Genomic DNA, 56,439 nt, shown 5'->3' with positions numbered 1-56,439 from the left:
CTTCCGTCCCTGCCGATGATCGTCACGACACACATGGTGCTTGCCGTGGCGGGGCCGCCATGGCATCTTTCGCGCAAATGATAAGTTTTCGCATTTGAGGTGCGGTTTCAGCTGCACCTCGATGCCTGGCGTTCGCGCGCAGGGGGCACTCGTGACGTCGTCCACACACCACTCGCAGATCGGCGAACTCTATGCCGGCCATCACTCCTGGCTGCTCGGCTGGCTCTATCGCCGGCTGGAGTGCCGCCACCAGGCGGCCGACCTGGCGCAGGATACCTTCGTGCGTCTGCTCGGGCGCCAGGAACTCAGGGGCCTGCGCGAGCCGCGCGCCTTCCTTGCCGCCGTTGCCCGCGGGTTGATGATCGATCACTTCCGCCGCCAGACCCTGGAACGCGCCTGGCTCGACAGTCTGGCGCAGCAGCCGGAGGCCGAGGCGCCGTCCGCCGAGGAGCGGGCCATCGTGCTGGAAACCCTGATGGAGATCGACCGCCTGCTGGATGGCCTGCGGCCGGTGGTGCGCAGCGCCTTCCTGCTGTCGCAGCTCGATGGCCTGACCTACCCGCAGATCGCCGAGCGCCTGGGCGTTTCCCTCAGCTCGGTGCAGCAATACATGACCCAGGCTTTCGGCCACTGCTACAAGGCGCTTTACTCATGAACCGCGTTGGCGCCCTGGACGCGGCCCAGCGTCTGGATCACTCGGTGGTGGAACAGGCGATTGGCTGGCGTGTACGCCTGGCCTCGGGGCTGGCCGCCGCCGACGAGCTCGCTGCCTGCCAGCAATGGCGCGCATCCGACCCGGCCCACGAACAGGCCTGGCAACGCCTGGAGTTCTTCGACGGGCGCCTGGGCGGCATGGCGCCGGCCATGGCCAGCCGTTCGCTGCGCCAGGCCGCCGCCGACCCGGCGCGCCGCCGCGCCCTGAAAAGCTTGCTGCTGCTCGCCGGTACCGCGGCGGTGGTGGGCAGCGGCAGCCTGGGCCTGCGCGACTCGCCCTGGCTGGCGCAGCAGCGCACCTCGGTGGGCGAGCGCCGACGCATCGCCCTGCCGGATGGTGGCTGGCTGCAACTCAACACCGACAGCGCCGTGGATATAGCCTACGACGCCCACACTCGACGCGTGCGCCTGTACGCCGGCGAGATGCTGGTACAGACCGCTCCGGACAGCGCCGGCCGTGCCTTCTGGGTCGATACGCCGCTGGGGCGTCTGCAGGCGCTGGGCACGCGATTCGCCGTGCGCCTGGACGGCAGCGATGCGCGGCTTTCGGTGCAGGAAGGCGCGGTAGCGGTCATGCCCGCGCTGCGCCATGAGTCGGCCGGTGTCATCGAGGCCGGCCGCCAGGCCCGTTTCGACCGCAAGGGGCTGTACGGTGAAACGACGCTGGAGGCAGATTCGCTGGCGTGGAGCGAGGGTTACCTGGTGGCGCGGCAGTGGACGCTCGGCCGCCTGTGTGCCGAACTGGCGCGCTATCGCCCCGGCGTGCTGCGCTGCGATCCGGCGGTCGCCAACCTGGCCATTTCTGGCGTGTTCCCCCTGGACCAGCCCGAGCAGGCCATTGCCGCGCTGCAACGCAGCCTGCCAGTGCGCGCGCAGTACCGTACGCGCTGGTGGGTGACGCTGGTGCCGTTGGCCTGAGGCCAATGTCCAAGGCTCCCGAGGCGTTTTCCGCAGGAGCCTGTTCGTTTGCGCAACGCTCCGCTGGCAATCACACCGCCTTGGGCAGCGGTGCGAAAAGTGCGTCGATATCCGCGTCGTCCAGTTGCCAGTCGGCGCCGGTACCTTCGAGGATGCCGGCGGCCAGCGCGGCCTTGTCGCGCTGCAGCCGCTGGATCTTCTCTTCCACCGTGCCGCGGGCGATCAGCTTGTAGACGAATACCGGCTTGTCCTGGCCGATGCGGTAGGCACGGTCGCTGGCCTGGTTTTCCGCGGCCGGGTTCCACCAGGGGTCGTAGTGGATCACGGTATCGGCGGCGGTAAGGTTCAGGCCCACACCACCGGCCTTCAGGCTGATCAGGAACAGCGGCACGCGACCTTCCTGGAAATCCTTCACCGGCGCGCGGCGGTCGCGGGTGTCGCCGGTGAGCAGGGCGTATTCCAGGTTGCGTTCGGCCAGCGCCTCGCCGATCAACGCGAGCATCGAGGTGAACTGCGAGAACACCAGTACGCGGCGGCCTTCGGCGAGCAGCTCTTCGAGCATGTCCAGCAGATAGACCAGCTTGCCCGAGGTCACCGCGCGGGCGGATTTGCCGGTGGGCGGCGGCGCTTCCTTGTTCACCAGGCGGATGTCGCAGCAGACCTGGCGCAGCTTGAGCAGCGCCTCGAGGATGATGATGCGGCTGCGCGCCAGGCCTCGGCGGGCGATCTCGTCGCGGACCTTGCGATCCAGCGCCAGGCGCACGGTTTCGTAGAGGTCGCGTTGCGCCTCGCTGAGTTCGATGTGCTGGATGAATTCGCTCTTGGGCGGCAGCTCCGAGGCGACCTGTTCCTTGGTGCGGCGCAGCAGGAACGGGCGGATGCGCGCGGCCAGGTGCGCCAGGCGGCCCTGGTCGCCGTGGCGCTCGATGGGCGTGCGATAGTCCACGGCGAACTGCCGGGCGTCGCCCAGCCAGCCCGGCAGCAGGAAGTGGAACAGCGACCACAGCTCGCCCAGGTGATTCTCCAGCGGCGTGCCGGTCAGGCACAGGCGATTGCGCGCGCGCAGGTGGCGCGCGGCCTGGGCCGCCTTGGTGGTGGCGTTCTTGATGTTCTGCGCCTCGTCGAGGATCAGCAGGTGATACTCGTGCTGCCCGAGCTTCTCGGCATCGCGCGGCAGCAGGGCATAGGTGGTGAGAATCAGGTCGTGCTCGGCGATCTTCGCGAACGCCTTGCGCCGGCCGGCGCCGTGCAGCGCGAGTACGCGCAGCTCCGGAGTGAAGCGCTCGGCTTCGTCGAGCCAGTTGGGGATCAGGCTGGTGGGCATGATCACCAGCGCCGGGCTGGTCAGGCGCCCGGCCTGCTTTTCCAGCAGCACGTGGGCGAGGGACTGCAGCGTCTTGCCCAGGCCCATGTCGTCGGCGAGGATGCCGCTGGCGCCAACTTCGCGCAGCGTCTGCATCCAGCTCAGGCCCTCGTGCTGGTAGGCGCGCAGTTCGGCGTTGAGGCCGGCGGGGATCTGCGCCGGTTGCGCGCGGTAGTCGCGTAGGCGATGCGCTATTTCGCGCAATTGCTCGCCGCCCTGCCAGGTCAGCGGCAGTTCTTCCAGTTCGGTCAGGCGCGCGGCGTCCGGCGCGCCCATGCGCAGGCGGCGTACCGGCAGCTGTTCGCCGAGGTAGAACTCGGACAGCGTGCCGAGCATCGGCTTGAGCTTGCCGAAGGGTAGTGAGACGCGCAGCGGTCGGTCGGAGGCGGTCTGCCAGGTGTGGATCGGGTTGCGCCCGGCATCCAGGCGCAGCACCAGTTGTTCATCGTCGGCATGGCGGGCGAGGGCGACCGGGTCGAGCAGTGCCGGCATGCGCCGGATCAGTTCGATCAGCGCCGGCAGCAGGCTGATGCGCCGGCCTTCCACCTCGATGCCCAGTTCCAGGTCGAACCACTGGCGGTCGTCGGTTTCCTCGATCTCGGCGTACCAGTTCTCCACCGGTGTCAGGTCGAAGACGAACTCCGGGCGGATGTCGATTTCCCAGCCCTGCTCGCGCAGCCGGGGCAGGCCCTCGCGCATGAATTCCTGCCAGGCACTGTCGTCGGGCAGTTCGAACATTTCCCCGGCGCTGTCTTCCAGGGCGTCGCTGCGGCGCATCGCCGGCTTGAAACCGAGTTCGCGCAGGTCCAGGCGCCAGGCATGCTCCAGTTCCAGTTCGCGGCTGACACGGACGATCTGGTCATCGCGGAATACCCGGATCTCGCGGCCCGAGCGCGGAGTGACGCTGCCCGAGACCGGCATGTCGCCATACAGGAAGGCCAGCGCGGCGCGGTGCCGGGAGATGTTCTGCATGCGCCCGCTGCGCAGGTCGAAGCCGCTGTGCACGTGGCTGCCCAGGGTCAGCCGTGGCCGGGGCGCGAGTTCGTCGCGCTCCACGGCAGGCAGTGGAGATTCGGCGGGTGGCTTCATCCGAGTGTCCTTCCGGCAGTCCAGCCGAGTACGCAAACGCCCGATGATACCGCGATTTTTCTCGGGCGGGACGCGGAAGGAAACCGGCGGTCAGCGGGCGAAGCGTTTCGCCCCGGCGACGCACAGCACCACGGCGACGGTGGCGCCGGCCATCAGTGGGCTGATCTGCTCGTGCAGCAGCAGGCCGGCCAGCGCCAGGCCGAAGAACGGCTGCAGCAGTTGAAGCTGGCCGACCGCGGCGATGCCGCCGGTGGCCAGGCCGTGGTACCAGAAGAAGAAGCCGATCAGCATGCTGAACAGCGACACGTAGCCCAGGCTCAGCCAGGCCGGCCAACTGGCGCCGCTGAAGGTCTGCGGCTGGGTATACCAGGCCAGCGGCAGCATCAGCGGCAGAGACAGCACCAGCACCCAGCAGATCACCTGCCAGCTGCCCAGGTGACGGGCGATGCGGCCACCTTCGGCGTAGCCCAGGCCGCAGACGACGACGGCGGCCAGCATCAGCAGGTCGCCGGTGAAGTTGCCCGCGCCGCTCTGCGACAGGGCGAAGCCGGCCACCACGGCGCTGCCCAGCAGCGAGCAGATCCAGAACGCCGGGCGCGGCTGCTCGCCGGCGCGGATCACGCCGAACAGCGCGGTAGCCAGGGGCAGCAGGCCGACGAAGACGATGGCGTGGGCCGAGTTGACGTGCTTGAGCGCGAGCGCGGTGAGCAGCGGGAAACCCACCACCACGCCGCCGGCAACCACCAGCAGGGGAATCAGGTCCTTGCGCGCCGGCAGCTTCTGCCGCAGCAGGATGAGGATCGCCGCCGCCAGCAGGCCGGCGATGCTGGCGCGGGCCAGGGTGAGGAAGGTCGGATCGAAGTCGGCCACCGCTACCCGCGTTGCCGGGAGCGAGCCGCTGAAGATGAGTACGCCGAGGAAGCCACTGAGCCAGCCGCCGAGGTGGCTGTTCGAGGCGGCAGTGTGGGAGTTGTTCATGGGGAGCATCCGGCAGGAGAGCGAGCTTGGAGGATGCGCGCAGAGCCGCCGGGCGGCCAGTGACAGAAAGGTACAATTTGCACAAACTGTCTGTAAATTATACCGGTACAAATTGCCTCGGTACAAAATCCAGGGGCGGGCGAGGGCGACATGGGCAGGCCAAAGAGCACACGGGTCGATTCGGTGATGCAGCATGTGCGCGAGCGCCTGGCGGCGCGGGCGCTGGTGCCGGGTGAACGGCTGCCGTCGATTCGCCAGCTGGCCGAGCAGCTGGAGGTGTCCAAGACCACCGTCGTGGAGGCCTACGACCGGCTGGCCGCCGACGGTGTGATCGCTGCGCGGCGTGGCTCCGGTTTCTATGTGGCCGGCCATGCGCCGCCGCTGTCCCTGGCCGACGTCGGCCCGACGCTGGACCGCAGCATCGACCCGCTGTGGATTTCCCGGCAATCCCTGGAGGCCGCGGATACCTCGCTCAAGCCCGGTTGCGGTTGGCTGCCGCCGTCCTGGCTGCCGGAAGAGGAACTGCGCCGCGCGTTGCGGCAGATTGCCCGCGCGCCGCAATCCAGCCTGCTGGAATATGGTCGCCCCTACGGTCACTCTGGCCTGCGCGAACAGCTGGCGCGGCGGCTGGGTGATTACGGCGTACCGGTGGGCCCGCAGCAGATAGTGCTGACCGATAACGGCACCCAGGCCATCGACCTGATTTGCCGCTTCCTGCTGGAGCCCGGCGACTGCGTGCTGGTGGACGACCCGGGCTACTTCAACTTCCAGGCACTGTTGCGTGCCCATCGGGTGCAGGTCGTCGGTGTGCCCTATACGCCGACCGGGCCGGACGTCGCCGCCATGGCTGGCCTGCTGGAGCAGCACCGTCCGCGCCTGTACATCACCAACTCGGCCTTCCATAACCCCACCGGCGCAGTGCTCTCGCCGCTGGTCGCCCATCGCCTGCTGAAGCTGGCCGAGGCCCATGACCTGCTGATCGTCGAGGACGATATCTTCGGCGACTTCGAGCACGAAAGTGCGCCGCGCCTGTCGGCCTTCGACGGGCTGGAGCGGGTGATCCAGGTCGGCAGCTTCTCCAAGACGCTGTCGGCTTCGGTGCGCTGCGGCTACATCGCCACCCAGCCGGAATGGTGCGAGCGCCTGGTGGACCTGAAGCTGGCGACCAGCTTCGGCAACAGCCCGTTCAGTGCCGAGATGCTCTTCGAACTGCTGCGCAAGGGCAGCTACCGCCGCCACCTGGACAGCTTGCGCGGGCGCCTGGCCGACGCGATGGGCGAGACGCTGCTGCGCTTGCGCGCGCTGGATATCCAGCCCTGGCTGGAGCCGCGCGGCGGGGTGTTCGTCTGGGCCTGCCTGCCGGGAGGGCTGGACGCCGCCGAAGTCTCGCGCGCGGCCCTGGCGGACAACCTGGTGCTGGCGCCGGGCAACGTTTTCAGCCTGAGCCAGAGCGCCACCGGTTACCTGCGCTTCAACGTCGCGCAGTGCCTCTCGCCACGCGTTTTCCAGGGGCTGGAAAGAGCCATGGAGCAGGCGCGCGGCCGCTGACAGAAAATATTTTCAGATCGGCCTGCAGGTTTCCTTTCGTCGTACGGCCTCTGTGCAGTCCCGCTTCTCTGCACAAGGAATCTTCATGCCTGCCGTTCCCACCGCGCCCCTGCTGCCGCTGGCTCGCGCGTTACGCATCGCCGCTTTCGGCCTGGTCGCCAGCCTGCCGCTGCAGCCGCACTCCACCGCGTTTGCGGCCTCGGCCGCGCAACATTTCAGCGTACCCGCCGGCAGTCTGGAAGATGCTCTCAATGCCTACGCCCGCCAAGCGGGGGTGCTGCTGACCTTCGACCCGGCGCTGACCCGGAATCAGCGCAGCACTGGCCTGAACGGCGACTATTCGGTGAGCGCCGGCTTTGCCGTGCTGCTGTCCGGCAGTGGCCTGGCGGCCGAAGCCAGCGAGGACGGCAGCTATCGCCTGCAGCCCAGCGCTACCGAGGGCGCGCTGGAAATGAAGGCGCAGACCATCACCGGGCAGGCCGGGGAAGATCCCAAGGGCCCGGTGCACGGGTACGTGGCCAGGCGCAGCGTCACCGCGACCAAGACCGATACGCCGATCCACGAGACGCCGCAGTCGATCTCCGTGGTGACCCGCGACCGCATGGAGGCCCAGGGCGTGCAGTCGGTGAACGAGGCGTTGCGCTATACCCCCGGCGTGTCCTCTTACGGCTCGAACAACCGTTCCGACTGGTACACGGTGATCCGTGGCTTCTCGCCGACCACTTACCAGGACGGGCTGCAACTGCCCAGCACCATCAACCTCGCCAGCTGGATGGTCGATCCCTACATGCTCGAACGCGTGGAAGTGCTGCGCGGCCCGGCGGGTGTGCTGTATGGCCAGGGCGACCCGGGCGGGGTGATCAACCAGGTATCGAAGCGGCCGAGCACCGTCGCCAGCCATGAAGTCCAGGTGCAATACGGCAGCGATGCGCGCAAGCAACTGGGCATCGACACGACCGGCCCGCTGGATGATGCCGGCGTGTGGAGCTACCGCGTGGTGATGGTTGGCCATGAGGGCGATATTCGCGACACGCCCTGGGAGGAAAAGCGCCTGGCCCTGGCGCCGTCACTGACCTGGCAGCCGGATGAGGACACCCATCTGACCGTCATGGCGAGCTATCTGAAGGACGATACCAACGCCCAGGACAATTTCCTTCCGGCAGACGGGAGCCTTCACCGCAGCGTCTACGGCAAGATCCACCGCAGCTACTTCACCGGCGATGAGCACTTCTCCAAGTACGAGAAGACCCAGTACGGCATCGGCTACGAGTTCGAGACACGCCTGAACGATGTCTGGCAGGTCCGCCAGAACCTGCGCTATGCCCATCTGGATCTCAACGACAACATGGTCTATGGCGCCGGAACCACCGGCTACTGGGGCATGGACGGTGGTGACGACCGCACCTTGCTGCGCTTCGCCGGCATCGAGAATCCCAAGTACGAACGCTGGACTCTGGACAACCAGGCCCAGGCCGACTTCAGCACCGGCTGGCTGCGTCACACCCTGCTGCTCGGCCTGGACTGGCAGCGGCAGACGACCGAGGACCCGCAGGCCTACATCATGACCACGCCGCTGGACCTGTATGGCGGCCCGTCCTACGGCCCTGTGGACAAGTCCGCCTTCACCGCGGACGACTGGACCTACACCGACCAGACCCAGCGTCAGACCGGCGTGTACCTGCAGGACCAACTGCACTTCGACGAACACTGGGTGCTCTCCCTGGGCGGGCGCTACGACTGGGCCAACTCCAGCACCGATAACAGCAGCACCGCGGGCAGCACCCATGCCAGCCAGAAGGACGAGGCCTTCAGTGGCCGGGTGGGGCTGGTCTACCTCGCCGATAACGGCCTGGCGCCATACTTCAGCTACAGCGAGGGCTTCACGCCCAACGCCGGCACCGACTACGCAGGCAAGCCCTTCGACCCGACGAAGGCCAAGCAGTACGAAGTGGGCGTGAAGTTCCAGCCCAAGGGCTCGGACAGTTCGCTGACCGCCGCCGTGTTCGAGATCACCCAGCGTGACGTGCTGACCCTCGATCCGGACCCGACCCATCCCAACAGCAGCGTGCAGACCGGCGAAATCCGCTCCCGTGGCCTGGAACTCGAAGGCGTCGCCAGCCTGACCGACGAGTTGAACCTGATCGCCACCTACACCTATCAGGACGTGAAGAACACCAAGGCCAACGACGAGAGCGATGGCAAGACCCCGATCAGCATTCCCACGCCGCGCAACCTGGCTTCGTTATGGGCCGACTACACCCTGCGTGACGGTGAGCTGAAAGGTTTCGGCTTCGGCGGCGGCGTACGCTACAACGGCCGCAGCCCAGGCGCCCCGGACAACTCGCTGAATGTGCCCAGCTACACCATGCTCGACGCTGCCGTGCATTACCAGACGGGCCCCTGGCGCTTCGCAGTCAACGCCAACAACCTTACCGATCGCGAGTACATCGCCGGTTGCTACGACGCTACCCGTTGCATCTACGGCAACGGCCGGATCGTCACGGGCTCGGCGACCTACCGCTGGTAGGCCCGTCGCCAGGGAGGGCGATTGCTCCGGGGTGGGCGGAAATGCCTGAGGAAAATTGAACGGTTGTACAGGGGTATCGGAAGGATACGACTTCACAGTCGAAAAGGGCGGGCGAAACCCGGTCGAGGTGAACCTCTAGGATTATCGATTCAGCTTCACAGGGCGCGGTGAGCATCCCGAGGCGAATCGGTGGATCAGAAGAAGAGGAAATCCTATGGCCGAACCATGCCAGTTGTACCTGAAGGTCTCCATCAGTCGCTCCAGGCTCGAGGAATTCCTTTCCCGGGAAGCAGGCTCTGCGGCCTGTTTCAAGGATCTCGAGCAGTGGCTGGAGGGAAATCGCCAACGACAAGGCGGCCTCACCTGGAGCGAACTCTGCGAACTGGGGCAGGGCACCACCGCGGCGGCCTGGGTGGCGGGCTGGAGCCGGCACCTGCGCTCGCCGGCCTGGAACCACTACGACGATGCGACCCAGACCTGGAGCCTGGGCGTGCTGGAGTTCACCGAAAGCCGGGACTGGATCATCGGCGCGATCAACGTGTTGCGCAGAGTCGCGGAGTACAAGGACCAGCCGGACACGGACTACCTGCTGATCTACGAATACCTGTTCGGCAAGGGCACGGTGGTGGCTGCCGTCGAGCTGACCCCCGGCGCTTCCTGGATCCTGCCGGGGCCGCCGCCCCTGCATGTCACGGGCGAAGCCGACCTGATGATGAACAGCCTCTTGCGTGCCATGGATGTGACCGCGACCTATGCCGTTCAGCGAATTTTCGACACAGATACTCACAAACGGCGCTGCTGAGTTCTTTTAATTGAGAACCAATATCATATAATTTCGCTTTTCAATCGCGCGCCCGGGCAGTGTCCGGGTCGCCTCGCAGGATTCACCTCGATGTGCGTTTCCCCGCGCCCGACCCGTTCGAGCATCCAACCATGAGCGCAACCCAGGCCGGCGCCATCGCTGCCCGTATCCTCAGCGCCGTGGTCGGCGGCTATGCCCTGGCCTACACCGCCACGGCCTTCTTCAGCGTCTACCTGCCGATGTCGCGTTCGGACCGCGTGTCGCTGGCCAGCCTGGCCTGCTTCATTGTCTGGGTCGCGGCGATCCTCTACGCCTTCGGCGCGAAAAGCCCGTGGCGGGCGGTGTGGGCACCGGTGGCGCTGAGCGTCGTGCTGGGCCTGGCCGCCTTCCTGCCGACCGCCTACGGGGTGCGCCCATGAGCCTGCGCCAATCCATGTCCGGCCTGCACACCTGGAGCGGGTTGCTGGTCAGCTGGATTCTCTTTGTCGTGCTGTTCTCCGGCACCGTCGCGGTGTTCGACAAGGAGCTCACCCGCTGGATGACACCGCAGCTGCACAAGCTGGAAGAGGTGAAAGTCGGTGCCGACCAGGTGCGTGAGCTGATCGTCGAGCGCGCGCCCAAGGCCCACGGCTACTGGATGCACCCGCCCACCGAACGCATGCCGTACTGGACGGCTGGCTGGGAGCCGGCGGACTTCAGCGAGTTCCAGTCCTTCCTGGTGGACGCCCAGAGCGGCGAGGTATTGCCCAGGACCGTCGGCGGCAACTTCTTCCTCGAACTGCACTACGAGCTGCATGGCGGGATGATCGGCCTCTACGTGGTCGGCGTGGCCGGAGTGTTCATGCTGGTGGCGCTGGTCAGCGGGGTGATCGTCCACCGGCGCATCTTCAAGGACTTCTTCACCCTGCGCCCGAAGGCGGCGAAGCAGCGCGCCTGGCTGGATGCGCACAACGTGCTGGGCGTGCTTGGCCTGCCGTTCCATCTGCTGATGGCGTACACGGGGCTGGCGATCTTCATCACCTTCTATATGACCGCCGGCATCAAGGTGGCTTACAAGAACGACATGGAGCATTTCTTCCATGACGTGCAGGGCGCCTTCGACCGTGAAGCGCTGGGCAAGCCGGCGAAGGCGACCAAGTCCATCGACAACATGATCCTCAAGGCCCGCGAAGCCTGGGGTGACGACAGCCAGGTCGGCTGGATCAACATCGAGAATCCGGGCGATGCAGCGGCGATGGTGCAGATCCGCAAGGCGGTGGACAAGGGCATGGTCAACGACCAGCGCACCGTGTCCTTCGACTCCGGCAGCGGCGCGCTGCTGCATGTGCAGAAACCCTACAAGCCGGGCTACAAGACCTACGCCTGGTTGACGGGCCTGCACATGGCGCAGTTCGGCAACGACCTGCTGCGGGTGATGTATTTCGTACTCGGCCTGGTGGGCTGCGTGATGGTCTTCGGCGGCCTGCAAGTCTGGGTGAGCAAGCGTGAATCCCGTGGCCACCGGGGCGTGGCGCTGGTGCGTACGCTCAACGGCGCGGTGTGCGGCGGGCTCCCGATCGCGTCGCTCGGCCTGCTCGCGGCTTCGCGGCTGTTGCCGGCCGACCTGCTCCAGCGCACTCGTTGGGAGGCCACCGCCTTCGTGGTGATCTGGCTGCTGGCGCTGCTCCACGCGCTGCTGCGCCGGGGCAGCCGGGCCATGGCTCGCGAGCAGTTCGTCGCCCTGGCGGCGCTGGCGTTGCTGTTGCCGGTGCTGAGCCTGTTCGGCCCCGAGCCGGGACGGGTATCGACGCATTTCGCCAATGGCGACTGGATGATGGTCGGCATCGATCTCGGCCTGCTGCTGATCGGCGGGTTGTGCGCCTTCCTCGGCTGGCGATTGGGCCAGGAGCGCGCCGAGCCCGCGCGTGCACGTCGTGCCCGTAACGAGGAGTTCGCCTGATGCTGCTGGTGTTCGGTCTCAACCTGCTGGCGCTGGCGGCGGCCTGCCTGTCGCTGTCGCGCCATCACCGCGATCTGTTCGGTAATGCGCCCTCCGAGTCCCGTGTGCGTCTGCTGCGTATCGTGGCGTTGGTGGATGGTGCGCTGGCGCTGGCTTATGCGATCCACGTCATCGGCATGGAACTGGGCATCGTCTATTGGGCGTGCCTGTTGATGATCGCGGGGGCTGTGCTGGTCCTGCTGCTGGCCTGGCGGCCGCGCTGGGCGCTGCCGACGGCGGCAGCGATGCCGGTAATTGGTGGTGTGTTGGCCGTACTCGGCTGACGCTTCGGGCTCTTGTAGGAGCGAGCTTGCTCGCGAACAGATTTCCCGATTGATCCGGTGGTGTGCGGTTCGCGAGCAAGCTCGCTCCTACAGGTCGGGTGTTCGCGCAGGATCGGCCAGCGGACTACTCCTCGAACGCCTGCCGATATTCCCCCGGCGTGCCACCCACCACCGACCTGAACCGATTGGCGAAATGGCTGGCGCTGGAGAACCCGCACGCCAGCGCCACCTGGCTCAGCGGCTGGCGCGTATCGCGCAGCAGGCGCTGCGCCAGTGCTACGCGGCGGGCCAGCACATACTGGTGCGGCGGCATGCCGAAGCTCTCGCGGAACATCCGCGCGAAGTGGTATTCCGATAGCGCCGTCTGCATCGCCAGCTCGCCCAGCGACAGTGGCTGGTCCAGGCGCTGCTCGATGTATTCGGCAACGCGCCGGCGCATCACCGGTGCCAATCCGCCCTTGAGCTTCAAGCCTTCCCGCAGGCCGACCTGATTGAGCAACAGATGATCGATCAGGTCATGAGCCAGGGTACTGGTGCGGATGCGTTCGCCCGGCTCGTGCCAGTCCAGCTTCACCAACTGGCGGAAGCGCGCGGCCTGTTGTGGGTCGTCGAGGAAGGTGCGCTCGTGGAGCTGCAGTTCACGCGGTTCGCGGTCGAGCAGGCGGATGCAGCCGAGGGCGAACTGCTCCTGGCCGATGTAGAGGTGGGCCAGGCGGATGTCGCCGTTGACGATCCACGCCGACTCGGCGCCGGCCGGCATCACGCACAACTTGTCCGGCGCACCCTTGCTGCCCGGCGCGCCGCGGCGGAAGGTGCCGGTACCGTCGTTCAGGTAGCACGACAGCGTGTGGTGGCTGGGGGCGTGGTAATCGCGGGCGTCGTGGCTGTTGCTCCAGATCGCCGCGGACAGCCCGTCGCCCAGCTCCGCGCAACGCTCCAGGCGGGCGTTGGGCGAGGCGTTCATCGACTGGAAGACTTCGAGCTGCGAAATGGCTGACATGGGTGTTCCTCTGCTGCCTTCACTCTACCCGCGCGGGCGCGCCTTGCCAGCCCGGTTGTCGCAATAAGCGCAAGAATCTGCAAGCCGGCGCCGGGGCAGGGCGGGAGACTGTTTCTCCAGTCATCCGGAGATCGCCATGAACCTCTCGCTCTACCTGCTCACGGTGCTCATCTGGGGCACCACCTGGATCGCCATCAAGCTGCAGGTCGGCGCCGTCGCCATTCCCCTGTCCATTGCCTACCGCTTCAGCCTGGCAGCGCTGGTGCTGTTCGCCCTGCTGCTGGTGTCGCGGCGGCTGCAACCGCTGGGCCGGCGCGGGCAGGCGATCTGCTTCGCCCAGGGGTTGTGCCTGTTCTGCGTGAACTTCCTGTGCTTCTACACCGCCAGCCAATGGGTGCCGAGTGGCCTGATCGCCGTGGTGTTCTCCACGGCGACGCTCTGGAATGCGCTGAATGCGCGAATCTTCTTCGGCCAGCGGATCGCGCCCAACGTGCTGGGCGGCGGTGCGTTCGGGCTGGTCGGCCTGGCGCTGTTGTTCTGGCCGGAGTTGTCCGGGCACCAGGCGACGCGGGAGACCTTCTACGGCCTGGGCCTGGCGCTGCTCGGCACCTTGTGTTTCTCGGCGGGCAACCTGTTGTCGAGCCTGCAGCAGAAGGCCGGGCTGCGGCCGCTGTCTACCAATGCCTGGGGCATGCTCTACGGCTCGCTGATCCTGCTGGGCATCTGCCTGGTACGGGGCGTCCCGCTGACCTTCGACAGCAGCCCGCAGTACGTCTGGTCGCTGCTGTACCTGGCGATTCCCGGCTCGGTGATCGGCTTTACCGCCTACCTGACACTGGTCGGGCGCATGGGCCCGGAGCGCGCGGCCTATTGCACCGTGCTGTTCCCGGTGGTGGCGCTGAACGTCTCGGCCTTCGCCGAAGGTTACCAGTGGAGCCTGCCGGCGTTGGCCGGGCTGGGGCTGGTGATGGCCGGCAACGTACTGGTGTTCCGCAAGCCGAGGCCGGTGCTGCAGCCGGCGCGGGCGTGATGGTTCATGATCGTGGCGGGCCCCGTTTGACCGCTAACGGGAAGCGCTGACGTAGGATGGGTGGAGCTTGCGATACCCATCAACGGTGTCCGCACGTTGATCGATGGGTATCGCTTCGCTCCACCCATCCTACGAAGAGCTTCGCTGAGTCAGGCCTTCCACGACTGTGGATTGACCAGGTTCTTCGGTCGTTCGCCACGCAGCGCCGCCTCGAAGTTGTCCAGCGCGCACTCGGCCATGGCCTGTCGGGTTTCGTGGGTCGCCGAGCCGATGTGCGGCAGGGTCACGGCGTTGGGCAGGGTGAACAGCGGCGACTCGGCCAGCGGTTCCTTCTCGTAGACGTCCAGGCCGGCGGCGAGGATGCGTTTTTCCTGCAGCGCTTCCACCAGCGCGGCTTCGTCGATCACCTGGCCACGGGCGATGTTGACCAGGATGCCGGTGGGTTTCATCAGCTCCAGTTCGCGCTTGCCGATCAGCTTGCGGGTCTTGTCCGACAGCGGCACCACCACGCAGACGAAATCCGCCTCGCCCAGCAGTTCATCGAAGCCGCAGAAGCGGGCATTGAACTCCTGCTCCAGCTCCGGCTTGCGGCTGTTGCCGTGGTAGAGGATGTCCATGTTGAAGCCGAAGTGGCCGCGGCGGGCGATGGCTGCGCCGATGCGGCCCAGGCCGAGGATGCCGAGCTTCTTGCCGTGCACGTCGACGCCGAAGTGCTGGGCGTCCACGGTACGCTTCCACTGCCCGGCCTTGGTCCAGGCATCCAGTTCTGCGGTGCGTCGGGCGGCGGCCATGATCAGGGCGAAGCCGAGGTCGGCGGTGGTTTCGGTGAGCACGTCCGGGGTGTTGGTCAGCGGGATGCCGCGCTGGTTCAGGTAATCCAGGTCGTAGTTGTCGTAGCCCACCGAGACGCTGGAGATGACTTCCAGCTGCGTGGCCTGGGCCAGTTGCTTCTCGCCCAGCGGCCGACCGACGCCGATCATGCCGTGGGTTTCCGGCAGGGCCGCGGCAAGCTGCGCGTCGACGTCGCCCTGCTTGGGATCGAGCACGGTGACGTTGAACTGGCTGCGCAGGCGGTCGAGGTGTTCCGGGGCGAGGCGGCTGAAGACGAAGACGTTCTTTTTCATGGCGGTCGGACGGCTGGGAAGCGGAAAGGGGCTTTACCCTAACACTGGCGGACCAGAGCGGCGCAAGGCTTGCGTGCGTGGTGGGCGGCTATCGAACGAGGCTCTTCGCAGGAGCGAGCTTGCTCGCGAATCGCGTACTGCCGAAGCCACCGGGAAATCTGTTCGCGAGCCAGAACTGGGCGTCCCCCTCGCTCCTATAGGAGCAGGGCAGGTCGGCACGGGGGAAGAAGATGGGTTCGCGGGCAAGCTCACTGAACACCGGGGTAGGGAGTTACACAGTGAGCTTGCCCGCGAAACACGACGAAAAGGGTGGTCAGGGTCCCACATCGGCGAGGCCGGCGCCATCCGCCTGGAGCACGCCAGGGAGGTTCTCGCGCAGGTAGGCTACCCAGGTCTTGATCTTCGCGTCCAGGTACTGCCGCGACGGATACAGCGCGTAGACGTTGAGGATTTGCAGCTTGTAGTGCGGCAGCACGCGCACCAGCGAGCCATCGCGCAGGCCGTCGATCGCCGAGTAGACGGGCAGGGCGCTGATGCCCATGCCGGAGCCGATGGCCTCGGTCATGGCGTCGCCGACATTCACCTGGAAGGGCGAGGGGCCGAGGGTGATCATTTCCTGGCCATTGGGGCCGTCGAACAGCCATTTGTCCAGCGGCAGTACCGGGCTGATCAGGCGCAGGCAGTCGTGCTCCATCAGTTCGGTGGGCGTTTTCGGCGTGCCGCGTCGGGCCAGGTAGTCGGGCGAGGCACAGAGGATGCTGTAGGTCTCGCCGATGCGCTGGGACACCAGGCCCGAATCGGGCAGTTCCGAGGCGACCACGATGGCCACGTCGAAGCCTTCGTCGAGCAGGTCCGGCACGCGGTTGGCCATGGTCAGCTCGAAGGTCACGTCCGGATGCAACTGGCGATAGTTGGCGATGGCGCGGATCACGTAGTGCTGGCCGATGCCGGTCATCGAATGCACGCGCAGGCGGCCGGCGGGGCGGGCGTGGGCGTCGCTGGCTTCGGCCTCGGCTTCCTCGACGTAGGCGAGGATCTGCTCGCAGCGCAGCAGGTAGCGCTGGCCGGCCTCGGTCAGGGCGATGCGCCGGGTGGTGCGGTTGAGCAGGCGGGTCCGCAGGTGGGACTCCAGATTGGCGACCGCGCGGGATACGTAGGCGGTGGTGGTGTTCAACTGCTGCGCGGCGGCGGTGAAACTGCCGGTTTCCGCGACACAGGCGAACGCACGCATGGTCTGCAGTGTGTCCATTGGGGCCTCGTCAGTGGGGCGTCTGTCCCGGGTGGCGACGTCGATGCAGCGATACGTCGCCGCCGCCGGCATGTCCTTGATGGGTGGCAATGCGCGGAGCAGAGCGGGGGCGGCCTATTGTCACATGGATGGCGACACACATTGTTTCATTATCGGTAATAAACAATCACAAAACAGCCGGCTTATCCGTTCCCTTTCCCGTCCCTAGAATTCAATCGCCGCAACTGGCTTTGCCGGCTCTCCACGCTTAAAAGCCCCACGCTGAAAAGCTAGACCACTTCCAGGACCTCCACCGTGTCGCGTCACCTCGTGAAAGGACTGACGTTCGTCGGCTCCTTTGTCATTTTTTCAACAATCGCCGGATGTATCAGCACCAACGGCATCGCCCCGCAGGAACAACGCCTGGGCGACACCGAGCTGGCCACCGACGCCGCCATCGCGCACGCCAACCAGGAAGCTGGCTGGCCCGCCGAGCAGTGGTGGCGCGCCTATGGCGATCCGCAGTTGAATAGCTGGGTGCAGACTGCGCTGGACGGCAGCCCGACCCTGGCCCAGGCCGAGGCGCGGGTGCGCATGGCCATGGCCATGGCTGGCGTCGCCGAGTCCGCCGAGTCGCCGCAGATCAGTGGCGATGCCTCGCTGACCCGCCACCGCTGGCCGACCGACTATTTCTACGGCCCGGGCGAACTGGCCGATACCACCACCTGGAACAACAACGCCGCACTGGGCCTGAGCTACTCGCTCGACCTCTGGGGCCGCGAGCGCAGCAACACCGAGCGCTACGTCGACATCGCCAAGATGACCGCCGCCGAGGCGCGCGTGGCCCAGCTGGAGCTGGAGAGCAATATCGTCCGCGCCTACATCCAGCTGTCGCTGCAATACGCCGAGCTGGACATCGGCAAGGCCATGCTGGCCCAGCAACAGGGCATCCTCGCCCTGGCCCAGCGCCGCCTCGATGGCGGCATCGGCACGCATTTCGAAGTCAGCCAGGCGGAAGTCCCGCTGCCGGAGACCGAACGCAAGATCGAAGCGGTGGACGAGGAAATCCAGCTGACGCGCAACCAGCTCGCCGCCCTGGCCGGCAAAGGCCCCGGCGCCGGCGCCTCGATCCAGCGCCCGAGCCTGAAGCTCGCCGAAGGCCCCGGCCTGCCCAGCAAGCTGCCGATGGAGCTGCTCGGCCATCGCCCGGACGTGGTCGCCAGCCGCTGGAAAGTCGCCGCCCAGGCCAAGGGCGTGGACGTCGCCCGCGCCGAGTTCTACCCCAACGTCGACCTGGTCGCGAGCATCGGCTACAGCGCGGTCGGTGGCGGCATGCTGGAATTCCTCAATGCCGAGAAATTCACCTACGGCGTCGGCCCGGCCATCTCCCTGCCGATCTTCGACGGCGGTCGCCGCCGCTCGCAGCTGAGCCAGGAATCGGCGGGCTACGACGCCGCCGTGGCGCAGTACAACCAGACGCTGATCAACGCGCTCAAGGGCATTTCCGATCACCTGATCCGCATGCACTCCATGGAGCTGCAGCAAGGGTTCGCCGAGAAGTCCGTGGCGTCGGCCCAGCGCACCTACGACATCGCCACCAAGGCGTACCGTGGCGGTCTGACCGACTACCTCAACGTGCTCAACGCGCAGACCCGCCTGTTCCAGCAGCAACTGGTCGAACAGCAGGTTCGCGCCGCACGCCTGGCCACCCATGCCGGCCTTGTCGTCGCCCTTGGCGGCGGCCTGATGGACAAGCAGGAAGGCCCGAAAGAACAGAAGATGGTCCCGGAAACCGTCGACGTCCGCGCGGCTCAGGGAGCCGGGCGCTGATATGGCGGCGAACGACTTCAGCGCCCATCCGACACCGCTCGACGCCCTGCGTCGCGCGCTGCTGGAGTGGGGCCGCAGCGACGGCGTCACCTGGGTGTACATCGCCAAGGTGCTGCTCGCCGCGCTGCTGACGCTGTGGCTGGCGATGCGCCTGGAACTGCCGCAGCCAAGCACGGCGACCATCACCGTGTTCATCGTCATGCAGCCGCAAAGCGGCCAGGTGTTCGCCAAGAGCTTCTACCGGATTCTCGGCAGCGTCGTCGGGTTGACCGTGATGGTCGCGCTGATCGCGATCTTCGCCCAGCAGCGCGAGCTGTTCCTGCTGGTCTCGGCGCTGTGGATCGGCCTGTGCACCGTCGGCGCCGCGCGCTACCGCGACTTCCGCTCCTACGCCTGCGTGCTCGCCGGCTACACCGCCACGCTGATCGGCCTGCCCGCCACCCTGCACCCGGAAGCCGCGTTCATGTCGGCCATCTGGCGCGTGCTGGAAATCAGCCTGGGGATTCTCTGCTCCATGGTGGTCAGCGCCACGCTGTTCCCGCAGACCTCCAGCACGGCCATGCGCAGCGCGCTGTACCAGCGTTTCGGCGCCTTCGCCGGCTTCGTCCTGGACAACCTTGGCGGCGGTGATCGGAGCAGGTTCGAGGCATCCAACGTCGCCTTCGCTTCCCAGGCCGTGGGCCTGGAGGCGCTGCGCAGCGTTACCCGTTTCGAAGACCCGCACATGCGCCTGCGTTCCGGCCGCCTGTCGCGCCTGAACAACGAGTTCATGGTCCTCACCACCCGCTACCACGCACTGCACCAGTTGCTGGCGCGGCTGCGGGCACAACAGGCGGATGCGGTGCTGCTCGCCTTGCAGCCGTGCCTGGACGAACTGGCCCAGGTACTCGCCCCGTGGCGCGGCCAGTCGGTCACCGACCGCGACGCCGAGCGCCTCGCCGCGCAGCTGGAAAGCCACCGCACGCGGATGATGCAACGTATCCGTTCCGGCCGCGCGCAGCTGCTGGAGGAGCAGGATGATCCTGCCGCGCTGCTGGACTACAACACCGCCGGCGAGCTGCTCTACCGCCTGGCCGACGACCTCTACAACTACGCCCTGACCCACGCCTCCCTGGCCGCGCACAAGCACGAGCGGGAGAACTGGAAGCACGGCTTCTCGCCCAAGGCCAACCTGGTCGCCTCGCTGGTGGCGGGCGGCCGTACCGCGCTGATGGTGCTGGTGTTCGGCCTGTTCTGGATCGAGACCGCCTGGCCCAGCGGCAGCACCTTCGTGCTCAACGCCGCCGCCGTCGCCGCGCTGGTATCGGCCGCGCCGGACCCGGCGAAGATGGCCATGCAGATGGCCGTGGGTACCTTCTTCGCGGCGATTCTCGGCTTCTCGGAAACCTTCTTCGTGTTCCCGCACCTGGACGGCTTCGCCCTGCTGGCCTTCGCCCTGGCGCCGGTGTTCGCGGTGGGCGCGTTCTTCTCGATCAAGCCCAAATACGCCGGCTACGGCCTGGGCCTGCTGGTGTTCTTCAGCTTCGGCGCGATCCCGGCGAACCTCACCGTCTACGATCCGGGCCGCATGCTCAACGAGTACATCGCCCTGGTGCTGTCGCAGAGCCTGGCCGCCGTGGTCGCCGCAGTGATCATGCCGCCCACCAGTGCCTGGCTGTGGCGGCGCCTGGAGAAGGACCTGCGCCTGCGCGTGGTGGAAGCCATCAGCGGCAAGCTCGACGGCCTCGTTTCGTCCTTCGAAAGCGGCACCCGCGACCTGCTCAACCAGGCCTACGGCGTGGCCGCGCGCAGCCCGCAGATGCAGCGCCGTCTGCTGCGCTGGACCTTCGTGGTGCTGGAAATCGGCCACTCGATCATCGAACTGCGCGTCGAGCAGGAGAACCTGCCGAGCGAGCCCTGCTATGCCGAATCGACGCCCTGGCGGCAGTCGATCCGCGCCATGGGCCGTGCGCTGATCCGCCTGTTCGTCAAACCCTGCGAGGCCAACCGCGAGCGCGCCCTGGCTGCCGTGGAACAGGCCATCGATTGCGTGAAGACCACCGACGAGCCGCGCGCACCGGACTTCGAAAGCTCGCCGCTGCGCCGCGTACTCAGCTACCTGCACTTCATCCGCAGCAGCCTGCTCGACCCGCAGTCGCCGCTGCGCGATGGCGAAACCACTTCTGGAAGAACCACCCATGTTGCCTGACCTGCCCCGCGAGATCGCGTTCCACGGGGTCTACATGCCGACCCTGACCCTGATGTTCCTCGTTGCCGCAGTGATCTGCTGGGGCATCGACCGCATCCTCGCTTCCGTCGGCCTGTACCGCTACACCTGGCACCCGGCGCTGTTCCGCGTGTGCCTGTTCGCCTGCCTGTTCGGCGGGCTGTCCCTCACTATCTATAAGTAACGAGCGTGCACCCATGACTCTCAAATCCATCATCAGCCTGCTGGCGACCCTGATCATCCTGGCGGTCGCCGCGTTGATCGGCCGCGCCCTCTGGGTGAACTACATGGATACGCCCTGGACCCGCGACGGCCGGGTGCGCGCCGATATCATCAACGTCGCCGCCGACGTCTCCGGCGTGGTGGTCGACGTACCGGTGCGCGACAACCAGCAGGTGAAGAAAGGCGACCTGCTGATGCAGATCGACCCGGACCATTACCAGATCGCCGTGAAGCAGGCTGAAGCCCTGGTCGCCTCGCGCAAGGCCACCCTGCAGATGCGCCAGCTCAACGCCAAGCGCCGCCGCGCCATGGACGAGGAAGTGGTCTCCCGCGAGAGCCTGGACGACGCCAGCAACACCGCCGCCGCCTCCGAGGCCGACTACCAGCAGGCCCTGGCTGCGCTGGACGCGGCCAAGCTGAACCTGGAGCGCACCCATGTGCGCGCCTCGGTGGACGGCTACGTGACTAACCTCAATGTGCACCGTGGCGACTACGCCCGTGTCGGCGAGGCGAAGATGGCGGTAGTCGACGAGAACTCCTACTGGATCTACGGCTACTTCGAAGAGACCAAGCTGCCGCACATCCGCGTCGGCGACCCGGCCGAGCTGCAACTGATGAGCGGCGAGCGCCTGAAGGGCCACGTCGAAAGCATCGCCCGTGCCATCTACGACCGCGATAACCCCGAGAGCCGCGAGCTGGTGGCCGACGTCAACCCGACCTTCAACTGGGTGCGCCTGGCCCAGCGCGTGCCGGTGCGCATCCACATCGATGACGTGCCGGATGGCGTGCTGCTGGCGGCGGGCATCACCGCCACCGTGATCGTCAACCCGCAGAGCCGCAACGCGGAACATTCCGACGGCGCGGCTGCGCCGGCGCAGTGATCTGATCCAATGAACGACAACGGGAGCTTCGGCTCCCGTTTTCGTTGGCGGCCAGATCGCGGCGCTCATACGGCGGCATGCATGTCGCGTAGGGCAGAGCCCAGGGGCTCTTCGTAGGAGCGAGCTTGCTCGCGAACGCCCCAACTCCGGTGCCATGCGGTTCGCGAGCAAGCTCGCTCCTACAAATGGTTCAGCCCTCGGCGTGCTCGCCCTGGCGGTTCTTGTAGCTGCCACGGATGTTCATGGCTGCCAGGCACAGCTGCAGGAGCACCAGCGCGTAGGCGTGGGCCGGCAGGCCCCAGGCGATCCATAGCGCGTTGCTGGCGAGGAATACCCAGAAGCCCACCTTGCGCCGCTTGCGGTCGCGGGAGCCGACCAGCCAGGCAGCGAGGACGGTGACCAGCATGGCGGGCCATTGCAGCAGGTCGATCAGTTCGTTCATGGCAGGTCGGATTCAGGCCGGTGTCCTGACGTCAGACCAGCCCCGGTGCGGCAAAGTGCGGACGAACTGGGTAGCCATCGAGCAATGCGTTGGTCTTTTCCGGGTCCAGTTCGCCATTGAACGGCACGCCCAGCGCCTGGCGGTGGATGCCGGTGGCAGCAAGCCAGAGGGTGTCGATACGCGCGGCCAGGGCGCCGGGAACGTCGGTCACCAGGGAGTCGCCGACGAACAGGATGTGTTTCGCGCCGCGCGCCTCCAACTGTCGCTGGGCGATGCGGAACGCGGAGGGATCGGGTTTGCCGTACCAGTGAACCTTGCCGCCTTCTTCCGCGAAGGCTTCGGCCAGGCGGCCGGCGCCGAACACCGTCTGGCCGCCGGAGACCACCACACGGTCGGGGTTCGCGCACAGGAACGGCTTTTCGGTGGCGCCACGCAGCGGGGCGAAGCGCTCTTCCAGTTCGTCCTGCGGGAAGCTGCCGACGCCGAGGATCATCGACGCAGCGTGGATGTCGTCGCAGAAACGTTCGCGGATGTCTGCCGGCCAGGTGGTCAGCGCATCGCCTACGCCGACGGTGTAGATGCCGCCGCGCTGGAATTCGCGTTCATGGGTGAAAGCGTCGATGGCCAGTTGGCCGGAGGTGGTGATGCCGGCGAACAGTTCGCGGGAGACACCCAGCCGTACCAGGGTGTCGGCCATCTCCGGGACGCTGCGCGAGGCGTTGCTGAGGAACCACACCGGCTTGCCTTCGGCGGCGCGGCGGCCGAGCCAGGCGAGGGCGCCGGGGAAGACATCGACGCCGTCGATCAGCACGCCCCAGAGGTCGAGCAGGAAGCCGTCGTAGTCGGCGCAGAAGGCATCCAGGCCGGCGTGGTCGATATAGCGGGTGTGGGTGACGGCGCTGAAACGGGAAACGGTCATGGCGAGCCTGTGAAACGGTAAAGGTGCGGATAAGCTACCGCACTCTCGCCGATTCGGTGTGACAGGCCGCCGATCAGTGCGCCGGATGCGGCGACCGCTCCTCGCCGAAGGTGTCCGCCAGCCAGCCCTTGAGCTGGCAGCCAGCAAAGGCCGAGGTGCTGCACTCGCCACTGGCCAGGGCCTGCTGCAACTGGCCGATGTCGGCCTTCTGCACATAGGCGATGGCATCCTGCATGTCATCCTCGGTGCCGAAGCCGCCCTGGGTCATTTCCTTGAGTGCGTCTTCCTTGCTCCAGCCCTGGATCACCGTGCGGTACATGGCCGCGAACAGGCCGGTACGATCGCGCCCGTGCTTGCAGTGCATCAGCACAGGGCCCTTTTGTTCGGCGCTCTGCAGGATACGCAGGACTTTCAGCACGTCGGCGTCATCGACGCGGTCGGCATGGGTCGGGAAGCTCACTGCCTCGATGTTCTGCTGGCCGATCCATTCACGGTCGTCGTCCTTGATGAAGCTCACCACGGTCTTCACCTGCAGGCGCTGCAATTCAGGCAGGTCGGTACTGCTGGGCAATGCGCTGCGGTAGAGCGTCGGCGACATCTGGTAGAGGTTGAACGACTGGTCCACAGGCTTCGCCCAGTCGGCCGGCGTTTCGCCGGCGGCCAGGGCGAGCGGGCCGAAAGTCAGCAGGGCGGCGGCGATGGCGCCACGAAGGGTGCGGGGCAGGGACATAGGGACTCCTCCAAGGTCTGCGTCACCTTAGGCGGGGTCGGGTCGTGCCCGGATGAAATGCAGGTGAAGAAAGCGTGAAGCCCGCTCAGCGTCTGTCGGACGGCAGAAAGCGCACCAGCACGCCGGGGCGGAAGAACCACCAGACGCACAGCGGATAGCACAGGTAATTGAGGAAATAGAGCAGCAGTGCTGCCGGGCTGGGCGTGTTCTTCCATGCCGCCATGCCCACCAGGATGGCGTAGAGCAGGGCCAGGCCGCCGCCATACAGGGCGGTCAGTCGCCAGCGTTCGCCGGTTTCCGCCAGTCGCTTGTGTCGGCGGGCGAACCAGAAGGCCATGGCGGCGGCAATCAGGGCTGCCACCAGCAGTGTCGCCGGCACGCCACCAACCCGCAGCAGGGCGCGCGCAACGACGTTGAGGAAGAAGGCAGCGAGTATGCCGGCGAGGGCGAGGTAGCGAACCTGATGGACCATCAGAGTTGCCCGTCGAGGCCGAAACGCTTTTTCAGGACCTTGTCCAGCAGGCCGCTGGGCACCCAGCGCGAGAGCAGCGGCAGGGCGCGGCTGCCGTTACCGATGCGGACCAGGCGCGGACGTGGCGAGCGCTGTGCCGCGGCCAGCAGTTCACGGGCGAAATCGACGGCCGGGGTGGGCTTGTCCTGGGACGCGGCGGCGCGCGCCTGGATGAATTGGCGCAGCGGCCACCAGGCGGATTCCTCGCTGACCACCGCGGCCATCTCGCGGCTGGCGTTGGCGCCGAAGTTGGAAGCGATGGCGCCGGGCTGCACTTCCATCACCTCGACGCCGAAGGGCGCAAGCTCCAGGCGCAGTGCGTCATTCAGGGCATGGACGGCAGCTTTCGATGCGCAGTACGCGCCAGCGAAGGGCGTGACTAGCACGCCGGACACGCTGCCGATGTTCACCACCAGCCCGCGCCGGGCGCGCAGGGCGGGGAACAGCGCGCGGGTGACGCCGACCACGGCGAACACGTTGGTCTCGAACTGCCGGCGGATCGCCTGGCTGCCGCCGTCCAGCAACGGGCCCATGGCGCCGTAGCCGGCGTTGTTGATCAATACGTCCAGCCCTCCGGCTTCGCGCAGCATTTGCTCGGCAAGGCGCTCCACGGCAGGTTCGTCGTTGACGTCCAGGAGCACGCCACGAAAGCCCGCCTGGCCGAGGGCGGCGACGTCTTCATCGCGGCGGGCGGTGGCCCAGACCTGGTACCCGGCGGTCTGGAAGGCATCGGCAAGGGCGCGGCCGATACCGCTGGAGCAACCGGTGATGAGGGCGACGGGCTGGGGCATGGTCTGGCAGTCCTTGGGCTGTGGGCGGGACTACCGTACCGGATTGTGCGGGGCAGGTGAATCAGTTGCCGAAGCGGCCGTTCACCCGCTCGGCGCGGAACTCCAGGGTGCTGGCGCGATAGCCGGGTCGCAGCGGCGGCAGCGGCAGGCAGTCGTTCCAGCTGTCGCCGGCAAGCAGGGCGCCAGGGCCGCGATAGCGGGGAGCTTCGTAGAGGTTTTCGGCGAGGTCGGTGGTGTCGCCGGGGCGGTAGGCAGCGACCTTCCAGCGCAGTTCCAGGAGTGGATGGTTCGACCCGTTCTTCAGGCTCACGGCCAGGGGGCGATCGGTCGGGCACTGGTCGGGCTGGTAGGCGATGCGCAGTTCCAGGTGCTGCAGTTGGCGGGCTTCGCTGTTGTCCTGCCAGATGGCGAAAGCGATCACACAGGCCAGCCCGACCAGGCCGGCGCCGGAGATCGGCAGGGCGCGGGAAGGGTAGCGGATCAGCAGGATGATCCAGGTGACGATCAGCAGGATGCCGTACAGCATGGAGTGCTCCGCAGGGATATCGAGCATTACCTTAGCAGGGTGTGAGACGACTCGGATTGATGCCGATCGGATCTTCGCAAGGGTGATCGGCCCGCTGCCGGCCGTGGCGAAGGGGGCGCTGCTGCGCCCCGCGCATTTCCCCGTATCAGTCCTAGTCCTGCTGGGTCAGCAGGTCCGGGCTCAGATGCGCTGCAAGCCAGGTACTCGAGGAGTTGTATGCGTTGGCTGCCCGATCACCGGTTTCCACGTTCTGCTGCGCGGCGGTGGAGGCCTGCCAGGGCAGGTCGTCCTGCGCATGCACCAGCACGTCCGCCAGCGATAGTTTCGAGGTGTTGCTGCTGTCGGCATTCTCCAGCAGGGCGCTGTCGACTTCCTGGGATGGCTGTGGCTCCACGATGGGAGTATCGATGATGGTGATTACAAAGGCAGCGGTTGGTTGGCTGGAATGGCCATCGGCGTTCGTGGCGACGGCGGTGATGCTGTGGGTGTCTAGCGTCAGCGCTTGTGCAGGGGTGAAGCTCCAGGTGCCGTCGGGCTGGACTACGGTGGTGCCAAGAGTGTCCGTGCCGTCATGGAGGGTGATGGTGGCATTGACCGTGCCGGTGCCGATGATCTCGGGGTGGGTATCATGGGTCGTACCATCAGGTTCGATGTCCCCTTGCAGGGGATAGACGTCATTGACCAGCCGGCTGATGGCGACCTGGGGGGCTTCGTCCGGGAGCGGCTCGACGATTGGCGCATCGAGGATGACGATCACGAAGGCAGCGGTTGACTGGCTGGAGTGGCCGTCGGCGTTCGTGGCGGTGGCGGTAATGCTGTGGGTGTCCAGCGTCAGCGCTTGTGTGGGGGTGAAGCTCCAGGTGCCGTCGGGCAGGACTACGGTGGTGCCAAGAGTGTCCGCACCGTCATGGAGGGTGATGGTGGCGTTGACCGTTCCGGTGCCGCGGATTTCCGGGGTGGTGTCCGTGGTGGCGCCATTGGGCACGATATCGCCGGCGTCAGTACCGGAGTCGCTGACCAGCCGGGTGATGGCCACCTGTGGCGCTGCAGCCGTGTCGTTTCCCGAGTGGCCCGAACCGCCCGAACCGCCCGAGGAGTGCAGCGAGGTGGCCAGCACGCCCAGCGCGCCCGCACCGGCGAGGATCGGCCAGGTGATGAACCCGGCGCTGTAGTCCTGTGATGCGGTGATAACCGGGGTATCGCTCAGGACGGGACCGTTCAGGGCGATGTGCGTCGACTCTCCGTCCAGCAGTGTCAGGTGGCCGCTGATGGCTCCACCATCGGTAGGTATATAGGCACGTGGCTGGCCGTCGTCATCGAGGCCGTAGAGCTGCGCATTCATGCCGGGGTCGAAGTAGCCCAGAAGGGTCAGCTCGGGCGTGCTGTCGTCCTTGAGGAAGACCAGCAGGTCCTGGCCTTCGCGCTTTACCTCGATGGGATCGACCAGGGTACTGGCGGTAGCGGTTCTGAAAATGTATCGGGTGCCCCGCTCTACTTTCACGCCACCGCCACCCTCGACGATCATGCGAGTGGCTGAGTCTTCTTTGGCGGCGATGAGGACGATCTGTCCCATGGGTTGTTCTCCGGATGTCGATAGAGTGGGAAAGCCGCCCAGTATTGACTCGCCATTTCTACCCCGATATCCGAATTCGCCGGGATAGTTGGCGTAGAAGCCCATGGCTGCGTAGGAAATGGCAGGATTGTTTGCCCCGCATGGGGCGCGACGCAAACCCGCCGCCGGAGGGGCACGGGCGGGGAAGGCAGTTATGCCGTTGGCCGACGCCACCCATAAAAAAGCCCCCGCACCATGAGGTGCGGGGGCGTCGGCGCCGATGGGGGAAAGCGCCAGGTCCAGTGACCCTCAGCTCAGCGAACCACCGCCTGTACTTCAACGTTCTCGGTGGTACGGCCGTAGACGTCTTCCAGACGCTCGATGTCGTCCTCTCCCAGGTAGCTGCCCGATTGCACTTCGATGATTTCCAGCGGGATCTTGCCGGGGTTGGCGAGGCGGTGGACCGAGGCGATCGGGATGTAGGTGGACTGGTTTTCGGTCAGCAGGAAGGTCTTGTCGTCGCAGGTCACCTGGGCGGTGCCGGACACGACGATCCAGTGCTCGGCGCGGTGGTGGTGCATCTGCAGTGACAGGCGCGCGCCGGGCTTGACCGAGATGTGCTTGACCTGGAAGCGGCCGCCCATGTCCACCGAGTCGTAGGAGCCCCACGGACGGTAGACCTGGCAGTGGTTCTGGGTCTCGCTGCGGCCGGCGGCGTCGAGCTGGTTGACCACCTTCTTGACGTCCTGCACGCGGTCCTTGTGGGCGATCATCATGGCGTCCTTGGTCTCGACGACCACGATGTCTTCCAGGCCGATCACCGACACCAGCTTGCCGTTGCCGTGCACCAGGCAGTTGTGGCTGTCGTGGACCATCACGTCGCCCATGGTGACGTTGCCGTCGTCGTCCTTGTCATGCACTTCCCAGATCGACGACCAGCTGCCGACATCGTTCCAGCCGGCGGACAGCGGCACCACGCAGGCGCGGCGGGTCTTTTCCATCACGGCGTAGTCGATGGAGTTGTCCGGGCAGCATTCGAAGGTGGCGGCGTCGATGCTGATCAGGTCGCCGTCGTGCTGGCTGCGCTCCAGGGCCAGCAGGCAGGTGTCGTAGATGTCGGCGTCGTGCTTCTTCAGCTCCTCGAGGAAGCGGCTGGCGCGGAACAGGAACATGCCGCTGTTCCAGAAGTAGCCGCCGTCCTCGACGAACTGCTGGGCGCGGGTTTCGTCGGGTTTTTCGATGAAGCGCTCGACGCGGATAACGCCGTCCGGCAGGCCGCGCTCGTCACCGGCCTTGATGTAGCCGTAGCCGGTTTCCGGGCGATTGGCGGGGACGCCGAAGAGCACCATCTCGCCCTTTTCGGCGGCGTTGGTGGCCAGCGCCAGGGCGCGCTGGAAGGCACGCTGGTCTTCGATCACGTGGTCGGCCGGGAGGATCAGCAGCAGCTCGTCGCGGCCCTCGGCCATGAGCTTCATGGCGGCGATGGCGACCGCCGGAGCGGTGTTGCGGCCGAAGGGTTCGAGGAGGATCGACTGGGTTTTTAGGTCCAGCGCTTCGAGCTGTTCCTGGACGATGAAACGGTGCTCCTGGTTGCTCACCACGACGGGGGCTTCCATGCCGTCGAAGATCAATCGCGACAGGGTCTGCTGGAACAGGGTGTGTTCGCCGGTCAGTGCCAGGAACTGCTTGGGATACTGTTTGCGCGAAAGAGGCCAGAGTCGCGAGCCGCTGCCACCGGAAAGAATTACTGGGATCATCGGGGTTTCTCCTTAAGCGTTTGCGTTCTGTCTGCCGAGCCGCGTCGTGCGGTCCGGCTTGCGGTTTGGGTGACCTCTCCAGTGCTGGCCGTCGCTGCGGTGCACGGGTCTTGCCGCCGGTGTGGGGCCGGTCTTGTTGTTTTGCATCGTTGTTTGGGAGCGGGGTGTAGCACCCTCTCCCCAGCCCTCTCCCTGAAGGGAGAGGGAGTTGTTCGTGCCGACTGATGCCATGGTTTCCACCTGCGCCAATCCAGTCCCCTCTCCCTTCAGGGAGAGGGTTAGGGAGAGGGCGAGTGGTACGCGTTGGCACGTCATCGCCGACCTACTCAGTCCGCCTTCACCGGACGCTTGACCCACACCGGGTTCAGCTTGCTGTCGCCGGTGACATAGAGGCAGACCACTTCGCCACGCTCGAGGGTGACGGGCTTGAGGTCGCTGACCTTCTTGGCGCCGTCGAACAGCGCGAGGTTGACTTTCACCGGGTTGATCTCGCGGTCGCCGTGGCTTTGCGGGGCGACGTTGCTGACCACTTCGGTCTTGCCATCGGCGGTCTTCAGGGTGAGGGCCTTGCCGCTGAGGTTCTGCACGCGGACCAGGGCCTTCTGCTTGTTCTTGAACGGCGGCTCGGGCACCAGGCGCGGCTGGCCGCCAGGCTGGCTGACGAGGGTGTAGTAGGCGTCCGGATCGAGTTTCACCGGCAGGCTCTGGGAGCCGACCTTGGCGGTGTAGTTGCCCGGCGGGAGGAACTTGAAGTCGCTGGAGCCCAGCGGTGAGATGTCGTTGAGGGTGGCGTTGCCGACGCTGACGGACAGCTCCGAGCTGCCGGCGTTGTAAGCCCGCACGAAGGTGGAGCCCTTGGGTGCCTGCGGGCCGTAGAGCGCGCCTTCACCGCCGGCGAAGGCGCCGAAGGAAGCGGCGCCCAGGGCGAGGGCGAGGGCGGACGACTTCAGGGTGCGAATGCTCAGTCGGTTCATGGGGTGTACCTCCGTCTTTCTCTCTTGGGGGGCACAAGAGGTGCCCAGTTCCAGCGCTTGATGCGCCGTGGGTGTTCGGGTCAGTGAGCGGCCTGGTTGGAAGCCAGGCGTTCGTCGCGGTTACCGTCCGCACGCAGTTGCGCCAGCCAGTCCTGGTTGAACTGGCTGAGGTCGCTGTGCATCGGCAGGTAGCGTTCGGGGAATTCCCAGACCAGCAGCTTGGCCGGGGCTTTCTTGAAGCCTTCGTCCTGCAGCAGTTCGAGCATCGGTTCCAGGGGGCCCTTGCCCTCCTTGGCGTAGTTGATGACGTCCGCCGACAGCGCCTGCTTCAGCGCGCCAGCGAAGTTCCAGCGCGGGTTGGCGCTGTAGCTGGTGCCGACCAGGGCGATCTGCGGCTGGGCGCTGTCGCCGAACAGGTCGCCGCCACCTTCGGATGCCGCCGTGGCGTCGTCGGCCGGATGGGTCTGGCGCTGTTCCAGCTGGTCTTCGGGCGGCAGCAGTTCGGTGAACAGCGGGTCCAGCGGCAGGAAGGTGAGCAGGTCGCCCTTGTGCGCGCCGCTCTTGCCGGCTTCGGTGACGAAGGTCTGGGTCCGCAGGTCGGCGCCCTGGCCCTGGCGGATGCTTTCACCCAGGCGCTGGGCCACGGCTTCGGCGCCCAGCGGGGTCCAGTGGGTGTCGGTACGCAGGAATACCTGGCCGTTGTCCTTGGCTTTCTCCAGCGTCCCCAGCAGCTCGGGCGCGGCCATGCCGGCCTGGCGGGCACGCTGCAGGAAGTCGGTGTAGAGCGAGGTGTGCAGGGCGGCCGGTTGCTCCTTGCCGACGAACTCGGGATACAGGCGTGTCTTGGCCGGAATAATCGCCAGCACCAGCTTCACGCCGCGGCGTTCCAGCTCCTGCTGCACACCGCGCACCAGCGCCCAGTTGTCGTCCAGCTGCTGCTGGGTCGGCGCGGGCTTGAACTCTTCATCGGTGAACAGCCAGCCGTCCTTGCCGATCACCACGCCGGGGCGGCCCTCGTCAAAAACGGTGTAGTCCAGCGCGGCCCAGAGGTTGGTGCCCAGGCGCTTGATGGGGAATTCGTCGTCGTAGTGGCCTTCGAAGGCGTGGGCCAGCTTGCCGTTGAGCACGGTGGTGCCTTCGGCGGCGGAGAAGCTCGGGAAGGCCTTCAGCGACCAGCCGGCCAGGCCCAGCAGCATGCCGCCGAAGGCGGCGATGTAGGCGTACTGCAGGGGTTTGCTGATCTTGGGTTGAGTGGTCGATTGCATGATCCGGCCTCGCTCAGAACTGGAAGTAGAGGAACGGCGAGTAGCTCTGCGCCGAAAGCTTGAGCACCGAAGCGGCGAACAGCAGGAGCAGGGCGAGTCGGGTGGCCAGCACCGGCAGCTGGGTCATCCAGTGCGGCTGGTAGACGGCGGCGCCGCTGGGCGAATAGGCGATGGCGGCCGGGTCCTGCCGTGCCATGGCCGGGGTACGCGGCTGGGCGCTGGCCGGACCGTCGGCGTTGACCTGTTCAGTCTTCGCGGCGGCCTTGGGTGCCTTGTCCTGCATCGGCTGGTTGTAGAACTGGCGGATGCCGAAGAAAGCCAGCACGAGGTAGGCGATCACCAGGGTGCCGACCTGCAGGCCGGTGAGGCTGGCGCGGTTGAGCTCGGAGAGCTTCCAGTCGCCGAAGCTGAACATGGCTTCGTACATGCGCCAGGCCACGTGCAGGTTCTCGGCGCGGAAGATCACCCAGCCGACGATCACCAGCAGGAAGGTGAAGGCCCACTTCAGCGGATGGAGCACGCGCGGCGCGGCGTTCACGCCCAGGGCGCGCTCGATGGCCAGCCACACGCCGTGCCAGGCGCCCCAGATGATGTAGGTGACGTTGGCGCCGTGCCACAGGCCGCCCAGCAGCATGGTGAGGATGAGGTTGCGGTAGGTCTGGAAGGTGGTGCCGCGGTTGCCGCCCAGGCTGATGTACAGGTAGTCGCGCAGCCAGGTGGACAGGCTGATGTGCCAGCGCCGCCAGAACTCGGTGATCGACTGGCTGATATAGGGCTGGTTGAAGTTCTCCATGAAGCGGAAGCCCATCATCAGGCCCAGGCCGATGGCCATGTCGCTGTAGCCGGAGAAGTCGAAGTACAGCTGCGCGGTGTAGGCCAGCGCGCCGAGCCAGGCGTCACCCGTGGTGGGGTTCTGCAGGGCGAAGCAGTGGTCGGCTACCGCGGCCAGGGTGTCGGCGATGAACACCTTCTTGACGAAGCCCTGCATGAAGCGGGTGCAGCCTTCGGCGAACTTGTCGACGGTGTGGGTGCGGTGGTTGAACTGGTCGACCAGGTCCTTGAAGCGCAGCACCGGGCCGGCGATCAGGTGCGGGAAGATCGCCACGAATGCCGCGAAGTCGATCAGGTTGTGCGTGGCCGGTGTGTCGCCGCGGTACACGTCGATGATGTAGCTGATCGATTCGAAGGTGTAGAAGCTGATGCCGATGGGCAGCAGGATGTGGGTCAGCACGAAGGGCTGCATGCCGAACGAGGTGATGATCTCGTTGAGGCTCTCCACGCCGAAGTTGGCGTACTTGAAGTAGCCCAGCACGCAGAGGTCGACCACCACGCCGAGCAGCAGCCAGCGCTGGGCAGCCTTGGTGCGTACGCCGGCGGCGCCGATGCGCAGGCCGATCCAGTAGTTGAATACGGTGACGCCGGCGAACAGCAGGAGGAAGTCCACCCGCCACCAGGCGTAGAAGATGTAGCTGGCGACCAGCAGCAGGAGGTTCCGGTAGCGGTTCCCGCTCAGGTAATACAAGCCGAGGAAGACCGGCAGGAACAGGAACAGGAACACGTTGGAAGAAAAGACCATTCCGCGTCTCTCTCTGGAGCTTCAAACCTTGAGTCGCTCCGGACCTTCCGGCGTCGTTTCGACGCCTTGAGGAAAGGCCGGGGCAACCCGCCAATTCCTCCCCATGTGGTGCTCAATCTGCTGCGCCCGCCCGCGTCTTTGGTTGCGTGGGTCGGGTGGTGTAGCTGTTGCATCGGAGCGTGGGCTTGCCCTCACCCCAGCCCTCTTCCAGAGGGAGAGGGGGTATTCGTGCTGGCTGCTGTTTTCGTGCATGCCGGCTGACTCAGTGCTTCCCGATCACTCGGAAAGCTCCCTCTCCCTTCAGGGAGAGGGCGGGGGAGAGGGGCTCTTGCCTTTCGGCCTCAGCTCCCTGCCCCCTGACGGTTGAAAACCTTGGTCACTTCACCCCCCAGGCGGAAGCTGTTGAACGGCTCCATCTTCTTCTTCCAGTCCTGGGTCTTCGGCGCGCAGCTGTAGAGCGCGCAGTAGGGTTCCAGCCAGGCGAACTTGCTGTTCTCCTTCAGGTCGGCCATGTCCTGGTCGTTGCCGGTTTTCTGGTCGAATGCGTTCTGGTCATCCACGCCTTGCATCACGCGGTTGGCCAGGCGCTGCAGGGCGCCGTTGTTTTCCTGGCGCAGGTCGACGCCGTTCACCTGGGCGAAGGCGGCGATCATGGTCAGCGGTGGCAGCGAGTAGTTGTGGTACGACAGCGCACGCTGGCGGCGCTTGAGTTCGTTGGGCAGGTAGCCGTCGTTGTCCACCTGGTTGGCGGCAACCTTGAATTCCTGCACCGACCAGTCGAACAGGTCGCGGCGGTTGGTCACCACGGCGGTGGACATCACCGACCAGGCGGCCCAGTAGGAGTGGTTGTTGATCTTCTTCAGCGGCAGGTCGCTCCAGTCGCGCACCACCTGGCTGCCCAGGGTGCTGAACCAGTTCTCGATCTCTTTCGATTGCTCGGAGTAGGCCGCCAGCGGGCGGCTGCTGGAGAATTTCAGGCGCATGTAGGAGGACGACAGGCTGCCCAGCGCCCATTTGCGCATGGATTTGCCGGTGTGGTTGAAGTCGGTGCTTTCCAGCGCGCCGGCCTTCGCCCAGCTGTCGAGCCAGTTCATCGCGCAGTCCAGGTCGCCCTTGTTGCCGCTGCGCATGTACTGGGTGATGAGCTTGGTGGCGCCGCGCTCCATGTCGGTGATGTCCTTGATCTGGGTGCGGAACTCCTTGTCCGCATCCGCGTTGAAGGTGGCGCGCGCCGAGTCCGAACCCTTGTACTTGCTGGTGAACTGCAGGCTGCCGGTGTAGGGCGTCGGGGCGGTGGGGCAACTGTCCGCGTCCTTCTTGCTGCCCTTGTCGCCGACGGCGGAGAAGTAGCCCGGCGGTGGCATCAGGTCGGCGGCATAGGTGGTGCTCTCGCCGAACAGCGCGCTGAGCACCGCGATGGTCAGGCCGATGCGGGCGACAACGGGTGTCTTGATCTTGTGGAGGCTGGGCATGGTGCTTGTCCCTCGCTTCAGTTGGCGGCCACGTCGGCCGACTTGGCTTTGGGCGTCTGACAGAACTTGGCCTCGACTTCCAGGCCCGCCGGCATGTCGTCCGGCGCCTCGATCTCCAGGGAGAGGAACTGCTGGTTCGACCAGTCTTCGTCGTTGCGCAGCTCGAAGACGTAGCGTCCGCCGGTATCCACGGCCTTGGACTGCTCGATCTTCAGCTGCTCGCGACGACCGTTCATGTACCAGATGGTGTTCTTGAGTTCGTGCACGCCGGGGTCGGAGTAGGTGACGTCGGCGGTGTAGCTGCCCGAGCGGATCGGCAGGGCGCCGCTGTTGAGCAGCACCTCGTTGCTGCCCGCGTGCAGCTTGACCTTGCGGCTGATGGCCGGCTTGCCGTCGGCGCAGCCGTTGTCCACCAGCGGCATGGCCTGGCGGTAGAAGCTCTTCTGCGCCATGTCGTAGTGGGTGGCGAATTCCCAGATGAGGATCTTCGGCGGCTTGTCGTGGAATTCCTTGCTGGTCATGTAGGCCAGCAGGGAGCTGTCGAAGCCGCCGCCGGACACGGCGTTGTTGAGGATGTCGACCTTGCCGTATTGCTCCAGGAAGCCGGCGAAGTTGTAGGCCGGGCCGCTGTTGGACGTACCCACCAGCGCAACCTGGGCATCGCCACCTTCACCGAACAGGTCACCGCCGCCCGAATCGCCCACCGGCTCGGTCTCGAAGCGGTCGACGTACTGCGGGGCGTAGCTGCTGCCGCACAGTTGTGCGGCAGCCTTGTGGAAGGTGCCGAGCTTGGACAGCAGGCCTACGCGCTTGCTTTCGAATTCCTTCTTGGGAATGTCGTTGTAGGCGGGGATTTCCTTCAGGGTATCGGCGACGATCTTCGCGCTGCGCATCGCGCCGTACGGCGTCCAGTGGTGGTCGCCCTTGAAGTAGTAAGGGTGCTCCTGCTTCTCGTCGAACAGCGGCGAGAAGTCCGGGGTGTAGATGCCGGCCTTGCGGAACTGGGCGATAGCCGCCTGGTAGTTCTTTTTCGCCAGGTCGTAGTTGAAGCTGGCCTTTTCCTGCGGGTTGAGCTTCTCGCGGTTCACCAGGCCACGGGTGGGCTGGTAGACCACGACCAGGTCGATGCCCTTGCGCTTGAGTTCGTCGCGCAGTTGCTTGAGCTCGCGCCAGCCTTCGGCGCTGGTGCCGAAGTCGGTGCGCAGGTCGTAGGTGGTGCGGAACAGCCAGTCTTCCTGGGCCGGCACCAGGTGGGTGAAGAAGCCTAGGTACTTGGTGTTGTACGCCGCGTCGTTGGACGCGGTGGGGCACAGGCCTGCGGCCGGTTGAGCGGTGTAGCTCGGCGCATCGGCGGCGTTGGCCTGGTGGGCGAGCAGCAGGGCAGCGGAGAGGCCCGACAGGCGCAGCAGGTTGATGGTCAGTCGTTTCATGTGTCGGGTCCTCAATTTTGCAGTTCGGCCTGGCTTTCGACGGGGTCGATCAGCACCGCGCGTTGCTGGCGCACCAGCAGGTCCAGGATCTGGTCCTGCTTCTCGCCGAGCACGCCGTTGAAGGAGATGCCGGAAGATTTGGTCGGGCCGAGCATGGCCACCTTGTAGAGCTCCAGCGACAGCGGCGAATCCACCGACAGCGGGCCCGAGCCATTGCCGGCCAGCTTGCCGCCGACCACGATCAGCGAGACCTTGGTGTCGAAGGGGTCGAGGTCGATGTTGCGGTCGGTGTCGGTCAGGTCCTTGATGTGGCCGTAGACGCCGATGAGCTTGTTGCCGGCCGCGAGGTTCTCGTACAGGCGGATGTTCACGCTGTTACGGATGCGGATGCCGTGGCGCAGGTTGGCCAGCACCTGGTTGCCGTAGATGAGGTTGTCGCCCGACTCGTAGAGCGTGATGCCGTCGGAGTGGTTGCGGTACACCTCGTTGTAGGCCACCAGGTTGCGCTCGGAATTACGGTCGAGGACGATCCCGGAGAGGTGGTTGTCGTAGGTCTTGTTGTGGATGATCCAGCTGTCGTTGACCTCACGGGAGACGATGATGCCGTGCTTCTTCTTCGTCCCGTAGACGGTGTTCTCGGCAATGATCAGGCGGTGCGAGCGGTCATGCGGGTCGATGCCGTAGACGATGTTGTTCTTGTAGGTGTTGCCGCGTACCACCAGGTCGTCGGCTTCGTAGCAGTAGAAGCCGTACCAGGCGTCCTCGAAGGTCGAGCCGATCACCCAGCCCTTCGGGCGCGGGCGCTTCATGGTCTTGTCCATGCCCGGGCTGTACTGCGAGATGGAGATGCCGTAGGCCTTGGAAGCGTTGTAACCGAAGCTGGTGAAGTGGCTGTTCACCAGGTAGGCCTCGGCGCCGCCCCAGGAGATCAGGAAGGGGCGGAATTCGTTGGGGGTCTTGAACCAGGCGGGTTCCTTCTTCGCTTCGTTCCAGGCGGTGACCTTGGTGTCGCGCACGAACAGCTTGCCGTCGTTGACCAGGAACGAGCCGCGGTCCTGGGACAGGCGAAGTTCCTTGACCTTGCCGTCGATCTCCAGGGTCGCGCCCTGGCTGACGACGATGGGCAGGCGGGCGATGTAGACGCCCGGTTCGACCTGCTCCAGTGCGGTCTTCGGCAGCTTGCCGACGAGCTCGGCAAGGTTGACGTAGCCGCCGTCGATGAAGATTGCCTGGGGCATCTGGCGCTGGCGCTTCACCCACTCGGCGAGACGGTTCTTGCCGCCGGTGAATTCCTTCAGCGGCTGCTGCTGGACCATTCGCTCGATGTGGGCGCGGCCGGGCTTCTTGCGCTCGATCTTCTTCTCCACCGCTTCGGCGGTGTAGCCGGTGAGGTCGGGCAGCTTGGGCGGTTCCAGGTGCAGTGGTTCGCTGGGGGCGGCGGTCACGGTGTAGTTGCCGGACTCCTTCAGCGTCTGGGTCTTGCCGGGCTCGGCGCCGGGATGTTCCTCGGCGGTTTTCTCTTCGCTGCCTTTCGCGGCGGCCTTGGCACTGCTCTCGGCCTTGGCCGCGGGCTGCGCCGCCCAGACCGGTGCGCCGGCGCTGAGCAGGCCGCCGAGCAGCAGCGCGGTCAGCGGCAGGGCGTGTAACGGATGGCGGTTCATGGCCATGTCTCCTTGCGCGCGGTCATCCGCCAGGTACCCGGCTACGCGCCGGGAACGGCGGAGTGCGAGTGCGGGTAGCTGACGGATGTTCATCGCTACAGTCCTCAGAAGCGCCAGATCACATCGACGAAGGCGTGGTGCATGGTCGAGTCGACGTGGCTGCCGTAGGCATCGCCGGGCTTGAACACGCCGCCACGGAAGCGGATCAGTGCCGACGGCTCGTCGATCGCCTGGCTCATCGAGGCCGGCAGCAGGCCCTGCTTGAAGTACTTGGTGACGACCAGGTCGACTTCCTGGCCGATGTCCTTGGAGTCATTGACCAGCGGTGCGGTGATGCCGCTGTTGCCGATGTCCGAATCGCTGTCCACGCGGCGGAACTTGTTGTAGATGACGCTGGCGTCATAGTCGTCGCGCAGCTGCCAGGAACCGAACAGCGTGGCGGCCTCAAGGTTCGACAGCTCACCGCGGAAGGCTTCGCCGAAGCGGTGTGCGCGGGCCCGGGTGCCGGTGAAGTTGGAGCGGTTGCTCTCCAGGCCCGTCTGTTCGAACTGGTCTTCGCCGTTCTTGCCGCCGCCGCTGCCACGGGCGTAGGCGCCACCGACGCGCCACTGCTCGTCGATGTTCCAGCGCAGGCCCAGGTCCGCGCCGTAGGCATCCACATCGCCACTCTGCTTGCCGGCGGCGACACGCTCGCCGTTTACCGGGACGGTGGTCAGGCGGTCGCGGTTACCGGTGAGCCAGGTGGCGCTGGCCCAATAGTTGATGGGCATCTGCGAGCGCCAGTTGTAGCCGTCGCCGTTGGCCTCGATGCCAACCCAGGTGAGGTCGCCGGTGGAGCGCTTGTCCAGCGAGTCGACGGTTTCACCCGGGTCCGGCAGGCTGCCGCTGTCGTCGGCGTGGTGCACGCGCAGGCCGACCCAGTGGTGGGGCATCCACTGCGTGGAGATGTCGCCGAAGACGTGGGTGCGGTCCTTGTCGTCCGGCGCCAGGTCAGTGATGTCGGTACGGTAGTCGGAGAAGCGCTGGGCGGCGCCAAGGTGGGCGCGCAGCAGGGTGGTGTCGAAGGTCCAGTTCAGGGCCTCGATGTTGGTGTCCTGCCACATGCCGCTGTCTTCGCGCAGGCGCTGGCGACCGAAGCGCAGGTGCTCGCCGGGGTACTGAGTGAGGCCGGCGTAGTCCACCCAGAATTCGCGCAGGGCGAGGTAGGCGTCGTCCGGCTCACGCTTGTTGTCGCTGCGACCGCTGCTGTCGTTGTTGACGTCGTCGTTCTGCAGGGTGTCGGTCTGAATGGTGTCGGTAGCGGCAACTGCCTGGCCCATCACATAGGCGCTCCAGTTGCCCCACTGGCCGAAGGCCCAGGGGCGCAGGTCCAGGCCGATGCCGTTGAGGTCGCCGCCGTGGGCGGTGCCCAGGTCGCGATCATCCTCGGATTCGGCGGTGACCTTGATGTCGATGCCGAAATTCTTCGGCGGCTCTTCTGCCGCGTGGGCGAGGCTGCCGAACAGGGTGCCGGCGAGGCTCAGGCCGACGCCGAACATGGCAGGGAACAGGCGGGCGCGGCGAACAGCGGTAGCCAGAGCTCGCGGCTTAATCCCTTCGATAAGAGCAAACGGCGGGGTGGTCATCGGGTCGATGCGCTTCATAGGTTTTCTTGTTCCTGGTTGTTCTGCAGAAGGCTGACGGTGGCTTGCCAGTTGGCGCCGCGAGCCTGTTCTTCACGCTTGAGCAGTTGCTGCGCGGCGCTGCGGTCGGCCGGCTGGATCTGCGGTTCGAGCTGCGCCATCAGGTCGCTGGCGGTGGGCACCTGCTGGCGCTGGGCGAGTTCGCCGAAGACGTAGGCGTTGACCAGGTTCGGGCGCACGCCACGGCCCTGCGAATACAGCTGGGCGAGGGCCATGTCGGCGCTGGCCTGGCCGGCGCGGGCGGCGATCAGCAGGTGATCCACGGCCTTCTGCGGGTAGACCTGGCCGAGGAAGCCGCGGCGGTAGATCTGGCCCAGGTAGTAGTGCGCCTGGGGTTCGCTGGCGGCGGCCTTGAGCAGGTGCTGCTCGGCTTTCTGCGGTTCCTGCGGGGCCCACTTGCCGTCGTAGTAGAGGCGCCCGAGCAGCAGCTCGGCGCGGGGCTGGGCGGCGTCCTGGGCTTTCTTCAGGTAGTCGAGCATCTGGTCGAGGTCGCCCAGGTCGGGGTTGTCGTACTGCAGCTTGGCGAGGCTGACCCAGGCGGCCGGGTAGGTCGGCGCGATCTCGGTAAGCAGCGCCTGCGCGGCCTGCGGGTCGGCGGTGCCGATGTTCGGATCGGCCAGCACGCCGGCCACCGATTCGACGCGCTCGGAGGGCACGCGGCCGGCCTTCCAGCCTGCCTTCAGCGCTTCGATATGGGCTTTCTGCTTATCCGCGTTGCCCTGCTTCTGGTACACGGTGGCCAGTTCCATCCAGCACACGTCCATGCGGTTCAGCCAGCGCTGGCAGACCTGCTCGACTTCGGTGAGGTGCTGGTCGTAGGTGCCCTGGGTGCGGTACAGGATGATCTGCGCCAGATCGGCCTGCGGCAGTCCCTGGGCGCGCCACTGGTCGATGCGCTGCTGCGGGTTCACGTTCGGCCAGGCCTGCGGGTACTGCAGGTAGAGGACCACCAGCGGCACCAGCGCGCTGTCCTCGCCTTCGTTGAAGGCACGGGTCAGCAGTTGCTCGGCTTCGCGGTGTTCGGCGTCGGTGCCGCCGGGCTTGGCTGCCAGCCACTTGCCCAGGCGGGCGCGGGCGCGCGGCGAGCTCTCGGCGGCTTCGCGGTAGAGCTTTTCGGCGCGGGCCTGCTCGTCGGGGTCGCCGGTGGCGGCCTGCATGTCGGCCAGTCCGACCTGTGCGTCGGCGTAACCCATGGTCGCCAGGGCCTGGAAGTTGGCCTGGGCGGTGGCGATGTCGCCGCGCTCCAGGGCTTCCTGGGCCAGTCGCTGGTCGGGCAGGCCGGCGCAACCGGCGGCTGCGGCGATGGCCAGCGCCAATCCAAGGTGTCGGGCCAGGTCCGGGGCGTGTCGCAAGACAGGTCGATTCATGCGGGCAGTCCTCTTAGCGAGCGGTGGCCAGGGCCATCGCCTTGTTCAGCAGGGTGCGGCCCGGCAGGCCGCCGATGCTGACTTCAGTCGGGCGGCCAGCCATCTGGCTGTCGAGCGGCTGGTCGGGGGTGATCTGCACACGGATTTCCGAGGACAGGTCACCGTCCACCGGTGCGGTGCGCAGGATGCGGCCGCCGCGTACTTCGCTGTCGCCGGCGACCTGGAAGTTCACGTGGGTGCCAGGGGACAGCTCGGCGGCGTTGCGGTAGGGGAAGCGCGCCTCGACGGTGGCGGTGCTGTCACGCGGGGTCAGGGTGAAGATCACGTCACCCTTGTTGGCGAACTGGCCGTTGGCGACGCGCTGCTCGACCACGCGGCAATCGCACGGGCTGGTCAGGGTGCCTTTCATCTGGTGGCCGAAGAGCTTCTCGATGTTGCTCGGGTTGAGCTGTTCTTCGGTCAGGTTGCCCTTGAGCAGGTCCAGCAGGTTGGCGGAGAAGGAGGCGATCGGCGCGCCCTTGGCGACTTCCGCGCCCGGCTCCACCAGGCTTTCCACGGTGCCTTCGCGGGGCATGGTGATCTGCTGGTTGGCCACGCTGACCACGCCCGAATCGGCATGGGTGACGAAGTACAGGTTGTAGATCTGGTTGAGGATCACCGCGAAGGCGCCGACGCCGACCACGAAGATCGCGGTGCTCACGGTGACGGCGCGGAAGCGCCCGAAGAAGCCCATGCCGCCCGAACCTGCGCCGTGCTTGCGGGCCTTGGTGAAGTTCTCGCGCTGCAGGGTGTTGAGCATGTCGCCCACGCTGATCACTTCGCCTGCCAGGTAGGAGGTGATCAGGTAGCGCAGGGCAGCGATCTCGCGCGGCTTCAGGTGCTGGAATTCACACCCCACGCGGCCGCTGTCGCGGTCATAGGAGCGCACCTGGAATTCCACCTCCAGGGAGAAGCTGATGCTGTCGATCTGGAAAAGCAGCTTGCCCTTGTGCAGGTCGCCGACCTGGACCGGGGTGTTGTTCGCCGAGCTGAAGGCGAAACCGCCGGCGGACAGGTCCAGCAGGCGCGCATCGACGCCTTCGCGGTTGCCACCGATGTAGCGGATGCGCGCGGGCAGCTTGACCCGTGCGTGCTGGCGCTGGGCTTCGGATTCATGCACGACATTGACGTTGACGGCGGTATTCATGGGGTCGAGTCCTGTTCGTAGCTAAAAGGGGCGTGGCTAAAGAGAGCCTTCAGACGATGGTCAGCAGTACGGCGACGAAAACGCTGGCCGCGGAAAAGGTCATGGCGCGCGAGGACCAGGTGTTGAACCAGCGCTGGAAGCTGGCCAGGCCGCGGTCGAGCTTGGTGTTCTGGCGGGTCCAGGACTGCTGGTCGAGGCGGAAGAACACGTAGATCTTCACCAGGGCGCCGACGATCTGGTTGTAATAGAGAATCGCCGGGTAGGCCGGCCCGATGTGGTGGCCCGACAGCGACAGCAGCAGGGTCAGCACGAAGCGGGTGATGCCGATCCACAGCAGGTAGATGAGCAGGAAGGCGATGCTGTACTTGATGCTGGCGATGATCGCGGCGACCAGGCCGAGCAGGCAGGTCCACATCGACAGGCGCTGGTCGAACAGCACCACGCTGGTGAACCAGCCCAGGCGTTGCGGACCGAGGGCCAGGGCGCGGGAGTTCTGCCGAAGGTTGTTGCCGTACCAGCGGAACATCAGCTTGCGGCTGGCCTTGATGAAGCTCTTCTCCGGCGGGTGCTCGACCGTGTTGATCGCCGCGTCCGGCACGTAGAAGGTGTCGTAGCCCAGGCGCATCAGGCTGTACCAGCTGGACTTGTCGTCACCGGTGAGGAACTGGAAGCGGCCCAGGCGCCAGTGGTCGAGGTGGTCGCTTTCGACGTCGGTGATGAAGTCCGGGTCGGTGACCACGGCAGCACGGAATACCGACATGCGCCCGGTCATGGTCAGCACGCGCTTGGACAGGGCCATGGAGCACATGTTGATGTGGCGCTGGGCGAAGCGCAGCTTGTGCCACTCGCTCATCACGTAGCTGCCGCGCACTTCGCAGAATTCGTTGGTGGTCAGGCCGCCGACGTTGGGGAAGAGCTTGAACCAGGGCACGGTCTTTTTCACCACGCCGGGTTCGAGCACGGTGTCGCCATCGATCACCGCGACCACCGCGTGCTCATCCGGCAGGTGGCGGGAGATGGCACGGAAGCCGTGGGCCAGGCCGTCGCGCTTGCCGGTGCCGGGGATACGCACGAAGTCGAGCTTGACGTGGTCCGGCGGGTTGAGCTTCTGCCACTGCTGCTTGATCAGCACCTCGTCGGACATCTCGACGATGGAGCACACCACGGTGGTGGGGTAGCCGCAGGCAATGGCTTCTTCGATGACCGAGCGATAGACCATGGAGGTGGTCAGCGCGTCGATGCGGAAACTGGTGACCATCAGGTAAACGTGCGACGGGTCGGCTGCGTCGCCGAGCTTGCGGACCTTGCGCCGGTAGTGCGGGTAGACCAGGTAGAGGAACAGCATGCCGCGCAGGAAGTGCAGGCCACCCATGGAATAGCGCCAGATACCGACCGCGCCGATCAGCAGCAGGAAGTCCTTGGACTCGGCGTCGAATACGGTCGGTGGCACCAGCAGCGCCAGCAGCATCAGCAGGCTGAGAAAGACCAGCCAGCCCGTGGCTTCACCGATCACTCGTTTGTAGGTTTCCATCGTCGTCTATCCGTCTGGTGGGGCTTGGTTACCGGCCCGCTGGGCGGGTCGGTAACCGGCGCTTTTGGTTTCTGAAGGCATGGACTCGATTGAGCGAGCTAGAGTCCGGTTAGGCAGCGCCCGCTCCCGGCGGGCCTGCTGCATTCACCACATCCATGTGGATCGCGGAGAGGGACGAGGAAGCGGAGTTCACTGAAGTGAATGAGCATTTCCGAGTTCCTCTCCAACGACACCGGGCCGACGCGCGCGCAGCCAATCGAAACCCAATTACCAGCAGATGCCTTCGGCGCGGTCGTCGGTGACGCTCGGCATGAAGCCGATCAGGTCGACGACCTTCTTGCCCTCGGGCGCCTGCTTGACGACGTCGACGAACAGCTCGTCGCCGTTGCCCAGCACCAGCACGTCGGAGGACTTCACGACCGCGTCCAGGTCCGAGACCAGCAGCGAGGAAACGTGCGGGATCTTCGATTCGATGTACTCCTTGTTCGCGCCATGGACGCGGGCGTACTCGACGTTGCGGTCGAAGATCTGCAGCTCGTAGCCCTTGCCGATGAGCATCTCGGCCAGTTCCACCAGCGGGCTCTCGCGCAGGTCGTCGGTGCCGGACTTGAACGACAGGCCGAGCAGGCCGACCTTGCGGCTGCCGTGGGCGGCGATGATGTCGAAGGCCTTCTGCACCTGGTGCTGGTTGCTGCGCATGATCGAGCCGAGCATCGGGTGTTCGATGTCCAGCTGGCTGGCGCGGTAGGTGAGGGCGCGGACATCCTTGGGCAGGCAGGAGCCGCCGAAGGCGAAGCCGGGCTTCATGTAGTAGCGCGAGAGGTTCAGCTTGCGGTCCTGGCAGATCACGTCCATCACCTCGCGGCCGTCGACGCCGACTGCCTTGGCGATGTTGCCGATCTCGTTGGCGAAGGTGACCTTGGCGGCGTGCCAGACGTTGCAGGTGTACTTGATCATCTCCGCGACCTCGATGGTCTTGCGGATGATCGGCGCGTCCAGTTCGCGGTAGATTTCTTCCAGCAGGTCGCCGGTCTGGGCGTCCAGCTCACCGATGACGGTCATGGGCGGGAAGTCGTAGTCCTTGATCGCGGTGGATTCGCGCAGGAACTCCGGGTTGGTGCCCACGCCGAAGTCGGCGCCGGCCTTCTTGCCCGAGCAGTCCTCGATGATCGGGATCACCACGTTGTTCACGGTGCCCGGCAGCACGGTGCTGCGCACGACCACGGTGTGGCGCGCTTTCTTCTCGCGGATGGCGTAGCCGATCTCGCGGCACACGGACTCGATGTAGCCCAGGTCCAGGTCGCCGTTCTTCTTGCTCGGGGTGCCGACGCAGATGAACGACACGTCGGTGTCCAGTACGGCCTTCTTGAAGTCGGTGGTGCCCGACAGGCGACCGGTGCGGATGCCTTGCTCCAGCAGAGGCTCCAGACCCGGTTCGACGATGGGCGACTTCCCGTTGTTGATCAGATCGATCTTGGTGGTGGAGACATCCACCCCAACGACTTCATGGCCTCGTGCGGACAGGCAGCCGGCACATACTGCGCCAACATACCCAAGACCAAAGATGCTGATACGCATCGCATTCACCTCTTCAATGGTCGAACTGTTTAAGTTGCCCCGTGGGCGTTTTTAAAAGGGTGCAAGAACCCTCGGAAGATGCTCTTTCGAGTTCTTCCGTACTTCCTTCCAGGCAGGCATGGGAATCGAGTGCTAAACTTTCGAGCACAGTCTTGGGGCGAACTTTTAATAGTTGCCCTGTTATGTTTCAGGCGGATTGCAAAGTTGGTGCGTTCTCCGTCCTGGCGTGCTCAAGTCTGGTTAGATGATTGCCTCGTCATCTGAAAAGTTCAGTTTTTTCATTGGGTTAGGTGCTTAGTTCAATCGCTGATTGCCAATCGAAATAACCTTGGAACCTAATCTCCAATTTCTCACCGAGGCACTTTCTGGTCGCCATCGATGATCGTTGCGCAAATAGGATTTATCTCAAATGCGGTTAGTTCCTTCCGCTCATCCCGCCTCGGAAATGATTTGAAATATCCAATTGATATCACTTGATGCTGGATTAATGGCCATTCGCGACTTGGCCTTTCCAGTGCAAAGTGCATGGTCGGAAAAAGTTCCATTGAATTTTTCGTTAAAAACGACCGTGTATCGTCGGTAAGACATTCGTTCAGCTGCCGTTCAGCTTTCTCTCTTGCAAAGTGCAATCGTGAAATGCATGTCATGGCCAAGGGCTGTTAATGGCCAATGGATTACAAGGGCAGGAGCGAATCGGGACGATTTCCATCCATCCGGTCGGTTCGGATGGCGGAAAAAATTTCTCACGATTAATCCCGAAGCAGACGAACGGTCATTTTGACCATTTTCACTGTGTGGGAATTAGGGGGTGTTTTGAGCAGTAAACGTACAGTTCAGGCCCCCGTGACCGCGCAGTTCCATGGTCAATGGCTTACAGGCCACTTGGTATCAGGCAGGTTTTTGCGGGGCGTGCGGGCTCAGTAACCGGTGTCACCGCACCATCGAGGCGCCCCACCGAAGCTCGCGCGCCCGACAGGAAGGGGGGATCGAAACGAAAACGGGAGCCTCAGGGCTCCCGTTCGGTGCAGCAGGTGGGGCAGCTTAGTCGTCGGCGTGGTCGCGCAGGAACACCAGCTGGTCCGCCTTGGAGTGCTCGGCACTGTAGGCGTAACCCGCGTAGTTGAAGTCCTTCAGGCCTTCGGGGTTGCTCAGGCGCTCCTTGATCACGTAGCGCGCCATCATCCCGCGGGCCTTCTTGGCGTAGAAGCTGATGATCTTGTACTGGCCGTTCTTCAGGTCCTTGAACTCGGTGTCGATCACCCGCGCGTTCAGCGCCTTGCGCTTCACCGCGCCGAAATACTCGTTGGAGGCCAGGTTGAGCAGCACATCGTCGCCCTGTTCGGCCAGGGACTCGTTCAGCCAGCCGCTGATGCGCTCGCCCCAGAAGGCGTAGAGGTCCTTGCCGCGGGCGTTGGCCAGCTTGGTGCCCATCTCCAGGCGGTAGGGCTGCATCAGGTCCAGCGGCCGCAGCACGCCGTAAAGGCCGGAAAGCATGCGCAAGTGCTGCTGGGCGAAATCGAAGTCGTCTTCGCTGAAGTCCTCGGCCTGCATGCCGGTGTAGACGTCGCCCTTGAAGGCCAGCAGCGCCTGCTTGGCATTGGCCTGGGTGAACTCCGGGTGCCAGCTGCCGAAGCGCGCGGCATTCAGGCCGGCCAGCTTGTCCGACAGGTGCATCAGTTCGGCGATCTGTGCCGGGGCCAGTTCCCGCAGGATGCCGATCAGCTCCTGTGCGTCGTCCAGGTGCTCGGGCAGGGTGAAGCGCTGTGTCACCGGCGCGGTGTCGTAGTCCAGGGTCTTGGCGGGGGAAATCACCATCAGCATCGTGCGGTCTCCTACAAGCGAGCGGCGATTGTAAGGAGTCGCGAGCGTTGGCTCCACCTATGGGGACGATTAGCTTCTCTATAGAGGAAGGCGCAGGGCGCAGAGGCTGGGCCTGGCGCGGCGCCAGCTGCCGGAGCGCTGGGCTAAGGGACTGATCCGTCGAGGGAAAGACTGGGAAACACGGGAGGTGGGACCCCTAAAACTAGCGCTGTCCGAGGCCCTCGCCAAGGTATTTCGTCGTACGACGAAAAAAACCTTCTTAGGAAGGAAAAAGACTTTTTATCGTCATGTTTTTTCCTGTATTTGTTGAGACGTAGACCGCCGAACCCTGCAGACAGGTGGCGGCCCCGGCCCGGCCCGTCCTCTTCATGCAGTTCTCTCGATTCCTGCCCTGATCCCAGGCTTCGAGAGCAGGTGGTTCGCAGCACGGCGGAGCGCTGTAGCGGCATTCCGTCGAACGCCCCCACAAGAGGTGACCCGCGTATGGATGACCACGGACGCTCCCGCCCCACCCAGCCCACCCTGTACGTCCTCGACACCAACGTCCTGATCCACGATCCCAACGCCTTGCTGAATTTCCAGGAGCACCACGTCGCCATCCCGATGACGGTGCTGGAGGAACTGGACAAGCTCAAGACCGGCAAACACACCGTGGCCGCGGAATGTCGCCAGGCGATCCGTCTGATCGACTCGGTACTGGGCGAAGCCTCGCCCGAGCAGGTCGAGGATGGCGTGCCCATCCAGCGCGGCAAGAGCGGCCCCTGCGGCAGCCTGTCGATCCTCATGAGCAAGCGCGCCGAGCCGATCACCTGGCTGCCCGAGCACCTCAATGACAACAAGATCATCAACCAGCTGGTGGAGCTGAAGAGTCGTCATAGCAGCAAGCGCGTGGTGCTGGTCACCAAGGACATCAACATGCGCCTGAAGGCGCGTGCCTGCGGGGTATTTGCCGAGGACTACCACACCGACCAACTGGTCGATGACATCAACCTGCTGTCGCGTGGCTACCACTCGCTGAGCGGATCGTTCTGGGACCGCGTCAGCAAGGTGGAGACCCGCCAGGACCGCGGTCGGACCTGGCACCGCGTGCAACTCACCGACAACCTGCCGGCGGTCCACATCAACGAGTTCATCGTCGATGAGCAGGGGTTCGTCGGCTGGATCAAGGGGATCGACCAGGACGAGCTGACCATCCTCGACCTGCACCAGGAGCCGCTGCTGCACCAGGAAGCCTGGGGCCTGCGTCCGCGCGATGTGTACCAGTCGCTGGCGCTGTACGCGCTGCTGGACCCGGACATCCACCTGGTCAACCTGTCCGGCGCTGCCGGCTCGGGCAAGACCATCCTCGCGCTGGCTGCCGCCATCGAGCAGACCATGGTCACCAAACGCTACAAGCGCATCATCGCGACTCGCAGCGTGCAGGGCCTGGACGAGGACATCGGCTTCCTGCCCGGCACCGAGGCGGAGAAGATGGAGCCCTGGCTCGGCGCAATCACCGACAACCTCGAAGCCCTGCATTCGGACGACGAGTGCACCCACGGCAGCGTCGACTACATCCTCAGCAAGGTGCCGCTGCAGTTCAAATCGCTGAACTACATCCGCGGCCGCAGCTTCCAGCAGAGCCTGATCCTGATCGACGAGTGCCAGAACCTCACCCCGCACCAGATGAAGACCATCATCACCCGGGCGGGCAACGGTTCGAAGGTGATCTGCCTGGGCAACCTGGCGCAGATCGACACCCCCTACCTGTCGGCCACCAGCTCCGGCCTGACCTACCTGACCGAACGCTTCAAGGACTTCCCCCACGGCGTGCACGTGACCCTGCAAGGGGTGCCGCGCTCGGTGCTGGCGGAGTTCGCCGAAGCGCACATGTAGGCCACTTCCACTCACTCAGCAGGGCCCGCCATTTGGCGGGCCTCTTTATTCCTGCTTCCAGGTTGTTCGCGAGCACACTCGCTCCCCAAGGTCCGGCGCGACATGCTCTTGTAGGAGCGAGCTTGCTCGCGAACCCTGGCGACGCCGGCGGTAGCCCGCGCATACATCTTCTTGTATACAATCCTCCCCCCAACGCGCCGCTCGCCGGTCTGCCAGCCCCGCGTGTCGGGGTTAAACTGTTCCCCTGATTCTCCGGAGAGTGCCCACCCGTGCTGACCCATCTCGATTCCCAGGGCCGCGCCAACATGGTCGATGTCACCGAAAAAGCCGTGACGTCCCGTGAAGCCGTGGCCGAAGCCCGGGTGCGCATGCTCCCGGCGACCCTGCAACTGATCCAGGACGGCGGCCACCCCAAGGGCGACGTCTTCGCCGTGGCGCGCATCGCCGGCATCCAGGCGGCGAAGAAGACCCATGAGCTGATCCCGCTGTGCCACCCGCTGCTGCTCACCAGCGTCAAGGTCGAGTTGGCCGCCGAGGGCGAAGACACCGTGCACATCGTTGCCCGCTGCAAGCTGGCCGGGCAGACCGGTGTCGAGATGGAAGCGCTGACCGCCGCCAGCGTCGCCGCGCTGACCATCTACGACATGTGCAAGGCCGTGGACCGTGGCATGACCATCGACAGCGTGCGGGTGCTGGAGAAGCTCGGCGGCAAGAGCGGCCATTACGTGGCGACAGACAGTTCTGCAGGAGACACCCCATGATCCGCGTGCAGTACTTCGCCCGCTACCGCGAAGCCCTCGGTCTGGATGGCGAGCAACTGAACTGGAGCGCTTCCCTGGCCAGCCTCGACGACCTGCGGCGCGTGCTGCTGGAGCGCGGCGGCGCCTGGGACGTGCTCGGCGAGCAGAACCTGATGTGCGCACGCAACCAGGAGCTGTGCTCCCTGGACGAGCCCCTCGCCGATGGCGACGAGGTGGCGTTCTTCCCCACCGTTACCGGAGGCTGAGCCCATGGCGATCCGCGTCCAGCCCGCGGCGTTCGATCCGGGCGCCGAACTCAACGCGATGCACGCCGCCAACGTCGGCGTGGGCGCGGTGGTCGGCTTCGTCGGCTACGTGCGCGATTTCAACGATGGGCGCGAAGTGGGCGGCATGTTCCTCGAGCACTACGCCGGCATGACCGAGAAGGCGCTGGAAAAGATCGAAGTGGAAGCCAACCAGCGCTGGCCGCTGTTGCGCCTGGAAATCCTCCATCGCATCGGCCGCCTGGAACCGGGCGAGCCCATCGTCTTCGTCGGCGCCGCCAGTGCCCACCGCCAGGCAGCGTTCGATGCCTGCAACTTCGTCATGGACTACCTCAAGACCCGCGCGCCGTTCTGGAAGAAGGAAGACACCAGCGACGGCCCGCGGTGGGTCGAAGGCCGTTGCAGCGATCAGACTGCCGCCGATCGCTGGAAGAGCTGAGCCGTTATCCCCGCGGCGACTGTTGGCGGATAACGCCGTAGGCGTTATGCGCCCTACGGTTTGTCCGGAAGCTACGAAAGCGCTCAACGTAGGGCGGATAAAGCGGAACGCTTTATCCGCCGTCTCTGCTGAGCGGCGATGCCCCGCACGCGCCGGGGCAGTACCTCCGAGGAGGAATGGGCGGCAGGGGAGAAGGGGCGCAGGCTGGCGCCAGCCCTTTTTGCTCCGAATCGGAGAGCCCCCTCATGAGCCATCTCAGCACCCCGGAATTCCAGCCGCTGGAGATCGCTGTCCTCACCGTCAGCGATACCCGCAGCCTGCACAACGATACCTCCGGCCAGGCCCTGGTCACCTCCCTGCAGCGTGCCGGCCACGCCCTCGCCGAGCGTCGGCTGGTGATCGACGACATCTACCAGATTCGTGCTGTGGTCTCGGCCTGGATTGCCGATCCCAAAGTCCAGGTCGGCCTGATCACCGGCGGCACCGGCTTCACCCTGCGTGACAACACCCCGCAGGCCGTGGCTCCCCTGCTGGAGCGCACCGTGGACGGCTTCGGTGAACTGTTCCGGCAGATTTCCCGCGAAGAGATCGGCACTTCCACCATCCAGTCCCGCGCCATCGCCGGCATCACCAATGGCACGCTGATCTGCTGCCTGCCCGGTTCCACCGGCGCCTGCCTGACGGCCTGGGAAAAAATCCTCGTCCAGCAGTTGGATAGCCGCACCAAGCCCTGCAATTTCGTTCCCCATCTCAAGCGCCTGCCCGAGCGCCCGGTGCTGGCCTGCGGTACCCGCTCGTGAGCGGCTGCGGCTGTTCCGGCGCCGGCCTGCGCCCGGTGGATGAGGCCATCGCCGCGCTGATGGATTTCGCTCCCGTGGCGCCGCCGACCGTACACGTCGACCTGGAAAGTGCCCTGGGTCGCGTCCTCGCGCAGGACATCCGCTCACCCATCGATCTGCCCCTGTGGGACAACAGCGCGATGGACGGCTACGCCCTGCGCAGCGACGACACGGGAGAAGCCGGCGCGCGGCTGAAGATCGCCGGCTACATCGCCGCGGGCGATGCCGCCGACGTTGTGCTGCAACCGGGCCAGGCCATGCGCATCTTCACCGGCGCGCCGCTACCACCGGGTGCCGACAGCGTGATCGCCCAGGAGGACTGCGAGGTCGAGGGCGAGCGTTTGCTGGTTCCCCAGGTAGCCCTCGGCAGCCATGTGCGCCGGCGTGGTGAAGAGCTCCGCAGCGGTGAGGCCCTGCTCAGTGCCGGACAGAAACTGCGCGCCCAGGACATCGGCCTGCTGGCCAGCGTCGGGCTGGATCGCGTCGCGGTTTGCCGGCCCTTGCGTGTCTGCCTGCTGAGCAGCGGCGACGAGCTGCGCGAGCCCGGCGAGCCGCTGGCGCCGGGGCAGATCTACAACGCCAACCGCTTCAGCATCGGCGCACTGCTGCGCGGTTGGGGCATCGAAGTGCATGACTACGGCGTGCTCGCCGACACCCTGGCGGCCAGCCGCGATGCACTGAGCCTCGCTGCGTCCGAATGGGACGTGCTGATCACCAGCGGCGGCGTCTCCGTGGGGGACCGCGATTACCTCAAGCAGGCGATCCGCGAACTGGGCGAGCTGCACCTGTGGAAGTTGAAAATGCAGCCGGGCAAGCCACTGGCTTTTGGCAGTGTTTCGGGCAAGCCGTGGATCGGTCTGCCGGGCAACCCGGCCGCTGCCCTGGTCACCGCCCTGGTCGTCGCGCGGCCTTTCCTCTGGCGCGCCCAGGGACGCAGCGATGTGCAGACGCTGCCGGTGACGTTGCCGGCAGGCTTCGACTGGCCCGCTGCCAACTCGCGCCGCCAGTACCTGCGCGCGCGTTTGGAACTCGATGCCAGCGGCGTGGCGCGCATTTGCCTGCACCCGCAGCAGGGCTCGGCCATGCTGCGCGCGGCCAGTTGGGCCGATGGCCTGGCGGTGGTGGAGGCCGGGCGCACCCTGCACGCTGGCGAGCCGCTGCCGTTCCTGTCTTTCAGCGAACTCGGCGCCTGACGCCGTTCCCGGCTGCCGGCGGGGGCCGGCGGCCTCCGTAGTGCCAGGGGGAAACATGCAACTGGTCTGCCCGGCGGGAAGTCTGCCCGCCTTGAAATCGGCCCTGCGCGAAGGCGCCGACGCCATCTACGTCGGCTTTCGCGACGACACCAATGCCCGGCACTTTGCCGGCCTCAACCTCGATGATCGCCAACTGCGCCAGGGCGTGGACCTGATCCACGACGCCGGCAAGCAGATGTACGTGGCGGTCAACACCTATCCCGGCGCGGCTGGCTGGGCCCGCTGGCAACGCGCCGTGGACCACGCCGCCGACCTGGGCGTGGATGCGCTGATCGCCGCCGACTGCGCGGTGCTCGGCTATGCCGCCAAGCGCCATCCGAACCTCGCGCTGCACCTCTCGGTGCAGGGTTCGGCCACCAATGTGGCGGCGCTGGCGTTCTACCACGAGCGCTACGGCATCCGCCGCGCCGTGCTGCCGCGCGTGCTGTCGCTGGCGCAGGTGCGCCAGGTGGCGGCGAACAGCCCGGTGCCCATCGAAGTCTTCGCTTTCGGCAGCCTGTGCATCATGGCCGAGGGGCGCTGCCACCTGTCGTCCTATGTCACCGGCGAGTCGCCGAATCTGTGCGGGGTCTGTTCGCCGGCCAAGGCGGTGCGCTGGAGCGAGGAGCCCGAAGGCCTGACCTCGCGCCTCAACGACGTGCTGATCGACCGCTACGCGCCGGATGAGCCGGCCGGCTACCCGACCCTGTGCAAGGGCCGCTTCGTGGTCAACGGCGAGCGCTTCCATGCGCTGGAAGAGCCCACCAGCCTGAACACCATCGACCTGATTCCGCAGTTGGCGGAGATCGGTGTGGCGGCGGTGAAGATCGAGGGCCGGCAGCGCAGCCCGGCCTATGTCGAGCAGGTCACCCGCGTCTGGCGCCAGGCGCTGGATGCGTGGCAACGCGCACCGGAGAACTACCGTGCGCTGACGCAGTGGCAGGATGCCCTGGACAAGCTTTCCGAAGGCCACCAGACGACCCTGGGCGCCTACCATCGCTCCTGGCAGTGAGGACATCGAGATGAAACTCAGCCTGGGACCGGTGCTGTTCTACTGGGACCGCCGGACACTCCTGGATTTCTATGCGCAGATGGCGGAGCAGCCGCTGGACGCCATCACTATCGGCGAGACCGTCTGCTCCAAACGCCGGGCGCTGTCGCTGGACGACTGGCTCGGACTGGGACGTGAGCTGCAGCAGCAGAGCGGGGCGCAGATTCTCATCGCGGGGCTGGCGCTGATCGAGGCGGCTTCGGAGCTGTCCGCGCTGCGCCGCCTGTGCGCCAACGGCGAGCTGCGGGTCGAGGCCAACGACATGGGCGCGGTGCAGATTCTCTCCGGCCTGGGTGTCGAGTTCGTCGGCGGGCCGGCGTTGAATGTCTACAACGGCCATACGCTGGCGGAGCTGCATGCCGCTGGCCTGCGCCGCTGGGTGCCGCCGGTGGAGTGCTCCGGCGAGCAGGTCCACGCAGTCATCGAGCAGGCGCGCGAGCTGGGCATCAATGATGTGGAGACCGAGGTGTTTGCCTACGGCCATCTGCCTTTGGCCTACTCGGCGCGCTGCTTCACCGCGCGAGCGGAGAACCGGCCCAAGGACGATTGCCAGTTCTGCTGCCTCAACTACCCCGAAGGCATGTCGATGCTCAGCCAGGAGGGTTTCCCTTTGTTCACCCTCAACGGCATCCAGACCCTGTCCGGCGAGTCCAGCAACCTGCTGGCGGACTACGCCTCGCTGCGTGATTGCGGCGCCGACCTGCTGCGCCTGAGCCCGCGCGCGGAAGGCATGGTGGAGATCGTGCAGGCCTTCGACCGCGTGCGCAAGGGCGCCACGCCGCCGCTGGCGGTGGAAGGTTGCAACGGATACTGGCATGGCCGACCGGGCATGCTGCGCAGTGATGAGGTGAACCTGTGCTGACTCTTGAAACCGGTGCCCTGCGCGCCGCCGACCGACTCCTGCCGCTGGCCGCGCGCGTCCCGTCGGGATTGCAGCGCGCGGTGCTGCAGCGTGCCGCCAATCGCCTGTTCGCCGAGGCGCTGGCCGACGGAGCCTTCGATATCCTCGACGGCCACTGGCTGCGGCTGGAAGTGAGCGATCTCGGCCTGGCCTGGAGTTTCACCCACGACCGCAAGGGCCTGCGTTTCGCCGATGCCTGCGTGCCCAGCGTGACCATTCGCGGCAGCTGGCGTGACTTCCTGTTGCTGGCGGGCCGCCAGGAGGACCCGGACACGTTGTTCTTCCGCCGCCGCCTGGTGATCGAGGGCGATACCGAGCTGGGGCTGGCGGTGAAGAACCTGATCGACAGCCTCGATCCGGACAGCCTGCCAGCCTGGCTGTGGCGCGCCATGCGTCGCGCCAGCCGGGCCGTACAGGAAAACACCTGACCGGCATCTCGTAGGATGGGTGGAGCTTGCGATACCCATGCTGTCCTGGCACGCCAATCGATGGGTATCGCTTCGCTCCACCCATCCTACGTCGGCGCCTGTTCTTTCGCCTTGAGCAGTGGTGGTTCAGGCCGGCGTGCGTACGAGGAACTGCAGTTCCTCGTAGAGCATCTCGAAATCCTGCACCGGCGCGTCCTGGCCATAGCGTTTCTTCAGGCCGTACTCGGTCAGGGTGACCTCGTGCGCGGCCTTCACGCCATGGCGCGCCAGGCAGTTCTGCACGCAGTGCAGGTGACAGCCGTCCACGGCGATGATCGGCCGGCCGGAGCAGGCTTTCTTCACCAGCGCCGGTACGTCGCCGCCCACGCCGGCGATGCAGGACATCTCCGCCAGGCCGTCACGGTCCAGGCGCAGGGCGAGGTCGTTGGCCAATTGCGCAAGATTGGAGCAGCCGGAGCAGGAGTACACGAGGGGCAGGTTCGGCGAGGGCGGCATGGGGACCTCCTGGGTGAGTCCCGCAGTGTCCTGCCGCCGTGGGCTGGCGCGACATGATCTGAATCAAGTCGGCGATCGGACAGTTAGGTAGGGCGGATAAAGCGGAACGCTTTATCCGCCGTCAGACCCGATGGCGGATAACGCCGTTGGCGTTATGCGCCCTACAAATTGCGTTTGGCGTCGAGGTCAGACCAGATGGTTCTCCACCGCCCACACCGCTGCTTCCACCCGTGAGCGCATGCCCAGCTTGTGCAGCACGCGCTTCACGTGGACCTTCACGGTGCCTTCGGTGATGTCGAGTTTGCGCGCGATCATCTTGTTGCTGTAGCCGTGGGCGAGTTGGCGGAGGATCTGCCGCTCGCGATCGGTCAGCTCCTCGATGCCCTTGGGCCGGTCATCGCCGCGCAGGGCCTGGGCCAGTACCTGGGTCAACTGCGGGCTGATGGTGAGCTGGCCGGTGGCCGCCTGGCGGATGTGTTCGAGCAGGCGCTCGGGTTCCATGTCCTTGAGCAGGTAGCCGTCGGCGCCAGCGCGCAGCACGTTGATCACGTCGTTGCGGTCATCGGAGACGGTGAACACCACGATGCGCGCGTCCTCGCCGTTCTCGCGCAGGGCGCGCAGAGTGTCCAGGCCGGTCATGCCCTTCATGTTGAGGTCGAGCAGGATCATGTCCGGTTCCAGCTCCGCCGCCATGCGCAGCGCTTCCTCGCCGCTGCCGGCTTCGCCCACCACTTGCAGGTCGTCCTCGAACTCCAGCAACTGGATCACGCCCTTGCGCATCATCGGGTGGTCGTCGACAAGCAGGATGCGCGCGCGGTCATCGGTGGGGGTGGCCGTCATGGGTGGGTCTCCGGGTACTGCGACAGGGGTTTGTGGGTGAAGCGCACGCTGACGCGGGTGCCCTGCGGCTCGCGCGGGGCGATGCTGAAGTTGGCTTCCAGGGTCTGGCTGCGCTCACGCATGATGCTAAGCCCGTAGTGCCCGTTGCGGCTCTGCGCTGGGTCAAAGCCGACGCCGTCATCGTCCACGGTGATGCATACCTGCTCATCCGCATCTTCGCCCAGGATCACCTTCGCGTGGCTGGCGCCGGCGTGGCGAACCACGTTTGACAGCGCCTCGCGGACGATCTGCAGGATGTGGATTTCCTCGTTGGGGTTGAGCGGGATGTGCGCCAGGCGATTGTCCAGTTCGATGCCCAGGTTGCCGCGCTCGGCGAACTCTTCCACGGTCTTCACCAGCGCCGCTTCCAGGCTCGACTGCTCCAGGCTCAGGCGGAAGGTGGTGAGCAGTTCGCGCAGCTGGCGGTAGGCGCTGTTGAGGCCTTCGCGCAGTTCGTCGAGGGTCTCGTCGATCTTCTCGGCCGGCACATCGCGCTTGAGCAGGGTGGCCAGGCGGCTGACCTGGATCTTCAGGTAGGACAGCGACTGCGCCAGCGAATCGTGCAGCTCGCGGGCGATGGTGCTGCGCTCGGCGAACAGGGCCAGGCGGTTCTCCTGTTCCTGCTGCAGGGACAGCGCGAAGGTGCGCGCGATGTTGTCGCAGAAGCCCTCGATGAATTGCTGCTGCCAGTCTTCCAGGCGGCCGCTGGCGGTCTCGATGAACAGCTCGCCGAAGCGGTGTTCGCCGATGGAAAGGGGCTGCATCAGCAGCGGATTGATGCCC

The 56,439-nt window shown here is 65.8% G+C and carries 50 protein-coding genes (1 of these 50 only partly in view); 22 read left to right on the top strand and 28 right to left on the bottom strand.

The window, feature by feature from the left end; translation table 11 throughout:
* The first annotated feature begins 121 nt into the window (after positions 1-121).
* On the top strand, positions 122-655 hold the full coding sequence (locus tag RS899_RS20800; protein WP_233299007.1) for a sigma-70 family RNA polymerase sigma factor: 534 nt from the start codon (positions 122-124) through the stop codon (positions 653-655).
* Positions 652-1,632 carry a FecR domain-containing protein gene (locus RS899_RS20795; protein ID WP_315807967.1) on the top strand — a complete coding sequence of 327 codons (981 nt, stop codon included), beginning with the start codon at positions 652-654 and terminating at the stop codon, positions 1,630-1,632. The genes RS899_RS20800 and RS899_RS20795 overlap by 4 nt, the downstream gene beginning before the upstream one ends.
* 70 nt (positions 1,633-1,702) lie before the next feature.
* Here the strand turns inward: RS899_RS20795 and RS899_RS20790 are convergent, their stop codons facing one another.
* Positions 1,703-3,733 carry a DEAD/DEAH box helicase gene (locus RS899_RS20790; protein ID WP_139093045.1) on the bottom strand — a complete coding sequence of 677 codons (2,031 nt, stop codon included), beginning with the start codon at positions 3,731-3,733 and terminating at the stop codon, positions 1,703-1,705.
* A 441-nt stretch (positions 3,734-4,174) separates the two neighbouring features.
* Complete coding sequence (locus RS899_RS20785) at positions 4,175-5,062, bottom strand: DMT family transporter (protein ID WP_054910107.1); 888 nt, start codon at positions 5,060-5,062, stop codon at positions 4,175-4,177.
* Between the two features lie 150 nt (positions 5,063-5,212).
* On the opposite strand from RS899_RS20785, the gene RS899_RS20780 reads away from it, so the two are divergent.
* From RS899_RS20780 to RS899_RS20755, 6 genes are all read left to right on the top strand, one after another.
* Complete coding sequence (locus RS899_RS20780) at positions 5,213-6,610, top strand: PLP-dependent aminotransferase family protein (RefSeq protein WP_313465493.1); 1,398 nt, start codon at positions 5,213-5,215, stop codon at positions 6,608-6,610.
* A gap of 85 nt (positions 6,611-6,695) precedes the next feature.
* Positions 6,696-9,137 carry a TonB-dependent siderophore receptor gene (locus RS899_RS20775; protein WP_315807966.1) on the top strand — a complete coding sequence of 814 codons (2,442 nt, stop codon included), beginning with the start codon at positions 6,696-6,698 and terminating at the stop codon, positions 9,135-9,137.
* Positions 9,138-9,351: 214 nt separating this feature from the next.
* Positions 9,352-9,939: a hypothetical protein gene (locus RS899_RS20770; RefSeq protein WP_315807965.1), complete on the top strand. Its 588-nt coding sequence runs from the start codon at positions 9,352-9,354 to the stop codon at positions 9,937-9,939.
* Positions 9,940-10,070: 131 nt separating this feature from the next.
* The gene (locus RS899_RS20765) at positions 10,071-10,358 is read left to right on the top strand and encodes a hypothetical protein (protein WP_054910103.1); all 288 of its coding nucleotides are present in this window, start codon (positions 10,071-10,073) and stop codon (positions 10,356-10,358) included.
* On the top strand, positions 10,355-11,878 hold the full coding sequence (locus RS899_RS20760) for a PepSY-associated TM helix domain-containing protein (RefSeq protein WP_315807964.1): 1,524 nt from the start codon (positions 10,355-10,357) through the stop codon (positions 11,876-11,878). The genes RS899_RS20765 and RS899_RS20760 overlap by 4 nt, the downstream gene beginning before the upstream one ends.
* A complete protein-coding gene (locus RS899_RS20755) occupies positions 11,878-12,201 on the top strand; it encodes a DUF3325 domain-containing protein (protein ID WP_037016593.1) in 324 nt (107 codons plus the stop codon). Before RS899_RS20760 ends, RS899_RS20755 begins: the two co-directional genes overlap by 1 nt.
* Before the next feature lie 124 nt (positions 12,202-12,325).
* Here the strand turns inward: RS899_RS20755 and RS899_RS20750 are convergent, their stop codons facing one another.
* Positions 12,326-13,201 (bottom strand): helix-turn-helix domain-containing protein, encoded by an 876-nt coding sequence (locus tag RS899_RS20750; RefSeq protein WP_054910101.1) that lies wholly within the window; start codon positions 13,199-13,201, stop codon positions 12,326-12,328.
* Between the two features lie 136 nt (positions 13,202-13,337).
* Here RS899_RS20750 and RS899_RS20745 point away from each other — a divergent pair, with 136 nt between their 5' ends.
* Positions 13,338-14,231: a DMT family transporter gene (locus RS899_RS20745; RefSeq protein ID WP_054910100.1), complete on the top strand. Its 894-nt coding sequence runs from the start codon at positions 13,338-13,340 to the stop codon at positions 14,229-14,231.
* Positions 14,232-14,380: 149 nt separating this feature from the next.
* Here the strand turns inward: RS899_RS20745 and RS899_RS20740 are convergent, their stop codons facing one another.
* Positions 14,381-15,355: a D-glycerate dehydrogenase gene (locus tag RS899_RS20740; RefSeq protein WP_315807963.1), complete on the bottom strand. Its 975-nt coding sequence runs from the start codon at positions 15,353-15,355 to the stop codon at positions 14,381-14,383.
* A 313-nt stretch (positions 15,356-15,668) separates the two neighbouring features.
* Entirely contained in the window at positions 15,669-16,604 is a 936-nt protein-coding gene (locus RS899_RS20735; protein ID WP_017519048.1) for a LysR family transcriptional regulator, read from the bottom strand.
* Between the two features lie 294 nt (positions 16,605-16,898).
* On the opposite strand from RS899_RS20735, the gene RS899_RS20730 reads away from it, so the two are divergent.
* The 4 genes from RS899_RS20730 to RS899_RS20715 are packed head-to-tail and all read left to right on the top strand — an operon-like array spanning position 16,899 to position 21,722.
* The gene (locus tag RS899_RS20730) at positions 16,899-18,413 is read left to right on the top strand and encodes an efflux transporter outer membrane subunit (protein ID WP_082450806.1); all 1,515 of its coding nucleotides are present in this window, start codon (positions 16,899-16,901) and stop codon (positions 18,411-18,413) included.
* Between the two features lies 1 nt (position 18,414).
* Positions 18,415-20,601 (top strand): FUSC family protein, encoded by a 2,187-nt coding sequence (locus RS899_RS20725; RefSeq protein WP_315807962.1) that lies wholly within the window; start codon positions 18,415-18,417, stop codon positions 20,599-20,601.
* Between the two features lies 1 nt (position 20,602).
* Positions 20,603-20,803: a DUF1656 domain-containing protein gene (locus RS899_RS20720; RefSeq protein WP_045211321.1), complete on the top strand. Its 201-nt coding sequence runs from the start codon at positions 20,603-20,605 to the stop codon at positions 20,801-20,803.
* Between the two features lie 13 nt (positions 20,804-20,816).
* On the top strand, positions 20,817-21,722 hold the full coding sequence (locus tag RS899_RS20715) for an HlyD family secretion protein (RefSeq protein WP_315807961.1): 906 nt from the start codon (positions 20,817-20,819) through the stop codon (positions 21,720-21,722).
* 190 nt (positions 21,723-21,912) lie between these two features.
* On the opposite strand, the gene RS899_RS20710 is transcribed toward RS899_RS20715, so the two are convergent.
* From RS899_RS20710 to yaaA, 20 genes are all read right to left on the bottom strand, one after another.
* On the bottom strand, positions 21,913-22,164 hold the full coding sequence (locus RS899_RS20710) for a hypothetical protein (protein WP_054910096.1): 252 nt from the start codon (positions 22,162-22,164) through the stop codon (positions 21,913-21,915).
* A gap of 31 nt (positions 22,165-22,195) precedes the next feature.
* Positions 22,196-23,083, bottom strand: a complete 888-nt coding sequence (locus RS899_RS20705; RefSeq protein ID WP_315807960.1) for a TIGR01459 family HAD-type hydrolase — start codon at positions 23,081-23,083, stop codon at positions 22,196-22,198.
* Between the two features lie 73 nt (positions 23,084-23,156).
* On the bottom strand, positions 23,157-23,813 hold the full coding sequence (locus tag RS899_RS20700; RefSeq protein ID WP_233299019.1) for a dual specificity protein phosphatase family protein: 657 nt from the start codon (positions 23,811-23,813) through the stop codon (positions 23,157-23,159).
* Between the two features lie 85 nt (positions 23,814-23,898).
* Positions 23,899-24,285: a hypothetical protein gene (locus tag RS899_RS20695; RefSeq protein ID WP_315807959.1), complete on the bottom strand. Its 387-nt coding sequence runs from the start codon at positions 24,283-24,285 to the stop codon at positions 23,899-23,901.
* Positions 24,285-25,115, bottom strand: coding sequence for an SDR family oxidoreductase (locus RS899_RS20690; protein WP_315807958.1), 831 nt, complete (start codon positions 25,113-25,115; stop codon positions 24,285-24,287). The genes RS899_RS20695 and RS899_RS20690 overlap by 1 nt, the downstream gene beginning before the upstream one ends.
* Positions 25,116-25,176: 61 nt before the next feature.
* Complete coding sequence (locus tag RS899_RS20685; RefSeq protein ID WP_054910091.1) at positions 25,177-25,641, bottom strand: hypothetical protein; 465 nt, start codon at positions 25,639-25,641, stop codon at positions 25,177-25,179.
* Positions 25,642-25,792: 151 nt separating this feature from the next.
* On the bottom strand, positions 25,793-27,214 hold the full coding sequence (locus RS899_RS20680) for an Ig-like domain-containing protein (RefSeq protein WP_315807957.1): 1,422 nt from the start codon (positions 27,212-27,214) through the stop codon (positions 25,793-25,795).
* A 293-nt stretch (positions 27,215-27,507) separates the two neighbouring features.
* On the bottom strand, positions 27,508-28,950 hold the full coding sequence (locus tag RS899_RS20675) for a mannose-1-phosphate guanylyltransferase/mannose-6-phosphate isomerase (RefSeq protein ID WP_315807956.1): 1,443 nt from the start codon (positions 28,948-28,950) through the stop codon (positions 27,508-27,510).
* Positions 28,951-29,276: 326 nt separating this feature from the next.
* Entirely contained in the window at positions 29,277-29,924 is a 648-nt protein-coding gene (locus RS899_RS20670; protein ID WP_024765849.1) for an alginate O-acetyltransferase AlgF, read from the bottom strand.
* Positions 29,925-30,004: 80 nt separating this feature from the next.
* Positions 30,005-31,189: an alginate O-acetyltransferase gene (locus RS899_RS20665; RefSeq protein ID WP_315807955.1), complete on the bottom strand. Its 1,185-nt coding sequence runs from the start codon at positions 31,187-31,189 to the stop codon at positions 30,005-30,007.
* Positions 31,190-31,202: 13 nt separating this feature from the next.
* Positions 31,203-32,765: an MBOAT family O-acyltransferase gene (locus tag RS899_RS20660; protein WP_313465182.1), complete on the bottom strand. Its 1,563-nt coding sequence runs from the start codon at positions 32,763-32,765 to the stop codon at positions 31,203-31,205.
* A gap of 341 nt (positions 32,766-33,106) precedes the next feature.
* Positions 33,107-34,219 (bottom strand): mannuronate-specific alginate lyase, encoded by a 1,113-nt coding sequence (locus RS899_RS20655; RefSeq protein ID WP_315810463.1) that lies wholly within the window; start codon positions 34,217-34,219, stop codon positions 33,107-33,109.
* 35 nt (positions 34,220-34,254) lie between these two features.
* Entirely contained in the window at positions 34,255-35,667 is a 1,413-nt protein-coding gene (locus RS899_RS20650) for an alginate O-acetyltransferase (protein WP_315807954.1), read from the bottom strand.
* A gap of 11 nt (positions 35,668-35,678) precedes the next feature.
* A complete protein-coding gene (algG, locus tag RS899_RS20645) occupies positions 35,679-37,328 on the bottom strand; it encodes a mannuronan 5-epimerase AlgG (protein ID WP_409978030.1) in 1,650 nt (549 codons plus the stop codon).
* A gap of 104 nt (positions 37,329-37,432) precedes the next feature.
* The gene (locus RS899_RS20640; RefSeq protein WP_233299154.1) at positions 37,433-38,866 is read right to left on the bottom strand and encodes an alginate export family protein; all 1,434 of its coding nucleotides are present in this window, start codon (positions 38,864-38,866) and stop codon (positions 37,433-37,435) included.
* Between the two features lie 101 nt (positions 38,867-38,967).
* The gene (gene algK / locus RS899_RS20635; protein ID WP_054910084.1) at positions 38,968-40,377 is read right to left on the bottom strand and encodes an alginate biosynthesis TPR repeat lipoprotein AlgK; all 1,410 of its coding nucleotides are present in this window, start codon (positions 40,375-40,377) and stop codon (positions 38,968-38,970) included.
* A gap of 13 nt (positions 40,378-40,390) precedes the next feature.
* Positions 40,391-41,563, bottom strand: coding sequence for an alginate biosynthesis protein Alg44 (locus tag RS899_RS20630; protein WP_054910083.1), 1,173 nt, complete (start codon positions 41,561-41,563; stop codon positions 40,391-40,393).
* A 49-nt stretch (positions 41,564-41,612) separates the two neighbouring features.
* Positions 41,613-43,094 carry a mannuronan synthase gene (alg8, locus tag RS899_RS20625; RefSeq protein ID WP_037015978.1) on the bottom strand — a complete coding sequence of 494 codons (1,482 nt, stop codon included), beginning with the start codon at positions 43,092-43,094 and terminating at the stop codon, positions 41,613-41,615.
* A gap of 267 nt (positions 43,095-43,361) precedes the next feature.
* Positions 43,362-44,672: a GDP-mannose 6-dehydrogenase gene (algD, locus tag RS899_RS20620; RefSeq protein ID WP_024765840.1), complete on the bottom strand. Its 1,311-nt coding sequence runs from the start codon at positions 44,670-44,672 to the stop codon at positions 43,362-43,364.
* A gap of 1,041 nt (positions 44,673-45,713) precedes the next feature.
* Positions 45,714-46,493 (bottom strand): peroxide stress protein YaaA, encoded by a 780-nt coding sequence (gene yaaA, locus RS899_RS20615; protein WP_024765839.1) that lies wholly within the window; start codon positions 46,491-46,493, stop codon positions 45,714-45,716.
* Between the two features lie 483 nt (positions 46,494-46,976).
* On the opposite strand from yaaA, the gene RS899_RS20610 reads away from it, so the two are divergent.
* From RS899_RS20610 to ubiT, 9 genes are all read left to right on the top strand, one after another.
* Positions 46,977-48,368 (top strand): PhoH family protein, encoded by a 1,392-nt coding sequence (locus RS899_RS20610; protein WP_024765838.1) that lies wholly within the window; start codon positions 46,977-46,979, stop codon positions 48,366-48,368.
* Positions 48,369-48,637: 269 nt separating this feature from the next.
* Entirely contained in the window at positions 48,638-49,129 is a 492-nt protein-coding gene (moaC, locus tag RS899_RS20605) for a cyclic pyranopterin monophosphate synthase MoaC (protein ID WP_024765837.1), read from the top strand.
* Positions 49,126-49,374, top strand: a complete 249-nt coding sequence (locus tag RS899_RS20600) for a MoaD/ThiS family protein (protein WP_065086681.1) — start codon at positions 49,126-49,128, stop codon at positions 49,372-49,374. The genes moaC and RS899_RS20600 overlap by 4 nt, the downstream gene beginning before the upstream one ends.
* Before the next feature lie 4 nt (positions 49,375-49,378).
* Complete coding sequence (moaE, locus tag RS899_RS20595; protein WP_315807953.1) at positions 49,379-49,831, top strand: molybdopterin synthase catalytic subunit MoaE; 453 nt, start codon at positions 49,379-49,381, stop codon at positions 49,829-49,831.
* 245 nt (positions 49,832-50,076) lie between these two features.
* Positions 50,077-50,631, top strand: coding sequence for a molybdenum cofactor biosynthesis protein B (gene moaB, locus RS899_RS20590; protein ID WP_037015987.1), 555 nt, complete (start codon positions 50,077-50,079; stop codon positions 50,629-50,631).
* Complete coding sequence (gene glp, locus RS899_RS20585) at positions 50,628-51,863, top strand: gephyrin-like molybdotransferase Glp (RefSeq protein ID WP_315807952.1); 1,236 nt, start codon at positions 50,628-50,630, stop codon at positions 51,861-51,863. Before moaB ends, glp begins: the two co-directional genes overlap by 4 nt.
* A 55-nt stretch (positions 51,864-51,918) precedes the next feature.
* On the top strand, positions 51,919-52,914 hold the full coding sequence (gene ubiU / locus RS899_RS20580) for a ubiquinone anaerobic biosynthesis protein UbiU (RefSeq protein WP_218435656.1): 996 nt from the start codon (positions 51,919-51,921) through the stop codon (positions 52,912-52,914).
* Between the two features lie 10 nt (positions 52,915-52,924).
* Positions 52,925-53,815, top strand: coding sequence for a U32 family peptidase (locus RS899_RS20575; RefSeq protein WP_315807951.1), 891 nt, complete (start codon positions 52,925-52,927; stop codon positions 53,813-53,815).
* Entirely contained in the window at positions 53,809-54,282 is a 474-nt protein-coding gene (gene ubiT, locus RS899_RS20570) for a ubiquinone anaerobic biosynthesis accessory factor UbiT (protein WP_315807950.1), read from the top strand. The genes RS899_RS20575 and ubiT overlap by 7 nt, the downstream gene beginning before the upstream one ends.
* A gap of 126 nt (positions 54,283-54,408) precedes the next feature.
* On the opposite strand, the gene RS899_RS20565 is transcribed toward ubiT, so the two are convergent.
* The 3 genes from RS899_RS20565 to RS899_RS20555 form a co-directional block, all read right to left on the bottom strand.
* Positions 54,409-54,777: a putative zinc-binding protein gene (locus RS899_RS20565; RefSeq protein ID WP_054909140.1), complete on the bottom strand. Its 369-nt coding sequence runs from the start codon at positions 54,775-54,777 to the stop codon at positions 54,409-54,411.
* A gap of 186 nt (positions 54,778-54,963) precedes the next feature.
* Positions 54,964-55,617, bottom strand: a complete 654-nt coding sequence (gene narL, locus RS899_RS20560) for a two-component system response regulator NarL (RefSeq protein WP_024765829.1) — start codon at positions 55,615-55,617, stop codon at positions 54,964-54,966.
* On the bottom strand, positions 55,614-56,439 hold the 3' end of the coding sequence (locus RS899_RS20555) for a histidine kinase (protein ID WP_315807949.1). Its footprint extends 1,037 nt past the window's final position; the window shows 826 of its 1,863 coding nt (coding positions 1,038-1,863); its start codon lies beyond the right edge, outside the window; it ends in the stop codon at positions 55,614-55,616. Before RS899_RS20555 ends, narL begins: the two co-directional genes overlap by 4 nt.

Origin of the sequence: Pseudomonas sp. C9-3 (assembly GCF_032392015.1) — a bacterium.
Lineage (GTDB): Bacteria > Pseudomonadota > Gammaproteobacteria > Pseudomonadales > Pseudomonadaceae > Pseudomonas > Pseudomonas nitroreducens.
This window is presented reverse-complemented; position numbering and strand designations above follow the sequence as displayed.

What these genes read in the sequence shown, in the direction of transcription:
- RS899_RS20800 (WP_233299007.1), top strand. Translation starts at nt 122, where the DNA reads ATGCCTGGCGTTCGCGCGCAGGGGGCACTCGTGACGTCGTCCACACAC.
- RS899_RS20795 (WP_315807967.1), top strand. Translation starts at nt 652, where the DNA reads ATGAACCGCGTTGGCGCCCTGGACGCGGCCCAGCGTCTGGATCACTCG.
- RS899_RS20790 (WP_139093045.1), bottom strand. Translation starts at nt 3,733, where the DNA reads ATGTTCGAACTGCCCGACGACAGTGCCTGGCAGGAATTCATGCGCGAG.
- RS899_RS20785 (WP_054910107.1), bottom strand. Translation starts at nt 5,062, where the DNA reads ATGAACAACTCCCACACTGCCGCCTCGAACAGCCACCTCGGCGGCTGG.
- RS899_RS20780 (WP_313465493.1), top strand. Translation starts at nt 5,213, where the DNA reads ATGGGCAGGCCAAAGAGCACACGGGTCGATTCGGTGATGCAGCATGTG.
- RS899_RS20775 (WP_315807966.1), top strand. Translation starts at nt 6,696, where the DNA reads ATGCCTGCCGTTCCCACCGCGCCCCTGCTGCCGCTGGCTCGCGCGTTA.
- RS899_RS20770 (WP_315807965.1), top strand. Translation starts at nt 9,352, where the DNA reads ATGGCCGAACCATGCCAGTTGTACCTGAAGGTCTCCATCAGTCGCTCC.
- RS899_RS20765 (WP_054910103.1), top strand. Translation starts at nt 10,071, where the DNA reads ATGAGCGCAACCCAGGCCGGCGCCATCGCTGCCCGTATCCTCAGCGCC.
- RS899_RS20760 (WP_315807964.1), top strand. Translation starts at nt 10,355, where the DNA reads ATGAGCCTGCGCCAATCCATGTCCGGCCTGCACACCTGGAGCGGGTTG.
- RS899_RS20755 (WP_037016593.1), top strand. Translation starts at nt 11,878, where the DNA reads ATGCTGCTGGTGTTCGGTCTCAACCTGCTGGCGCTGGCGGCGGCCTGC.
- RS899_RS20750 (WP_054910101.1), bottom strand. Translation starts at nt 13,201, where the DNA reads ATGTCAGCCATTTCGCAGCTCGAAGTCTTCCAGTCGATGAACGCCTCG.
- RS899_RS20745 (WP_054910100.1), top strand. Translation starts at nt 13,338, where the DNA reads ATGAACCTCTCGCTCTACCTGCTCACGGTGCTCATCTGGGGCACCACC.
- RS899_RS20740 (WP_315807963.1), bottom strand. Translation starts at nt 15,355, where the DNA reads ATGAAAAAGAACGTCTTCGTCTTCAGCCGCCTCGCCCCGGAACACCTC.
- RS899_RS20735 (WP_017519048.1), bottom strand. Translation starts at nt 16,604, where the DNA reads ATGGACACACTGCAGACCATGCGTGCGTTCGCCTGTGTCGCGGAAACC.
- RS899_RS20725 (WP_315807962.1), top strand. Translation starts at nt 18,415, where the DNA reads ATGGCGGCGAACGACTTCAGCGCCCATCCGACACCGCTCGACGCCCTG.
- RS899_RS20715 (WP_315807961.1), top strand. Translation starts at nt 20,817, where the DNA reads ATGACTCTCAAATCCATCATCAGCCTGCTGGCGACCCTGATCATCCTG.
- RS899_RS20710 (WP_054910096.1), bottom strand. Translation starts at nt 22,164, where the DNA reads ATGAACGAACTGATCGACCTGCTGCAATGGCCCGCCATGCTGGTCACC.
- RS899_RS20705 (WP_315807960.1), bottom strand. Translation starts at nt 23,083, where the DNA reads ATGACCGTTTCCCGTTTCAGCGCCGTCACCCACACCCGCTATATCGAC.
- RS899_RS20700 (WP_233299019.1), bottom strand. Translation starts at nt 23,813, where the DNA reads ATGTCCCTGCCCCGCACCCTTCGTGGCGCCATCGCCGCCGCCCTGCTG.
- RS899_RS20695 (WP_315807959.1), bottom strand. Translation starts at nt 24,285, where the DNA reads ATGGTCCATCAGGTTCGCTACCTCGCCCTCGCCGGCATACTCGCTGCC.
- RS899_RS20690 (WP_315807958.1), bottom strand. Translation starts at nt 25,115, where the DNA reads ATGCCCCAGCCCGTCGCCCTCATCACCGGTTGCTCCAGCGGTATCGGC.
- RS899_RS20685 (WP_054910091.1), bottom strand. Translation starts at nt 25,641, where the DNA reads ATGCTGTACGGCATCCTGCTGATCGTCACCTGGATCATCCTGCTGATC.
- RS899_RS20680 (WP_315807957.1), bottom strand. Translation starts at nt 27,214, where the DNA reads ATGGGACAGATCGTCCTCATCGCCGCCAAAGAAGACTCAGCCACTCGC.
- RS899_RS20675 (WP_315807956.1), bottom strand. Translation starts at nt 28,950, where the DNA reads ATGATCCCAGTAATTCTTTCCGGTGGCAGCGGCTCGCGACTCTGGCCT.
- RS899_RS20670 (WP_024765849.1), bottom strand. Translation starts at nt 29,924, where the DNA reads ATGAACCGACTGAGCATTCGCACCCTGAAGTCGTCCGCCCTCGCCCTC.
- RS899_RS20665 (WP_315807955.1), bottom strand. Translation starts at nt 31,189, where the DNA reads ATGCAATCGACCACTCAACCCAAGATCAGCAAACCCCTGCAGTACGCC.
- RS899_RS20660 (WP_313465182.1), bottom strand. Translation starts at nt 32,765, where the DNA reads ATGGTCTTTTCTTCCAACGTGTTCCTGTTCCTGTTCCTGCCGGTCTTC.
- RS899_RS20650 (WP_315807954.1), bottom strand. Translation starts at nt 35,667, where the DNA reads ATGAAACGACTGACCATCAACCTGCTGCGCCTGTCGGGCCTCTCCGCT.
- algG (WP_409978030.1), bottom strand. Translation starts at nt 37,328, where the DNA reads ATGAACCGCCATCCGTTACACGCCCTGCCGCTGACCGCGCTGCTGCTC.
- RS899_RS20640 (WP_233299154.1), bottom strand. Translation starts at nt 38,866, where the DNA reads ATGTTCGGCGTCGGCCTGAGCCTCGCCGGCACCCTGTTCGGCAGCCTC.
- algK (WP_054910084.1), bottom strand. Translation starts at nt 40,377, where the DNA reads ATGAATCGACCTGTCTTGCGACACGCCCCGGACCTGGCCCGACACCTT.
- RS899_RS20630 (WP_054910083.1), bottom strand. Translation starts at nt 41,563, where the DNA reads ATGAATACCGCCGTCAACGTCAATGTCGTGCATGAATCCGAAGCCCAG.
- alg8 (WP_037015978.1), bottom strand. Translation starts at nt 43,094, where the DNA reads ATGGAAACCTACAAACGAGTGATCGGTGAAGCCACGGGCTGGCTGGTC.
- algD (WP_024765840.1), bottom strand. Translation starts at nt 44,672, where the DNA reads ATGCGTATCAGCATCTTTGGTCTTGGGTATGTTGGCGCAGTATGTGCC.
- yaaA (WP_024765839.1), bottom strand. Translation starts at nt 46,493, where the DNA reads ATGCTGATGGTGATTTCCCCCGCCAAGACCCTGGACTACGACACCGCG.
- RS899_RS20610 (WP_024765838.1), top strand. Translation starts at nt 46,977, where the DNA reads ATGGATGACCACGGACGCTCCCGCCCCACCCAGCCCACCCTGTACGTC.
- RS899_RS20600 (WP_065086681.1), top strand. Translation starts at nt 49,126, where the DNA reads ATGATCCGCGTGCAGTACTTCGCCCGCTACCGCGAAGCCCTCGGTCTG.
- moaE (WP_315807953.1), top strand. Translation starts at nt 49,379, where the DNA reads ATGGCGATCCGCGTCCAGCCCGCGGCGTTCGATCCGGGCGCCGAACTC.
- moaB (WP_037015987.1), top strand. Translation starts at nt 50,077, where the DNA reads ATGAGCCATCTCAGCACCCCGGAATTCCAGCCGCTGGAGATCGCTGTC.
- ubiU (WP_218435656.1), top strand. Translation starts at nt 51,919, where the DNA reads ATGCAACTGGTCTGCCCGGCGGGAAGTCTGCCCGCCTTGAAATCGGCC.
- RS899_RS20575 (WP_315807951.1), top strand. Translation starts at nt 52,925, where the DNA reads ATGAAACTCAGCCTGGGACCGGTGCTGTTCTACTGGGACCGCCGGACA.
- RS899_RS20565 (WP_054909140.1), bottom strand. Translation starts at nt 54,777, where the DNA reads ATGCCGCCCTCGCCGAACCTGCCCCTCGTGTACTCCTGCTCCGGCTGC.
- narL (WP_024765829.1), bottom strand. Translation starts at nt 55,617, where the DNA reads ATGACGGCCACCCCCACCGATGACCGCGCGCGCATCCTGCTTGTCGAC.